Source organism: Methylomonas sp. Uni0009, from assembly GCF_054188105.3.
In genome coordinates, this window is record NZ_JBTAFN010000001.1 from 2,068,928 (window position 1) to 2,126,598 (window position 57,671).

Annotated in this window: 50 protein-coding genes (2 of these 50 running past the window's edge); 29 read left to right on the forward strand and 21 right to left on the reverse strand. The window is 55.1% G+C overall.

Annotation, left to right across the window (positions count from 1 at the left end; all coding sequences use genetic code 11):
• Together ACWAU0_RS09780 and ACWAU0_RS09785 are read left to right on the forward strand one after the other, a co-directional pair.
• On the forward strand, positions 1 to 1,489 hold the 3' portion of the coding sequence (locus ACWAU0_RS09780; RefSeq protein WP_458139027.1) for a TonB-dependent receptor. Its footprint begins 896 nt before the window's first position; the window shows 1,489 of its 2,385 coding nt (coding positions 897–2,385); its start codon lies off the left edge, out of view; it ends in the stop codon at positions 1,487 to 1,489.
• Positions 1,490 to 1,625: 136 nt separating this feature from the next.
• Complete coding sequence (locus ACWAU0_RS09785) at positions 1,626 to 2,870, forward strand: sialidase family protein (RefSeq protein ID WP_205451467.1); 1,245 nt, start codon at positions 1,626 to 1,628, stop codon at positions 2,868 to 2,870.
• 59 nt (positions 2,871 to 2,929) lie between these two features.
• Here the strand turns inward: ACWAU0_RS09785 and ACWAU0_RS09790 are convergent, their stop codons facing one another.
• Positions 2,930 to 3,826 carry a phosphoribosylaminoimidazolesuccinocarboxamide synthase gene (locus tag ACWAU0_RS09790; protein ID WP_205451466.1) on the reverse strand — a complete coding sequence of 299 codons (897 nt, stop codon included), beginning with the start codon at positions 3,824 to 3,826 and terminating at the stop codon, positions 2,930 to 2,932.
• Positions 3,827 to 3,895: 69 nt separating this feature from the next.
• Between ACWAU0_RS09790 and djlA the strand changes: the two genes are divergently transcribed.
• Positions 3,896 to 4,699, forward strand: a complete 804-nt coding sequence (gene djlA, locus ACWAU0_RS09795; protein WP_205451465.1) for a co-chaperone DjlA — start codon at positions 3,896 to 3,898, stop codon at positions 4,697 to 4,699.
• 84 nt (positions 4,700 to 4,783) lie between these two features.
• On the opposite strand, the gene ACWAU0_RS09800 is transcribed toward djlA, so the two are convergent.
• The 11 genes from ACWAU0_RS09800 to ACWAU0_RS09850 form a co-directional block, all read right to left on the reverse strand.
• On the reverse strand, positions 4,784 to 4,945 hold the full coding sequence (locus ACWAU0_RS09800; protein WP_020483539.1) for a hypothetical protein: 162 nt from the start codon (positions 4,943 to 4,945) through the stop codon (positions 4,784 to 4,786).
• Between the two features lie 156 nt (positions 4,946 to 5,101).
• Complete coding sequence (locus ACWAU0_RS09805) at positions 5,102 to 5,662, reverse strand: YigZ family protein (RefSeq protein WP_205451464.1); 561 nt, start codon at positions 5,660 to 5,662, stop codon at positions 5,102 to 5,104.
• A 1-nt stretch (position 5,663) separates the two neighbouring features.
• Positions 5,664 to 6,407 (reverse strand): ABC transporter ATP-binding protein, encoded by a 744-nt coding sequence (locus ACWAU0_RS09810; protein ID WP_205454501.1) that lies wholly within the window; start codon positions 6,405 to 6,407, stop codon positions 5,664 to 5,666.
• The gene (locus ACWAU0_RS09815; RefSeq protein ID WP_205451463.1) at positions 6,404 to 7,165 is read right to left on the reverse strand and encodes an ABC transporter permease; all 762 of its coding nucleotides are present in this window, start codon (positions 7,163 to 7,165) and stop codon (positions 6,404 to 6,406) included. The genes ACWAU0_RS09810 and ACWAU0_RS09815 overlap by 4 nt, the downstream gene beginning before the upstream one ends.
• On the reverse strand, positions 7,165 to 8,130 hold the full coding sequence (locus tag ACWAU0_RS09820; protein ID WP_205451462.1) for an ABC transporter substrate-binding protein: 966 nt from the start codon (positions 8,128 to 8,130) through the stop codon (positions 7,165 to 7,167). Before ACWAU0_RS09820 ends, ACWAU0_RS09815 begins: the two co-directional genes overlap by 1 nt.
• A gap of 347 nt (positions 8,131 to 8,477) precedes the next feature.
• Positions 8,478 to 11,780, reverse strand: coding sequence for an EAL domain-containing protein (locus tag ACWAU0_RS09825; protein WP_458139028.1), 3,303 nt, complete (start codon positions 11,778 to 11,780; stop codon positions 8,478 to 8,480).
• A gap of 51 nt (positions 11,781 to 11,831) precedes the next feature.
• The gene (locus tag ACWAU0_RS09830; RefSeq protein WP_458139029.1) at positions 11,832 to 12,311 is read right to left on the reverse strand and encodes a HugZ family pyridoxamine 5'-phosphate oxidase; all 480 of its coding nucleotides are present in this window, start codon (positions 12,309 to 12,311) and stop codon (positions 11,832 to 11,834) included.
• A complete protein-coding gene (locus tag ACWAU0_RS09835) occupies positions 12,308 to 12,886 on the reverse strand; it encodes a DNA-3-methyladenine glycosylase I (protein ID WP_458139030.1) in 579 nt (192 codons plus the stop codon). Before ACWAU0_RS09835 ends, ACWAU0_RS09830 begins: the two co-directional genes overlap by 4 nt.
• The gene (locus ACWAU0_RS09840) at positions 12,886 to 13,245 is read right to left on the reverse strand and encodes a YajD family HNH nuclease (protein WP_033157754.1); all 360 of its coding nucleotides are present in this window, start codon (positions 13,243 to 13,245) and stop codon (positions 12,886 to 12,888) included. The genes ACWAU0_RS09835 and ACWAU0_RS09840 overlap by 1 nt, the downstream gene beginning before the upstream one ends.
• Positions 13,246 to 13,260: 15 nt before the next feature.
• Complete coding sequence (gene moaA / locus ACWAU0_RS09845) at positions 13,261 to 14,265, reverse strand: GTP 3',8-cyclase MoaA (RefSeq protein ID WP_458139031.1); 1,005 nt, start codon at positions 14,263 to 14,265, stop codon at positions 13,261 to 13,263.
• Between the two features lie 119 nt (positions 14,266 to 14,384).
• Positions 14,385 to 14,831, reverse strand: coding sequence for an arsenate-mycothiol transferase ArsC (locus ACWAU0_RS09850; RefSeq protein ID WP_205451457.1), 447 nt, complete (start codon positions 14,829 to 14,831; stop codon positions 14,385 to 14,387).
• 86 nt (positions 14,832 to 14,917) lie between these two features.
• On the opposite strand from ACWAU0_RS09850, the gene ACWAU0_RS09855 reads away from it, so the two are divergent.
• The 3 genes from ACWAU0_RS09855 (at position 14,918) to ACWAU0_RS09865 (ending at position 16,081) form a co-directional block, all read left to right on the forward strand.
• Entirely contained in the window at positions 14,918 to 15,331 is a 414-nt protein-coding gene (locus tag ACWAU0_RS09855) for a putative toxin-antitoxin system toxin component, PIN family (RefSeq protein ID WP_101054432.1), read from the forward strand.
• On the forward strand, positions 15,328 to 15,564 hold the full coding sequence (locus ACWAU0_RS09860; protein ID WP_205451455.1) for a toxin-antitoxin system HicB family antitoxin: 237 nt from the start codon (positions 15,328 to 15,330) through the stop codon (positions 15,562 to 15,564). The genes ACWAU0_RS09855 and ACWAU0_RS09860 overlap by 4 nt, the downstream gene beginning before the upstream one ends.
• Before the next feature lie 97 nt (positions 15,565 to 15,661).
• A complete protein-coding gene (locus ACWAU0_RS09865) occupies positions 15,662 to 16,081 on the forward strand; it encodes a DUF1801 domain-containing protein (protein WP_205451454.1) in 420 nt (139 codons plus the stop codon).
• A gap of 38 nt (positions 16,082 to 16,119) precedes the next feature.
• Here ACWAU0_RS09865 and ACWAU0_RS09870 read toward each other — a convergent pair whose 3' ends face one another.
• Positions 16,120 to 17,118: a hydrolase gene (locus ACWAU0_RS09870; protein WP_458139032.1), complete on the reverse strand. Its 999-nt coding sequence runs from the start codon at positions 17,116 to 17,118 to the stop codon at positions 16,120 to 16,122.
• 157 nt (positions 17,119 to 17,275) lie between these two features.
• Between ACWAU0_RS09870 and ACWAU0_RS09875 the strand changes: the two genes are divergently transcribed.
• A complete protein-coding gene (locus ACWAU0_RS09875) occupies positions 17,276 to 18,349 on the forward strand; it encodes a transglycosylase SLT domain-containing protein (protein WP_171697438.1) in 1,074 nt (357 codons plus the stop codon).
• A 42-nt stretch (positions 18,350 to 18,391) separates the two neighbouring features.
• Here the strand turns inward: ACWAU0_RS09875 and ACWAU0_RS09880 are convergent, their stop codons facing one another.
• From ACWAU0_RS09880 to ACWAU0_RS09905, 6 genes are all read right to left on the reverse strand, one after another.
• Positions 18,392 to 18,688, reverse strand: coding sequence for a hypothetical protein (locus ACWAU0_RS09880; RefSeq protein ID WP_171697439.1), 297 nt, complete (start codon positions 18,686 to 18,688; stop codon positions 18,392 to 18,394).
• A gap of 532 nt (positions 18,689 to 19,220) precedes the next feature.
• Positions 19,221 to 20,627: an esterase/lipase family protein gene (locus ACWAU0_RS09885; RefSeq protein ID WP_458139033.1), complete on the reverse strand. Its 1,407-nt coding sequence runs from the start codon at positions 20,625 to 20,627 to the stop codon at positions 19,221 to 19,223.
• 142 nt (positions 20,628 to 20,769) lie between these two features.
• Positions 20,770 to 21,450 (reverse strand): hypothetical protein, encoded by a 681-nt coding sequence (locus ACWAU0_RS09890; protein WP_445367825.1) that lies wholly within the window; start codon positions 21,448 to 21,450, stop codon positions 20,770 to 20,772.
• A 115-nt stretch (positions 21,451 to 21,565) separates the two neighbouring features.
• On the reverse strand, positions 21,566 to 22,624 hold the full coding sequence (locus ACWAU0_RS09895; RefSeq protein WP_458139034.1) for a hypothetical protein: 1,059 nt from the start codon (positions 22,622 to 22,624) through the stop codon (positions 21,566 to 21,568).
• 2 nt (positions 22,625 to 22,626) lie between these two features.
• A complete protein-coding gene (locus ACWAU0_RS09900; protein ID WP_494522948.1) occupies positions 22,627 to 22,944 on the reverse strand; it encodes a hypothetical protein in 318 nt (105 codons plus the stop codon).
• A 533-nt stretch (positions 22,945 to 23,477) separates the two neighbouring features.
• A complete protein-coding gene (locus ACWAU0_RS09905; protein WP_033157775.1) occupies positions 23,478 to 23,942 on the reverse strand; it encodes a hypothetical protein in 465 nt (154 codons plus the stop codon).
• Between the two features lie 351 nt (positions 23,943 to 24,293).
• Here ACWAU0_RS09905 and ACWAU0_RS09910 point away from each other — a divergent pair, with 351 nt between their 5' ends.
• The 16 genes from ACWAU0_RS09910 to ACWAU0_RS09985 all read left to right on the forward strand — a co-directional run bounded on the left by ACWAU0_RS09910 (position 24,294) and on the right by ACWAU0_RS09985 (position 43,581).
• On the forward strand, positions 24,294 to 24,881 hold the full coding sequence (locus ACWAU0_RS09910; protein ID WP_458139036.1) for a Pvc16 family protein: 588 nt from the start codon (positions 24,294 to 24,296) through the stop codon (positions 24,879 to 24,881).
• Positions 24,878 to 25,654: a hypothetical protein gene (locus ACWAU0_RS09915; RefSeq protein WP_205451449.1), complete on the forward strand. Its 777-nt coding sequence runs from the start codon at positions 24,878 to 24,880 to the stop codon at positions 25,652 to 25,654. The genes ACWAU0_RS09910 and ACWAU0_RS09915 overlap by 4 nt, the downstream gene beginning before the upstream one ends.
• Positions 25,655 to 25,716: 62 nt before the next feature.
• Complete coding sequence (locus ACWAU0_RS09920; RefSeq protein WP_458139037.1) at positions 25,717 to 27,894, forward strand: phage tail sheath family protein; 2,178 nt, start codon at positions 25,717 to 25,719, stop codon at positions 27,892 to 27,894.
• A 21-nt stretch (positions 27,895 to 27,915) separates the two neighbouring features.
• Positions 27,916 to 28,377 carry a phage tail protein gene (locus ACWAU0_RS09925; protein WP_458139038.1) on the forward strand — a complete coding sequence of 154 codons (462 nt, stop codon included), beginning with the start codon at positions 27,916 to 27,918 and terminating at the stop codon, positions 28,375 to 28,377.
• Positions 28,378 to 28,392: 15 nt separating this feature from the next.
• On the forward strand, positions 28,393 to 29,895 hold the full coding sequence (locus ACWAU0_RS09930; RefSeq protein ID WP_458139039.1) for a hypothetical protein: 1,503 nt from the start codon (positions 28,393 to 28,395) through the stop codon (positions 29,893 to 29,895).
• The gene (locus ACWAU0_RS09935; RefSeq protein WP_458139040.1) at positions 29,888 to 30,400 is read left to right on the forward strand and encodes a phage tail protein; all 513 of its coding nucleotides are present in this window, start codon (positions 29,888 to 29,890) and stop codon (positions 30,398 to 30,400) included. Before ACWAU0_RS09930 ends, ACWAU0_RS09935 begins: the two co-directional genes overlap by 8 nt.
• Positions 30,397 to 31,653, forward strand: a complete 1,257-nt coding sequence (locus tag ACWAU0_RS09940) for a CIS tube protein (RefSeq protein ID WP_458139041.1) — start codon at positions 30,397 to 30,399, stop codon at positions 31,651 to 31,653. The genes ACWAU0_RS09935 and ACWAU0_RS09940 overlap by 4 nt, the downstream gene beginning before the upstream one ends.
• Positions 31,654 to 31,666: 13 nt before the next feature.
• Positions 31,667 to 31,834, forward strand: a complete 168-nt coding sequence (locus ACWAU0_RS09945) for a hypothetical protein (protein ID WP_458139042.1) — start codon at positions 31,667 to 31,669, stop codon at positions 31,832 to 31,834.
• A 467-nt stretch (positions 31,835 to 32,301) separates the two neighbouring features.
• Positions 32,302 to 33,348 (forward strand): phage late control D family protein, encoded by a 1,047-nt coding sequence (locus tag ACWAU0_RS09950; protein ID WP_458139043.1) that lies wholly within the window; start codon positions 32,302 to 32,304, stop codon positions 33,346 to 33,348.
• Entirely contained in the window at positions 33,345 to 33,986 is a 642-nt protein-coding gene (locus tag ACWAU0_RS09955) for a phage baseplate assembly protein V (RefSeq protein WP_458139044.1), read from the forward strand. Before ACWAU0_RS09950 ends, ACWAU0_RS09955 begins: the two co-directional genes overlap by 4 nt.
• 6 nt (positions 33,987 to 33,992) lie before the next feature.
• Entirely contained in the window at positions 33,993 to 35,657 is a 1,665-nt protein-coding gene (locus ACWAU0_RS09960; RefSeq protein WP_458139045.1) for a hypothetical protein, read from the forward strand.
• Positions 35,658 to 35,659: 2 nt separating this feature from the next.
• Positions 35,660 to 36,055, forward strand: coding sequence for a GPW/gp25 family protein (locus ACWAU0_RS09965; RefSeq protein WP_458139046.1), 396 nt, complete (start codon positions 35,660 to 35,662; stop codon positions 36,053 to 36,055).
• A gap of 19 nt (positions 36,056 to 36,074) precedes the next feature.
• Positions 36,075 to 38,246, forward strand: coding sequence for a putative baseplate assembly protein (locus ACWAU0_RS09970; RefSeq protein WP_458139047.1), 2,172 nt, complete (start codon positions 36,075 to 36,077; stop codon positions 38,244 to 38,246).
• Positions 38,247 to 38,255: 9 nt separating this feature from the next.
• Entirely contained in the window at positions 38,256 to 40,682 is a 2,427-nt protein-coding gene (locus ACWAU0_RS09975; protein WP_458139216.1) for a phage tail protein, read from the forward strand.
• A gap of 291 nt (positions 40,683 to 40,973) precedes the next feature.
• Complete coding sequence (locus ACWAU0_RS09980; protein WP_458139048.1) at positions 40,974 to 41,876, forward strand: hypothetical protein; 903 nt, start codon at positions 40,974 to 40,976, stop codon at positions 41,874 to 41,876.
• Between the two features lie 13 nt (positions 41,877 to 41,889).
• On the forward strand, positions 41,890 to 43,581 hold the full coding sequence (locus ACWAU0_RS09985; RefSeq protein ID WP_458139049.1) for a hypothetical protein: 1,692 nt from the start codon (positions 41,890 to 41,892) through the stop codon (positions 43,579 to 43,581).
• 193 nt (positions 43,582 to 43,774) lie between these two features.
• On the opposite strand, the gene ACWAU0_RS09990 is transcribed toward ACWAU0_RS09985, so the two are convergent.
• Complete coding sequence (locus ACWAU0_RS09990) at positions 43,775 to 44,158, reverse strand: hypothetical protein (protein WP_458139050.1); 384 nt, start codon at positions 44,156 to 44,158, stop codon at positions 43,775 to 43,777.
• On the opposite strand from ACWAU0_RS09990, the gene ACWAU0_RS09995 reads away from it, so the two are divergent.
• The 5 genes from ACWAU0_RS09995 to ACWAU0_RS10015 are packed head-to-tail and all read left to right on the forward strand — an operon-like array spanning position 44,138 to position 56,188.
• Positions 44,138 to 47,797 carry a hypothetical protein gene (locus tag ACWAU0_RS09995; protein WP_458139051.1) on the forward strand — a complete coding sequence of 1,220 codons (3,660 nt, stop codon included), beginning with the start codon at positions 44,138 to 44,140 and terminating at the stop codon, positions 47,795 to 47,797. The two genes, ACWAU0_RS09990 and ACWAU0_RS09995, sit on opposite strands and share 21 nt — an antisense overlap.
• A 9-nt stretch (positions 47,798 to 47,806) precedes the next feature.
• Positions 47,807 to 49,426, forward strand: a complete 1,620-nt coding sequence (locus ACWAU0_RS10000; RefSeq protein ID WP_458139052.1) for a hypothetical protein — start codon at positions 47,807 to 47,809, stop codon at positions 49,424 to 49,426.
• Positions 49,419 to 51,398 carry an ATP-binding protein gene (locus ACWAU0_RS10005; RefSeq protein WP_458139053.1) on the forward strand — a complete coding sequence of 660 codons (1,980 nt, stop codon included), beginning with the start codon at positions 49,419 to 49,421 and terminating at the stop codon, positions 51,396 to 51,398. Before ACWAU0_RS10000 ends, ACWAU0_RS10005 begins: the two co-directional genes overlap by 8 nt.
• Positions 51,399 to 51,401: 3 nt before the next feature.
• The gene (locus tag ACWAU0_RS10010; protein WP_458139054.1) at positions 51,402 to 55,223 is read left to right on the forward strand and encodes an eCIS core domain-containing protein; all 3,822 of its coding nucleotides are present in this window, start codon (positions 51,402 to 51,404) and stop codon (positions 55,221 to 55,223) included.
• Complete coding sequence (locus ACWAU0_RS10015; protein ID WP_458139055.1) at positions 55,223 to 56,188, forward strand: tetratricopeptide repeat protein; 966 nt, start codon at positions 55,223 to 55,225, stop codon at positions 56,186 to 56,188. Before ACWAU0_RS10010 ends, ACWAU0_RS10015 begins: the two co-directional genes overlap by 1 nt.
• 167 nt (positions 56,189 to 56,355) lie before the next feature.
• On the opposite strand, the gene ACWAU0_RS10020 is transcribed toward ACWAU0_RS10015, so the two are convergent.
• The gene (locus tag ACWAU0_RS10020) at positions 56,356 to 56,892 is read right to left on the reverse strand and encodes an SH3 domain-containing protein (RefSeq protein WP_458139056.1); all 537 of its coding nucleotides are present in this window, start codon (positions 56,890 to 56,892) and stop codon (positions 56,356 to 56,358) included.
• Positions 56,893 to 56,965: 73 nt separating this feature from the next.
• Between ACWAU0_RS10020 and ACWAU0_RS10025 the strand changes: the two genes are divergently transcribed.
• Positions 56,966 to 57,671, forward strand: partial view of an IS5 family transposase gene (locus ACWAU0_RS10025; RefSeq protein WP_129871393.1) — the 5' portion only. It continues 44 nt past the right edge of the window; the window shows 706 of its 750 coding nt (coding positions 1–706); its start codon is at positions 56,966 to 56,968; the stop codon falls past the right edge of the window.

Here is a 57,671-nt window from a genome sequence, read left to right on the forward strand (position 1 = left end):
TAATTTTAAGTGGAAACTGGCTTACGACATTACGCCCACGCTAAAAGCCTCCTACACATTGGGTTTGTGGCAAAACGACGAAAGCGGGGGCTTCAATAGCTACTTGCGCAGTGCCACTACCGGAGCGCCGGTTAATAGCGGCATAATCAATATGAACGGACGAAACTACAGCCTGGGTTCGACGTTTGCCGAGAACGATTACCAACAGATGCACTGGTCGCACGGTATGGCGCTGAAATCGAACACCGGCGGTATTTTCGATTGGGAATTGACCGGCAGTGTGATCAATTATGGCCAGGATGAGCAACGCGCGCCCACGGTTGCGCCCAATCTTGCGGCTGCGGGTGGTGCGGGAACTCTTACCAGCCTAAACGACACCGGTTGGCACACTGTCGATGCTAAAGGTATATGGCGTCCGGATTCTGCATGGGGACCGCATCATGTCAGCTTTGGATTTCATCATGATCTTTACGAATTAAACAACCAACAATATGTAACCTCCAATTGGATCTACGGTGCACCAGTCCGCTTAAATACCAATTCGCAAGGCAAGACCGAAACCAACGCGGTCTGGATTCAAGACGCATGGACATTTGATCCGGATTGGACGCTGACCTTGGGCGGACGTTTGGAGAACTGGAACGCCTTCGATGGCACTAACACCGGTTCAAACGGCAGAACGATCAATCAGTCTAACCGCAGCGATTTAAGATTTTCGCCAAAAGCCTCGCTGGCCTGGAAGCCGACTGATAGCTGGAAATTTACCAGCTCTATTGCTCAGGCTTACCGTTTCCCAACGGTGACAGAACTGTTCCAGGGTACCAATATCACCGTCAGCGGCACCTCAAATATTGTGAATCCCAATCCAACGCTAAAGCCTGAAGAGGCATTGTCTTCCGAGCTTTCCGCGCAATATTTTCTGAGCGAAGGTTCGTTGCGTTTGAGCTTATTCCACGAAAAAGTCTACGATGCCATCTACAGTCAAACGACTTTCAGTCCGGTCACTAACTCGACATTATCGTATGCGCAGAACATCGACCAGATCAGCACCTACGGATGGGAGTTTTCCGGCGAGCACAGCAATGTCGTTATCGATGGCCTGGACTTGTCGGGTAACGTGACCTGGGCGAATTCGCGCATCGATAAAAATGCAGCTCTGCCTGCGTCTGTCGGCAAGTATCAGCCCCGAGTGCCGGAGTGGCGCGCCAGTGCCACGGCCACATATCATGTGACTAAAGATTTTACGTCCTCCATCAGTGGACGCTATAGCAGTCAACAATATGGGCAAATCGATAACAGCGACGTCAATCCGGATACTTATACCGGCACCGGTAGCGCGTTTTTCGTTGTGGATACCCGTGCCAAATATCAACTGACCAAGCAACTGACGCTTTCAGCAGGTATCGACAATATTACCAACGAAAAATATTGGCTGTTCCACGTGTTTCCGCAGCGCACCTATATCGCAGAATTGAAATTTAACTATTAAGCGGTTATTAAATGTATTCAACCAGGATAGGGTAGAGCTCATCTAATCCTGGTTGTGCGTTAAATGACATAGTTTAATTTTGCCCGGTCAAGCGGGTAAAAATGTTCGTAACTTTCCGGACACTTACTAAAAGACGATGATGAAATTTCAACTCCCTTTGGCAATGGTTGCCTCGTTGATTTTGACTGCATGTGCCAACGAGCCGATCACAAGTAAGCAAGGCGCTGAGGCAGCTAAGCTTGAACAGCATACCGACCAAAAAGCATTGTGCGCTGATCTGCAAACCAGTCCGGCAATTGGATGTTCCGAGACGGTCACCGCGACTTTCGACAATAGCGGTGCGCTGTGGTTGGCTTGGGTGGTCCGTGATCGTATCTATGTGCAATCGTCTACCGATAAAGGTCGGAGCTTTTCCGCACCGGTTGCGGTAAACGCCGAGCCGGAAGCTATTGCTGCGCGCGGTGAATACCGGCCAAAAATCAAACTCGATGCGCAAGGCAATATCTACCTGACCTGGACCCAAAATTTGGAAAAACGCCATACTGGCAACATTCGCTTCAGTCGCTCGACGGACGGCGGCAAGAGTTTTTCCAAGCCGGTGACGGTCAATGACAATCTGGACGTGATCGGCCACCGCTTCGATGCGCTGGCGGTGGGGAAGAATGGCGAGATTTTTGTGGCTTGGCTGGATGCGCGCGACAAGGAAAAAGCCAAGGCCGCTAAGCAAGAGTTTGCAGGTACTGCCGTGTATTACGCCTGGTCGGACAATGGCGGCAAAAGCTTCTATCCCAACAAAACCGTGGCACCGCATAGCTGTGAATGCTGCCGATTGGGTGTGGAAATAGATGCCGACAATTTGCCGGTGGTGCTGTGGCGGCATGTTTATGAAGGCAATATCCGCGATCATGCGCTGGTTAAATTTAAGGATTGGCACACCCCTGGAGCGGTGCAGCGCGTCAGCCAAGAAAACTGGAAAATCGATGCATGTCCGCATCATGGCCCGGCCTTATCAATTGCCGACAATGGGGTTTACCATTCGGTATGGTTCAGCGGAGCCGCTGATAAACAAGGCTTGTTTTACGGCCACTCCAAGGATGGCGGTTTAAGGTATTCGTCGGCCTACCATTTCGGCAATCAAGGCGCCAAACATCCCAACGTGTTTGCCAAGGGCGAGCAGGTAGTAGTGGTGTGGTCGGAATTCGACGGCAGCCATAATCTGTTGCAGTTGATTAAGTCTAATGATGGCGGACTGAGTTGGTCGCAACCCGAAGTCGTCGGTAAAACGGCGGAAAGCGCGGACGATGCTTTTCTGTTGAGCGATGGTGAGAGTGTTTTTCTATCCTGGCAAACCGCGCAGGGTTATCAATTCAAGCCGATTTAGGTTTTAGTGATCCAAAGCCATCCCGCTAGTGGCGTGGGATGGCGGCCTGGATTATAGTTTCAATTTCCAATCAGTTTCAATTCGGCTTCCCGATATTTTTCCGCGCATTTTCTGCTGACTTCTTCCGGCAATTTCGGACCGGGCGCGGTCTTATTCCAATCCAAGGTTTCCAGGTAATCTCGTAGATATTGTTTGTCGAAGCTAGGCGGGCTGATGCCGACTTGATATTGCTCGACCGGCCAAAAGCGCGAGGAATCGGGGGTCAACGCTTCGTCGATTAAGTACAATGCGCCGTCTTCATCCAGGCCAAATTCGAATTTGGTGTCGGCGATGATGATGCCGCGCTCACGGGCGTAATCGGCGGCCGTGGTGTAGAGCCGCAAACTGGCGTCGCGCACTTTGTCGGCCAGTTCCTCTCCCATTAACGCTACCGTATCGGCGAAGCTGATGTTTTCGTCATGGGTGCCCATTTCGGCCTTGCTGGACGGCGTGTAAATCGGCTGCGGCAATTGTTGCGCCTGTTGCAAGCCGGCCGGCAATTCGATACCGCACACCGAGCCGCTGTTTTGATAATCCTTCCAACCCGAGCCAATCAGGTAGCCGCGCACGATAGCTTCCACCGGCAGCGGTTTCAGGCGTTTGACGATGATGGCCCGGCCTTCCACTTGCGCGCGCAATGCCGGATCGGGAATTACATCTTCCAGCGTCAAGTCGTCGTTTAAATGATTGGGAATAATATCGCGCATTTTTTCGAACCAGAAATTACTGACCCTGGTCAACACACGGCCCTTACCGGGAATCGGGTCGGGCATGATCACGTCGAACGCCGACATCCGGTCGGAGGTGACGATCAATAGATGTTTATCGTCGATTTCGTACATGTCGCGGACTTTGCCGCGGCCGAGCAATTTCAAATGCGGCAGGGAAGATTCGTAAAGTGCGGCGGGGGCATTCATAATACGTGTGTGGAGTCAGTGAAAAGTGGCTGCAATTTTATCATTAAACCTGTTGAGGGTAGGAAACGCATGAGTTGGCTGGGCAAGTTGGTGGGTGGAGCGTTTGGATTTATGTTGGGCGGGCCGTTGGGCGCCATTTTCGGCGCATCGGTAGGGCATCAGTTCGATGCCGGACTGGACGGGATGGCCGGCGAGTCATTTAATCCCGGCGACCAGCAGCGCGTGCAAATGGCGTTTTTCACTGCGACGTTCGCGGTGATGGGCCACGTCGCCAAGGTGGATGGCCGGGTTTCCAACGAGGAAATCGGGCTGGCAAAACGGGTGATGGATAATATGGAACTCAGTGCCGAGCTGCGCGAAGCCGCGATTCAACTGTTTCAGCAAGGCAAGCAGACCGATTTTCCATTGGCGGAAGTACTGCGGCAATTTCGCGTGGAATGTCATCGCCGGACTAACCTGGTGCGGATGTTCGTGGAAATCCAGATTCAAGCGGCGTTTGCCGACGGTGTTTACGATGCCAAGGAAGAAAAGCTGTTACTGGATATTTGCGCGCAACTGGGCTTGTCGCGTTTCGAATATCAGATCATCAAAGGCCAAGTACAGGCGCAACATCGTTTTCAGCAGTCGGGTGAACAGTTTCACGCGGCCAAATCCAGCTCGTCAAAACTGGAAGATGCTTATGCGGTGTTAGGCGTCTCCGCGACGGCGGACGATGCTGAAGTGAAAAAAGCCTATCGGCGCCTGATGAGTCAGCACCATCCGGACAAATTGGTGGCCAAGGGGTTACCCGAGGAAATGATGCAGATGGTCAAGCAAAAGACTCAGCAAATCAGGAAAGCTTACGAAACGATACGGGAAACAAGAGGTTTTTAAAAAGAGCCCGCCTGCCACGGAGGCGGCTGACGGGCTTGAAATAAACAGATTAACTGCTTAACAACGAGGGAGGTACAACAAAACTTAAGCGCGAAACGAGTCGCTAAAATCCAGATTGCTGGCGATGGTTGCAGCGCCGAATAGCATGGTGGAGATGATGAACTCGCCAGACATGAAGCCAAACACGCCGGTGGTGAAAAACAGGCCGGTGAGTACGTCTTTATACAGATTGTTCGATTTGTTCATTTTTGCTCCTAGACTGAATACAGTCGATACCAATGAAGACGACTTCAATATAAGCTTTATTTTTTTATTTACAATACCGGCTATAGTGGATTGCTTGTTTCTTTTTTAGAAACAATATTGAAATAAAGTTGTCATCTAGGCTTGCTATAAGCTGTTTTAATCGAGGAATGCGCTAAGCTCGGACAGATTGCTCTTGGGGAGTTTGACGGTCAGTCTTACCGAATCGGAAAAATCCTGACCGATAATGCTGCCGTCCAGTTTTTTTAACTGGTATTCCAGCGCTTGTAGTCGGTGGTAATCCAGATTCAATGTCAGCTCGGCGAATTCAATGTATTCGACAATGTCGGCAGCTTCTATGACTTGCTTGGCGACATTGCCGTAGGCGCGGGTCAAGCCGCCCGCGCCCAGCTTCACCCCACCAAAATAGCGAATCACCGCCACCACCAGATTGATTAATTGCTTGCCTTCCAGATGCTGAAAGATCGGCTTACCGGCGGTGCCGCTGGGTTCGCCGGCATCGTGAAAACGGCAGATCAGACCGTCCGGCGATTGGATGCGATAAGCGTAAACGATATGGCTGGCGTCGGGGAAGCGTTGATGCAAATCCTTTAATAACAACAAAGCTTCGCGCTCGGTCTGGCAGGGGCTGATGATGCCGATGAAGCGGGATTTCTTGATGATCTCCTCGACTTCACAAGTCTTGACGACGACACGCACCTTACAATAGCCCGGTAATTGCCGGATACTGGCTCAATAGATGCTCGCGAAACGCTTCGATTTGCGCTTCGTCGTTACGCCGTTCGCGCGGAATGTTGACCGGAATATCGCTGATGATCCGCATCGGCGGCGGCGATAGAAAAATCAGGCGGTCTGCCAGCGCAATCGCCTCGCGCAGGTCGTGGCTGACGAACAGTACCGTATGCGGCCGTTGTTGCCATAGCGAATACAGCAGATTTCTCACCTGCCGGGCGCTAGGCGCATCCAGCGAGACGAAGGGTTCGTCCATCAGCAGAATGTCCGGATTAATGGCGAAGGCGCGGATGATGGCGACTCGCCGCTGCATGCCCAGCGACAAACGTTCCGGATAAACCTGCTGCACGTCGCTCAGTTGCATGTCTGCCAATAACGAATCGATCAAGGCGGCGGGCGGCGTTTCCTCAAATACCACTTCGATATTCTGCCGTACGGTATACCAGGGCAGTAATCTGGGGTTCTGAAACACATAACCAATTCTGGCAGTTGTAGCTTGGCGGCCTATTTGAATTTGGCCCTGATAGTGACTATCTAGTCCGGCAATCATATTCAACAACGTGGTTTTACCGCAGCCGGATGGGCCGAGCAGGCAGACGAATTCGTTGCGGCCCACGCCGAGTTGTAAGTCGGCAATCGCTTGGTGTTGGCGGTCGTCGGCATGCCCAGAGCGATAAGTTTTATCCTGGATGCTGATGGTAATATCGTTCACCGCCGCCACCGTAAGGCCTTGCGGTCCAGCGGCCGCAGCAACAGCCATTCGATCATTTGGATGACCGCGACAAAGGCAAAGGTATAAGCCAGCAGGCTGGCGACATCGAACAATTGAAAAAACAGATGCAGTTGATAGCCCATCCCGTTGCTGCGGCCTAGCAGTTCCACCACTAAAATGATTTTCCAGATCAGCGCCAGACCGGAGCGCGTGGCCGCCATCACGAACGGATGCAATTGCGGCCAGATCACATGCGCCAAGGTTTTTCTGCGGTCGAAACGGTAGCTTGCAGCCATTTCCAATAAATCCTTGTCCAGTGCCCGCGTGCCTTCACGGATGGTGACAATCACATTCGGCAGTTTATTGATGACCACGGCCAGAATCGCCGCCGATTCGGCCAATCCGAACCAGACGTAGCAAAGGATGATGGTGACCAGCGCCGGAATGTTCAGGAAGATTACCAACCAGTGATCGAAGAACGCATCCAGGGTTTTGTTGTTACCCAGCGTCACCCCTATCGCGCAGCCCAATACCATCGCAATCGAGAAGCTGACCAGCAGCCGCAGCAGCGTAACCCCTAAATGGTAGGGTAGTTCGCCGGATTGAGTTGCTTGCCAAAATACCTGGGCGACCTGGAGCGGATAGGGTAATGTTGGACTGTGGACCAAGCCAGCCGCCAGCTGCCAGATGCCTAGCAGCGCTAACAGCGATAGCAGTGTGACGGCAGACTGGTTAAGTTTAAAAGTGCCCGTCAACATTAGTCAGCCGACCAGAACGTCCCCGCTTGTATTTGCGCCGATTGGCCGGTCAGCTTGTTATTGCTGAGTTGATGCAGCATGGCGTAGATTTTTGCGGCGGCGCTTTGCTGAGTGGCGCCCCATTGTTCAACGCGGCCTTGGCAGTAACGCTCCCGGAGTTTTTGTTGTTCTTTCGGACTGGCCGCGTCGGTGAGCGGCAAAATTTTCTGCCATTCCGCATCGGAACTGCACAGGGTGTCGTGAGCTTGCTTGCCGAGACTCAAGAATTGTTTGAACGCCGCTTTATGTTGATCGGCCCAGTCCTGTTTGAACACATAGCCGATGCTGGGCACTGTTTCGTTGATGCCGAGTTGGCGGATGATTTCCTCGCCGCTCAACAGCGCCCGATAGCCTTGCGCTTCCAAATGCGCGGCAAATTGCCAGAAGGTCAGCAAGGCATCGACGCGCTTTTCGAGTAGTTGCTGGCTCAGTAATGGTGGCGCGCCGTAGATTTTTTCCACGCCGGTATTCAGGTCCACATGCTGTTGCTGTCCCAACGCTTGTAACAGCAGCCAGTTCTTATCCAGCTCGCCACCGGCTATGCCCAGTTTTTTACCTTTTAAATCGGCCAGTGACTTGATCGGGCTATCGGCCGGTACCAGCAATACGCCGGAAGTGTCGGAAAAAGGGTAAAAACTCAAATTGGTGCCGGTGCTGCGCATGCTGGACGTCCAGATCCAGTCGGAGACGATCACATCGACTGAGCCAGCTTGTAGCGCAACCTTACCGGCTTGCTGATTGGCAACCGCGATGTTTTCCACGTTGAATTTTGCATTGTCCAGTAGTCCTTGGTTGCGCATCGCCGCTAGCTCCCAGTTTAAGGTGCCGGCGGCCATAGCGCCTATGCGGATAGTGGGTTTTTCATCGGCGTTGGCAAATTGCGGCAATAAAGCGGCAATGGCAAACAGGCAAGTTTTTATATTCATCTGCAAAGTCCCTAGTCGGATGGTTAACGCAACGATTTTAACGCAGCCGCCCCCAATACGAGAATGTTTGTCGGATTTGTTTGGAGCGGAATGCGTTGTCCAAGGTTTAAGGGCAAACCGTTTGACCGATATTCCCAAAAGCCCGAGCCCACTAGACCACACGAGTAACCAGGGGTTCCGGCATGGCGGGGTAGGGAGGAATTCACGGCCTAGGTTAAAAAAGCTGATTAGCAAGCTGCGCTACCGCCGCAAAATCACCCTTTCGGCAAGGCATGCGGATAGCGCTGGGCTTACCGATTCGGGAATATTAAAAGCTGTGGCGTAGACATTTCCCGTGGCTTAACAGCCTAGGATGCAGTGGGAAGTAATCTGTCTTCTCGCTCAAATCTGGCGGCGGCCACCGGCCGGCCGGTGTAATAGCCTTGGTAGGATAGGCAGCCTTTATCACGTAAGAAGATCATTTGTTCCTGGTTTTCCACGCCCTCGGCAATCACGTGTAAACCTAAGTTTTTAGCCATATTGATAATGGTCTCCACAATTACCGCGTCGTTGGGGTCGCTGGCGATGTCGCGGACGAAACTCTGATCGATCTTTAATTGGCTGATGGGCAATTTTTTTAAATAAGACAGTGAGGAATAGCCGATACCGAAATCGTCGATGGAGGTTTTTACGCCCAGGGTTTGCAAATCGCGCATTTTTTCCACGGTGTCGTCTATGTCGCTGATCACGCAGCCTTCGGTCAGTTCGATGACCAGACGCTCAGCCGGCAGTTCGGCGTCGATCAAAATGCGTTTTACTTGGTCGACAAAATCGGCCTGGCGGAATTGCCGGGAACTGACGTTGACCGCCACATGATGAATAGGCAGGTTCTGCGCGTCCCACACCTTGATTTGCCGGCAGGCCTCGCGCATGACCCATTCGCCTATCGGCAAAATCAGCTGGGTATCTTCGGCAATGGGGATAAATTCCGCCGGGGAGATCATGCCCTTTTCCGGATGCTGCCAGCGGATTAGCGCTTCGGCGCTGATTACTTTGCCGAGGTGATCGACCTGCGCCTGATAGTGCAGTAAAAACTGCCGCTGTTTCAGCGCCTGACGAATCTCTTTTTCCAAGGTTAAACGGCGGTCGGCCGTTTCCTGCATCGACGGACGGTAAAAACTGATGCCGTTACGGCCGCTTTCCTTGGCCCGGTACATCGCAGTATCCGCCTGTTGGATGACCGCTTCAGGCTGTTCGGCCACCTCGGGAAACAGGGTCACGCCTATGCTGGTGGAAAAGTGATGTTCGCTGCCCTGAACCGTGAAAGGTTGATTGATGGTGTGCAGGATTTTTTCCGCCAGCATCGCCGCGTGACTGGTCGCTTGCGACAGTTGCGAGTAGCGGCCAGGCACCATCACGATAAATTCGTCGCCACCCAGCCGGCAAGCGGTGTCTTCGTCGCGGATAATCGATTTGAGGCGTTGGGCAACCTGGATCAGCAATTCGTCGCCTACTTGATGGCCGCGCGAATCGTTAAGGGTTTTGAAGTGGTCCAAATCCAGAAAAAACAGCGAACCGTAATAACTTTGGCGTTTGGCGGCAGCGATCTCCTGTTTCAGGCGGTCCAGCAGCAAACGTCGGTTCGGCAAGCCGGTCAGCGGGTCGTAAAATGCCAGTTCATGGATTTCCCGCTCGGCGGCTTTTTTCTCGCTGATGTCGGAAAAAATCGCCACATAATTGAGCAGGCGATCCTGTTCGTCCCTCACGCCGGTCACCGTCAGCCATTCCGGAAACACGTCGCCGTTTTTGCGCCGATTAAAAATTTCCCCCTGCCATTGGTTATCCTTGGCTAAGGCTTGGGTCAAAGTTTGAATAAATCCGGGAGCTTGATGGGTCGACGACAGAAAATCCGGTTGCCGGCCAATCACTTCTTCCGCGCTATAACCGGTGATTTTGTTAAAAGCATTGTTGACGCGCAAAATTGCCCCATTGGCATCGGTGACGATAATGGCCTCGTGCGACTGGAATGTAGTTGCGGCGATGCGGAGTTCGTTTTCCTGCTGTTTACGGCGTTCGATCTCGGTATTCAGCGCTTGGTTGCTACGCAGCAAATCGCGGGTTTTTAGGGCCACTAAATCTTCGATGCGGGCGGTGCGTCCGCTCATCAGCATTAAACCGAAGCTGGTCAGGCCGCAGAGCAAAAAGCTCCCGGACAGCAGCCACCAAACCGTCCAGGGATTTTGTTGCGTATAAAACTCCGGCAGCGGTTTATATTCAAGCGTCCAATTCCGGTCGGCGACCGCCAGCGATTGCCGCTTGCTTGGAAGTAAATAATGCGTTTTCGATTCAATGCCTTCGGGAGTGCTGCGGTATAACAGCTGGTCTTGATCATAGATCGCTACCGACAAACGTGTGCTTTGTAAGCGTCCGGACAGTTCCTGAATCTCGTTGCTTAACTTAAAAACATTCGAGACCAATCCGACAAAAAACTGTTGACGCTGGGCGCTGGTGTTTAGCGATTTTCCTTTGAGATAAATCGGGGAGTAGATGGCGAAGCAGGGCTGTTTGTCGTCGCAGACCATGCCGTCCGTCACCACCGTTTCGCCGGAATTAATCGCTTTTTGGATTGCCGATGATAGTTGTGGGTTGCTGGCAACGTCGAAACCAATGTTTTGCTGGTTGCCGAAGGCGTAAGCAATGGGTAAATAAACATTCCGCTTACCAGCCGGTATCAATTGCTGATTGCGGTTGTGCTCGTGAATGGTGGTTTCTGTCTGTTGTTCGAATGCGCTACGGTCTTCGGCATTGACTCTGGGTATCCATTCCAGTGCCTCCAGCTCGGGATGTTTGCTGAAAATGGTATGGGCAAATAGCCTGAACTCGTTGGGATTGACCGATTCCGAGCTGTCGAACAAGGCTTTCAATAACTGATTATTCAGAATATCGTCGCTGAAATGTTCCTGGAGGTTGGTATGGGTCAGATTAATCTGGTTGTCGAATAGCCCATTGAGGCGTTGATTTTCCAGATTGCGGCTGTAGACGAAGGCGATGACCACCAACAATAGCGAAATCGATAACGGATAGGCCACGAATTTTTGCCGTTGCCGCCAGATATGCCGCGGGGTACCGATAAACAACAGCAGCAGGGGCGCGAAGATCACCGTACCTATTGCATCGCCTATCCACCAGGTACACCAGTTCAGGCCGATTTCTTCCGCATCGATGGTGTCGAAAATGTACAGAAAACTGGTGCCGACGCTAGCCGATATTAAGCAACTGGCAATTGCCAGCAAGAAAAACCAGACGACATGCCGATCTTCCATCAACGGATTGTGTCTGCCAATCCAGCGGTTGATCAGGGACGCTCCGAGTAAGGGCTGGGCGATGGCGCCGACGCTGGCGGCGGCGCCTACCCAAATCGGTGTAAACCAATCTTCCGGGGTGGCCAGATCGCCAAAAGCGTAAATTTGCGTGCCCAAGCTGCCGATGATCAGACCCGGCAATAATTTGGGGCCATAACCAAGCAGCGCGGCCAGAGCGATACCCGCTGACGGCCAGATTGGGCTGGCATGGCTGGGCTGCATCGCCAGCATATGCCCAAGATAGCCGCCGATAAAATAGGCCAGGGCCAAGGCGCTGTTCAGCAGAAAAAATCTAAAAGCTGTCGGCATGATTAAACAGGCGGACTCTGATTCTCACCGAGGCTGGGCGAAGCAGTCGCTTTAGTGAGTTGCGGGCAACAGAACGCCATTCTCGACATCCATGCTAAATGCTTTGCCAAAGCCGGCGACATATTGGCCGCGCAAAGGCGTCAGTGCCAGTAAATGAAAATCCGCTAGGGAGCGTAAAACCGCGACTGTTTCGCCGAACCGCTGTTGCAGCTTATCTAACAACTGGGTATATGCTGCGTGGGTTTTGGCGATTTCACCAACCTCACATTCGATTACCAAACGGCGTCTGGCAAACGGATTGACCGCTTCGGCCTCGGGTTCGATAAACATGATGGATGCTTGACGTTGGCGCAGCATATTGCCGGTATGCCGGGCCAATTGGCTGACGTAGATGTAATAAGTATTTTGGTATTCCAGAAATGGCGCATAACTGACTTCGGCTGTCCCTAGCTCGGAACTGCTAGCGATTATCAGGCTTTGGCTATTGGCAATTAAAGTCCGGTAATCGGCGGCTAGTGGTTCGGAACTCATGGTGTTTTTGCAGATGTCAGTTGCGCGTGGCGGAAGCAATCGACGGTGTGGTCGTTGACCATGCCCACCGCCTGCATATAAGCATAGCAGATGGTTTTGCCGACGAATTTAAAGCCGCGTTTTTGCAGGTCTTTGCACATGCTGGCCGATTCCGGGGAATAGGCCGGTATTTGACTATGGCTCAGCCAACTATTTTGCCGGGTTTCGCCATCCACAAAGCGCCAAATGTACTGATCAAAACCGCCGAATTCCTGTTGTACCCTTAAAAAAGCCTGGGCGTTGCTTACCGCGGATTCAATTTTCAGGCGGTTCTTGACGATGCCGGGATTTTGCAGCAATGACGCCAGTTTTTTGTGATCGTAAGCGGCGACCTTAAGCGGATCAAAATGATCGAAAGCAGAGCGGTAAGCCTCGCGTTTATCGAGAATGGTTCGCCAACTGAGGCCGGCTTGTGCGCCTTCCAGCACCAGAAACTCGAACAGCTTTTGCTCGTCGTGCAGCGGTACGCCCCATTCGTGATCGTGATAATGTTCTTCGTTGGTGCTATTCAGCGCCCACACGCATTTGCCTGACATCAGTCTTTTTTCATCAGGTTTTTCAAATCGGCGAAAGGATTGAAGGTGGCGGCAGGCGCTTTGCCTTCCGAGGTGGCTTTGCCGCCGTAACGCACGTGCTCTTCAAAACGTTGATGTTCGTTGTCGTGGCAATACAGGCACAGCAACTCCCAATTGCTGCCGTCGGGCGGATTGTGGTCGTGATCGTGATTGATGTGGTGGACCGTCAATTCGCGCAGGTTTTTATGATCGAATTCCCTTGAGCAGCGTCCGCAAATCCAGGGATAGAGTTTTAAGGCTTGCTCGCGGTAGCCTTTTTCCCGCTCTTCCTTGTAGCGCCGGGCTTCGGCGACGATGTGATAGGCTTTGTTATCCGACATGAGGTCCTCCGTTTGTCAGCCGCCGGTGGCGTTCATGTGCCGCAAAATAACCGGCTGTTCGTGAATATTGAATTCGTGTTTTTCCGGTTTGATTTGCATGGCCTCGACGATGGCTTGTTTCAACATCGCTTTGTCGCCGGGGTGGTCTCTCACAACCTGTTTCAGATCCACCGAATGTTCGTTGCCCAAGCAGAGCAATAAACGGCCCTCGGCGGTCAGGCGCACCCTGTTGCAACTACCGCAGAAATTGGCGCTGTGCGGCGAGATAAAACCCACTTTGCTTTTACTGCCGGCTATCCGGTAATAAGCCGAAGGTCCGCCGGTCGAGTCGGTTACAGCTTCCAGGGTAAAGCGTTGTTGCAAATCTTGCCGGATCAAATCGCTGGGATAAAACGCGGCGCCGCGGTGATGGTTGTCCACCGCACCCAGCGGCATTTCCTCGATAAAACTGATGTCTATGCCACGCTCGACGGCAAATTGCACCAGATCGCAGACTTCCTGGTGGTTGCGGTTTTTTAGTATCACCGCGTTGAGTTTGATGCGCTGAAAGCCGGCTGTTCGGGCTTTTTCTATGCCTTTCAGCACTTGCTGCAAATCGCCGGTTCGGGTTAGCTCCCTGAATTTGACCGGGTCCAAAGTATCCAGGCTGATGTTGATGCGCTTCACGCCGGCGGCTTTCAAGTCATCGGCCATTTCGGCCAGATGCGAGCCGTTGCTGGTCAATACCAGTTCATTCAAACCCGGCACCCGCCCCAAGTCTTGCATTAAGCCTAACGCACCTTTACGCACTAGCGGTTCGCCGCCGGTAATCCTGATTTTGCCGACACCTAGTTCGACGAAGGTTTCGCAGATAAAGCGGATTTCCTCTAGGCTAAGAATATGGCTGCGCGGCAGAAACGTCATGTCCTCGGCCATACAGTAAACGCAGCGAAAATCGCAGCGGTCGGTGATTGATACCCGCAGGTAGTTGACCACTCTGCCAAAGCGGTCTATCAGTTGCAACGGTTTGCTAGGCGCCATTACATTCGAACAGAAAAAATAAAGGAAGAAAATAGTAACACAGCACCGCGCTGTGTTATTACCGCTTGCTAAAAGATCGGCGTTGAGCGGGTAAGTTCCTCTGACGGTTTTTTGCCTGACTATTGCTTGCCCAAGCGCCGCAGCAAAGCCAATACCGCCGCTTCTATCTGCGGCAAGGCCTCGCTCGGATGGACGTCTTCTATATCGTCTACCTGCCAGTATTCCACGCGATCCACCCAGTTTGGGAAGCGGCTATGCAGCAAGGGTTGATGCTCTGTTTGCTTCAAGGCGATGATGTGGCGGGCTGTGGCCAAGTCCTGCTCGGTCAGGGCAATGGGCGCGCGGACGGGCTCGATGGGAATCTCCCGCAATGCCAAGCCATGCCGGGTATGCGGCGAAAGCGGCCCGGCATCGTCCTTAAGTAACTCGATAGCCAGCCCACGCGAAAACGCCCGCCACGGCAGCGCGTAATCCGGCGCGTGATGATTAAACAAATACTCGGCAAACCGGCTGCGGTAGTAGTTACCGGTGCAGAGGAATAGGACTTGAGAATGGGTGTTTGTCATAAAACTCCTTTCGGCTAGGTTGCTTACACGAGAACAGGCAGTAAAGAATTTGTTTGAGCTATTATAATGATGATACCGTATGTGGTATGCATGAAATTATACTGGATACCAATGTTCTGTTCGCCGGATTGTATTCCGCTAACGGCGCATCCTTTAAATTGCTGGAGCTTTTAGCCGGTGGGCAGTTGCAAACAGCCATATCGACACCGCTTTTGTTCGAGTATGAGGATGTTTTGAAACGCAACCGTTCCATGCTGCAACTGACCGATGCTGAAATAGACATAGTGCTGGATAACCTGTGTGGATTTAGTCGTCATCAAAAGGTGTATTTTTTATGGCGACCTTATTTGCCGGACCCGAAAGACGATTTAGTCTTGGAGTTGGCCGTTGCTGCCCGAGTAAACACCATTGTTACCCATAATTTAAAAGATTTTGCCCGTATCGAAAAATTCGGCGTCGAAGCCATCACGCCAAAAACCTTGCTGGAGCGTTTACCATGAGTGCACTAAGTCTGAGATTGCCGGACTCCATACACCGCCATATCAAGGAGCTGGCGAGTAAGGAAGGCGTATCGATCAATCAATTCATTGCCAGCGCCGTTGCCGAAAAAGTCTCGGCTATCGCCACCGAAGACTACCTGCAGGCCCGTGCCGAACGAGCCGACAAAGCCGCTTTTCAGGCTGTTTTGGCGAAGGTGCCAAAACGTGAGCCTTTGGCTGGGGATGAGTTTTAGCGTTGGCGGGCAGCATAGGCAGATATAGCTGTTTCTGTAGAAAATACTACGAGCTGGGGCTGATTTAACCCAACAATTCCGAGAGTCTTTGCCCTTTATGAAGCAATTTCTAAATACGACCGTCAAGGCAGTCTTCGACGGCTATCCTCCGGAAATTCGCCGGAAAATGCTGGTGCTTCGCGAAGCGATCTTTGCTGTGGCGGCTAGCGAGGGTGTCGGACAGCTTGAGGAAACTTTAAAGTGGGGCGAGCCTGCTTACATGACCGCCGAAACCGGATGTGGCAGTACGATCAGAATGGCATGGAAGAAAGAGAAACCTAACCCATATGCCATGTATTTCATCTGTACGACGAATTTGGTTGAAACCTTTCGGACGCTTTTTCCGCATCAGTTTAAATACGAAGGCAATCGGGCGATTGTCTTTCAAGAAACCGAAGACGTCGACATGGATAGCCTGTCAATTTGTATCGCTATGGCCTTGACCTATCATCGGAACAAGCGACGAAAGCAACCTTAGGTACGGAGCCGGCTTCAGGTTTCTTCGCCAAGAGTATTTCACCTTGCCGTTAGCGAAGGTAGGTGTTGCCTTAGAAATCCACCAATCCGCGCCTCCAGCCAATACGCCGGCCTGAACAATCCTCCACTCACAAATCCCACATGCCCGCCGCCGGCGCACACTTCCAGTTGCACCTGATCGGATAATTCCGCGGCGGTCGGCAATACTCGTTCGGTCATGAACGGATCGTCCTTAGCTTGCAAAATCAAAGTTGGGATACGGATATGCTTCAGAAATTGCCGGGAACTGCTGCGGTGGTAGTAATCGTGGGCGTCTTTAAAACCGTGCAGGCCGGCCACGACTTTGTCGTCGTATTGCCAGAACGATTTGATGCCGGAAAGATCGCCTAATTCTGCGATCCGTTCGGCTTGTTCGTGTTGGCCGATGCCTTGCAAATGCTTGAGCTTGACGCGCATGTACTGTTTCAACTCGCGCAGTAGATAGTCGCGATAGAGTTTTGAGAAACCACGATCAAGCTTGTCGGCGCATTCGTTTAACAACAACGGCACGGATACCGCCACTGCCGCCGATAACCCAATCTTATCGCCTTGTTCACCCAGCCATTTTAATAACACGTTGCCGCCCAGGGAAAAACCTATCGCCGCCATAGCCCGGTCCAGAAAACGCTGGCGTAAGGTTTGGTAAAAAAACTCGATATCCTCGGTTTCGCCGGAGTGATAGCAGCGCGCCAGCCGGTTCATTTCCCCGCTGCACCCGCGAAAATTCAGCGCCACGCTGGCAAAGCCGGCTGCCAGCAAACTGTGTTGCAAGCCCTGGATATAACCGGAACGGCTGCTGCCGGCCAGACCATGCAACAGAATCACCAGCGGTCGGTCGCCGTTATCCACCCAATCGATGTCCAGAAAGTCGCCGTCAGGCGTGTCCAACCGTTCGCGGCGGATGCCGGCCGGTGGCGAGATACTCCGCAATAACGCCGGGTAGATCGTCTGCAAATGCGGGCTATTCAGCCACCAGGCCGGGCGGAAGGCGTTGTGCATGGTTGTGGACCTGCTTTATAGTAGTGGTTGGGCGATGGTTTGAAAGAGGAATATACCTTTTGTACCGCCAAACGCCAGCGCGCCTTTGCGGCGGATGTATAGCTCTTATCCGTCGGAGATTTTCCAAATTATTTCCAACCCAGTTTCCCTGTTCTTGATGAGTCGGCCCATTCCTATTGCCAAATCGCTGGCTAAAGCGGTCCCGCCTAGCCGGGCAAAAGCAGGTGCGGGGCGTAAGCCGGGTAAACCGCGCCGCAAAGCCAAATCTCTGCGCAAACCAAAGTGGTGGTTGATGGTTGTGGAAGGCTTGGCGCTGATGATCGCCGCAGTATTGGCGACGATGTTTGTACTCGGTTACTCGGCCAGTTGGCTATCCGGCCCCGGTTTTTTTACCAGTTTGCTGCCGTTCGCAATTGGCGTGGTGATCTTGATGTTGGCGGCGGCGGCGCTGTTGCTGGCTTGGTCGCGCTTGCGCGGCTGGCTGCATGGCCGATTGGATTATTTACCCGCCGCCTTGGCCGTGGTGCTGGCCGCTTCGATCGGTTGGTTTGTGATGCACGGTGGCTACACCCAAGTTTTTACGCATTTTCGCACCTTGGTCGGCGGCAAGCAGGAGGCTGAAAAAGTCACCCTGGCGCATCAAGTCTACGCGGCTTATCGGCGCCACGGCATAGGCGGGTTGCAAAAAATGATGATGCGCGCCGATGCCTTCAATCCGGCAATCGAGGATGCGGCCAAGGCTTTTGATGTCGATGTCAATTTGCTGCAAGGCATCGCCGCGACTGAGTCCTCGTTTATGCCACGCGACAGTTTTGATGGCGGCAAAGGCTTGTTTCAGATTACCGCCGTGCCCAAAGCCATTACCCGCGAGGCCGCCGACGAGCTGGATGTGGAGGAGTTGCAAGTCAACGATCCCAGGCATAACGCCTTTGTCGCCGCCGCTACCTTTAAACATTATCTGCAAGAAATGAACGGCGATTTGTTTTTAGGCCTGCTGGCTTACAACATCGGGCCGCGCAACGGCGGCTTGCGTTTTATCATGCAGCAATACGGCGCTACCGATTTTGTGACCATGCAACCCTACCTGCAAACCCTGCCGCGTGACTACCCGATCCGGGTATTGTCTTATGCCTTGGCTTTCAAGCTATATCAGAAGGACGGCAAGCTGCTGGCCTATGAAGAAGGCGATAACGCCATGCGGATTCAGCAGATGGGGATACCGGGGTTGTAGATTCGCTGCCTGGTTTTGGTCCCTACTGGGTAGCCCTTACAGTCAGGAAAATTTAACGATAATATCTTGCTGAATATGGCGCACCCGGTGATGGAGTTTGTCCGATTTAACCGGGATATGTCGCAATGGATCATGCTGGCGCATGACAAATTCCCGAATCGCCTCATCGTTCCAGCTCTGATGGTTGTCATGCACCATACGCAGTACAGCATTCAATTTATTGGCGGTGTAAATCACATCGTCTTCGTTATCGTCATAATCCGAGTGTATCAAATCTTTTATGGCGTACTTAACTTGAGCAAGGGCATTATTGGCATCGAATGATGTGGCCTGTCTCATGATTATTTCTCCGGTTTTCAGTTTGTGTTGGCGGCTACTATCTCCTCAGGTCCTTAAATTAAACTTAATAAATGACGATTGAGCGACATGCTGCCTACAGCATCGAGAAAATAGTCGATGGCAGGGATTGACATAGCGCTGTTGCAGCAAAAACCGCGTTATTGCTGCAACAGCGCTTCAAGAAAAGCTTGTGATACGAGTTGGTGTTTGGATTGGTGTGAAAGGGTCTAATAAATCCGGATATCTCGAAAGGCAGAATTTATACCGCCAGTAGAGGTAACGATGAGTAACGACAAAAACGCAAGCGCGCCAAATACAAGCTGGCATTCAAACAAGATGCAACCAGGCGGGTTCTTGAAAAAGGTTACAGCCAACAGCAAGCAGCCGGTCATCTGGGTATATCATTAAGTGCACTCCCCGCTCGAATTCGAGCGGGCATTTTTTAGAAACGCTGTCTAAACAGGTGTCCGGCTTTTGTTGGTCATTACAACCAGTATTGGCCTCACCATGAATCACAAGTACAGTGGTTAAATCAGATATCTTTACCAACCTTCACGTCTTTGAAACTTTCCGGATCAGTTTTTTCAGTGAGTTGGAATACCCCTTCGCCAACGTGTCTGCGCATTTGAACTTCTATCATCAAGGTTTGATTGGGTTCAATATAGCTTTTCAGCGCGTCGAAAGTGCCCTTATATTCCGCGGCTGTGTAATAAGCAAAACCCGACTGCGGTCTCACGACGATTTTGATGCCAAATTCGCCTTTACTCGGATCTTTATTAAGACCTTTATTCAAAATATCATAATCGACATAATAGGTTAATTTACCCGGATTATTACTATTACGCTGCCTATCAACGAAGAATCCCTCGGGCAGGTGATTTTCGTCATAGTTGGGGCCGCCGGTAAATAACACATCGTAGTCCGATAGGTTATTACCGCGATCATCAATCAAGCGGAATACCAGCATGCAATATCTGCCGGTCTTGAACGTGCGTTCGACTAAAAATAGTTCTTTTATCTTTTCGATGCGTTCGTCTTTTTGAGTTTGTGCTGTGAGTTTGTCGAAATCCTTCACCGCCGCCGCATAGCTTGCCGAATCTTGAACGGCCAAACACTTTAAAATCGCGTCGACAGTGGGGTGAGTCTGTGCGCTATCGGTCGCTTTTACGCTGCGTAATATGCCTATCTTGTCGCCGGAATGCGAGCGTCCTGGCAAGATTCCCAATGCTGTTTTTGCCGGGCGGCTCTGTTTATCCACCACCAAACCGCCGTCGGTCTGAGCCAGACGAAGGAATCCGTAATTCATGTTGGCGGCCGTTACTCTCACCACGCCATCAGAGCCGGCCTCACCGGTGTAAGAATTGAGATTGTCGTAAAAGGAGCGGTCGATACGCTGCCCCGTCAAGGTAAAAACATATAGCCCATCGGCGGTGCAGTCGTATTCCAGCCATTGTCGGTTTAAGGCCCAGCTTTGGTCACTGCCGAGTTCCAACCAGTCTAAGACACCAATACCCGGCTCGACACCTTCGGTAAAAAACTTCATTCTGGCCAGTTTGCCTTTGCCAAGTTGCGCCAGCGCCGAACCGTGGTTAGCCGGTGCCAGCATGATCAAGTGGCTCATCGGGCATTGTGGGAATTTGTGTTCGTAATACTGGCTCAGCCAATCCCTGACCACCGGACCGCCGGTCGAATGCGTGATGCAAACGAATTTCTCCCCTGGTTTTAGCCTCGATAACACTTCAGTATTGACCGCATGCTGCATACCGCGGGCAATGTCGTCGATTTTAACTTCGTCGGCGAAACTGACATATTTGGCCAACCTCAAGTGTTGCACTTGAATATTCAACTGTCCAGCGACCGAGGATTGCAAGGCCAGCGGCAAGCCACCGTAAGTATCGGTATTGGTGACGCTCCAGCCATGTACAAAAACGATTAACATAAATTGCTCCTTTTATTATTTGATGGCGCTTGAATTATTACTGTTCTATCCTGCATTACTCGGCGGTGGGAGTTTATTGGTCTAATAACAGGCCATTATTTGCTGCATTATTGCTCCCCGGTGAAAACTATCGCCTTTACAATCAACGGCTTTTTTTGCGGGGCTTGCTTAGCGGTCTGGCTTGAGGTGGTTGATCCGGCGTTTTTTCTTTAATGACCGGAGCCGGCAGCAACAGGTCATCAGGATTGACGGCATGGTCATTATCGGCAACCTTGCCGCAATCGACATAGCGGCTTGAAGTATTGTCGACATAAACTTGCAAGCTGTTATTGGCGGCATAGCTTTCCTGATCCGAACAGCTTGCCGACTGAGTAGGGCCTACAACAACCAAGGTGCCGGGCTTGAGTTTGCATTTGGTGACCCAACGCAATTCGTTCCACTTTTTACAAATGGCGTTTTGCGCCCGATAGTGGTCGACGTTACCCGACGGCCGCTCGGCGGACCACCAGGCTCCGATGCGGTTGCTGCCACCGTATTCGTTGATGCCTTTATCGGCACCATCCCATAAGCGGTACACCTCAATGTCTTCCTTGAGCTTCAGTAATACACCGGAGGAAATCCCGCCTTGGCCTTCTTTCATAATGGCATGGGATAGGATGTCCTGCTTACAATCCTTCTTGCAGGAGGCAATAACTTCTACCTTCCCCATCATCGCCGCGGGAAGAAATAACGGCTGTTGTTGCTCGCAATTACAAGCCACGAGCAAAGCCATACCCAAAAACCAAGTAATCGAGCGATACGATTTCGAAAATGTCTGACGCATTGACTTTGCCTTTTTTGGAGTTTAATTGCTTTCGGCGAGAAGTATCTTATTTAGACTCTATTAAGCTGAAGCCCGGCCTTTTGTATTTGCGGAAACCTTCTTTGGCGCAGAACAATCAGCTTTTCTTTGTAACCTCACCCGTTATGGTCGTTTCTGCTTTGCCGATTAAAGCCGGTAATACCCGTTCGCTAAAGCCGGCGGCAAAGGCCAGAAAAAACCGTAGCGCCGGGGTATTGACTAACTCCTGGCCTAAAATCAGGTGTCCGTCGATGGCAAGCGAAGTCAGCGCTCCGGCGGTGGCGCCGAGAATGGCGCGCGATAAGGCTTCCGTGAACAAACCCAATTGCCCTGATCGCGGATCAAGCCCTATCTGTTGGGTCCTGGAAATCGCCGACACCAATGCACCAATGGTGCCGGCACCTAATGCCAACATGGCGTGAGCGTGGCCTTGTCCCCATTTTTGCAGACATAAGGCCGTTACATCCGGCCAACAAGAAAAGCTGAAATGCGGCAAAAAATTAGCCAAGATGACCGGCACTAAAAACCAAAAGATAAACCAAGGCCGGCATCTTCGGTCTTTCGCCAGCGTGACCTGTTTTCGGGCTTCATCGATTACCCGCCCCCAATCTTCCTGTTTGCCGCCGTTCATGGCAATCGCCGCCGCTTCTCCCAGCATCGCGCGAATACCGATTAATTCGCTGGACGCTTGAAAAGGCAAGGATAGCGTTGCAGAGTCTGCATCCGCTTGAGTGTTACGAAAAAAACTCGGAAATTGCCAAGGTTTGCCGACTTTCTCCATCAGGAAATTACTGTCGGTTTCAATTTGGGTAATATGGGTTTGCAGCAAGGTAAGATTATCTAAATCCGCCGGCGGACTCGTCCACCACCATTGAATTTCGAAATTCTGGTCCAGATAAATAATATAGCGGGTACTCTTACGGATAATCAGCTGAATCTTCCCCAACATCCAGGGGTCGGTATCATCGGGTTTTAGTTTCGAGATAGCGCGTATTGCCACTAGATAGGCATCTTTAACTTCTTGCGGCGCTTCGATGAGAGGCACGCGGCTGCCATCCGCCTTAATCCCTTCAATTTGCCGCCAAGCGCTAATTCTAGCCATGGCGTCAGTAAATAATTGTTGGTCGCTGATACTATTTTCAGTAGTGCTGGCCATGGTTATCTCTTAGGATTATCGGGCGAATAGAAATTAGTCGAGACTTGCGCTTTCGCGTCCGCGGTCAGCCGCTGCAATTCGCTGGCAAGGCGTTCATGTTGGGCGGCATATTCGGCGGCAGGCCCGAAAAAGGCTGCATCCGCAGCGACAGCGATACTCTGGTAAGCCTGACTCAACCGTAAACATTCTGCCTGATATTCTTCGCATTTCAATGCCTTATGAATGGCCGTCAATACGGCGGCAAGTCCGGCGAGCAATGAAACCAGCGGCATGGAATAGCAAAAAACACTAATTTGATATTGCTCTTCCTTGGCCGCCAAAACCGCGGCTATAGTCGACGAAACCGCAGGTAGCACGACAAAGCAAAGATTTGCATACCATAGCCACGCCAGGCGAATTCTATAGGCTTCGGATAGGGCAACTGACCGTTGTTTAGTCTGTTCAAACCATAAACAAAAATCATCTTTCATCGCAATATTTTCCAGATATTTTAGATGGCAAGTATCAGTATAATTTCGATCCCAACGTCAATTAGTCTAGTGAAGCTTCTACATTTTTGTATTCTATAAAATGTACTAGTACGAAAGTACTGGATATTCAAGATACTAAATCGCTATGTTATAGCCGAAATGATGTAGTAGTGATGGTTGATTAGTAGGTATGTGAACAGCACTCCAGCGCTCGTGATTCTGTTGAATAGATCCAGCAGCTGAGTCAGCTTTTCACCACAATCCTGCCATTCATTACCTTAGTTTGTTAGCTTGTTGAATGTCGCAAACTGGCCGATAGCCCAACCCAACACAGACACAAGCATTCAAACCTCCAAGCAATTTTTTATTCGCGTATGCGCGCATCATTTATTTCTACTGCCCAGCAGATAATCAAACCCCGGCCAGGTGACGCACCAGTTGCCGGAGTCTGGCTGGGTGTGATGTTGGTAATGCCAGGGTAAATGCTGTTTAGCCCAGTCAGGGTCGAGATGGGCTTTGCGGTGCAGAATGTAATAAAGCGTCAACGAGCCGTATAAACCCATCACGAAAATCGGCCGATACCAAATTAGCGGCAGATGCGCCATGACAATGGCGGCCAATACCGCCAACTCCTTGGTTTGCGCATTCCAGGTCGATAAGTCCAAATGGCGATAGCCGGGATCCAGCATCTGGTGTTTAGCGCAGATCGCATGGTGTTCAAACCAATGGTAGGCCCAAATGCTGCCCGGCTGTTTGCCTAAGCGATGCAAGATGAATTTGTGCATCAGCCATTCGCCGAGATTGGCGTACAGAATGGCCAGTAAAAATTGTAGGCTCACTGAGATCATGGTTCGGCTGGGGCTAATGGTTTGTAGTGGGGATTATCTTCACCCGGTTTGCCGTGCTCGGGATAGTTGTTTTATTCCTGCTGCTTTGGTCGTGTACTTTTGGTTCCAGCTCTTACCATTTTCCAAATGGTGTTCCATTTTTAATCCGATTTTAATGACTTCTGCACCAGCAATTTCCAAAAGCTCTGCTAAAAATTAATACCATTATTTGATTGAGGCACGGAATTTAGCCGGCCAGTTTGCTGTAGATCGCTTTTTTCGATTTTTATCGGCGGATAGCTTCACAAAATCGACTTGCGTACAGTAGACCTATGTACTAGGCTATGCTACCGCTCAAGTGGGGGAGGAGAAATGGCTTCGTACCGGGGAGTGACCGGCGCGTTGTTGGCGTTGGAATCGTTCTTGACCAGCAGATTACCTGCCGAGCTGAGCAGCGAGCCCACCAATGCCCAAGCAAAACTGCTGGGTAGCGCCGACATTGCCAATATCCTCACCGGCAATCTGCTGGGTATTTACCTGCATCGCATCACTATCGATCCGCACGGCCGGCAGCGCACCTTCGCACCGCGCGGTTCCGACCAAAACGCTCCGCAAGCCGAACTGCCGGTCAATCTGCATTTCCTGTTAATCGCCAACGCTGCCAGCGCCACCATCGAAGCCGATCTTTTGAGTTGGGCCATGGTCGAGCTCGCCAACGAATGTCAGCTCGACATCTCGCATATTCAAGACATCGACGACGAATGGGGCCAGGCCGAAGTGCTGAATATCGCCCCGGACGAGATGACTACCGAGGATTTGATGCGCATCTGGGATGTCTTCAAATCGCCTTACACCAGTACCGTACCCTATGTGGCGCGCACCGTGCGCCTGCGGCTGCGTCGGCCGCGTACGGAAGGTCCGTCGGTTAGTACGCGGGTATTTCCAGGAGGCACGGTATGAAAGCCGTCAAGGTTCTGGAAACCAATATCCTCTACGCCAGCGACGTGATTTATTGGTTGGACGGCAGTAGTGCCGCACAGGAAGCCGATATGCGGCGGCTCAGTGAAGCCGTTGTGTTGCAACTCGATACCCGCCCCGCCGATCTGCAATGGTTACACACGCCAGGCAAAACAGCCTTGTGGCGGCGCTCGGCCGGTAAAACGGTGCAAGGCGCGCCTAATGAGGCGGATAAATTGCGGCCTGCTGAAGCGGCATACACCATCGCCGGTTCGGTGGCGGATAGTCAAAGCCGCTATATCCCGCGCCGTTTTGCAGTTCAAGCCGGCAATGCCGCCGGACACAGCTTGGTGCTTTATCCGACCCCTTTCGGTACCAAGCTCGGCCGCGGCGGCGGTTTGCGCGGCACTCTGAGGTTTACCGGCAGTAATGCGCCGGCTATCTGGGCATTGCTGACGCTGACGGTCAATCTGGGCGTCGGCGGCAATTTGATCTGCCGTGCCCAAGCCGACGCCAATGGCGATTTCATTATCGCGATGCACCGCCTGCCGCCCTTACCGGAAGGCGTAACCGAATACAACGCGACACTGAGCATTGCGGCCTCGGCTGCGGCCAGCGCTGCGCAACCGGTCGACCCGGCCGACTTGCAGCCGATGCTGCTCGGCGCTATTAACGCTAACAGTTTTGCCGCCGCACTAGCCCTGACCTTGGTGCCGGGCGATTTGAGTTTAATCCGGTCCTTTAATCGGGATCATCTTGCCGTTCAACCCAATTGAGTCATCCATGAGTTGAGTTTGTCCTTTAAACGCTGGTCCACATAAAAATTAAGGAGGGGAGCATGCCTGAATATCTTGCACCGGGTGTGTTTGTAGAAGAAGTTAGCTTTCGCGCCAAATCGATCGAAGGGGTGGGGACCAGTGTCACGGCGGTGGTCGGTCCTACCCGTTTCGGGCCGTTGCGGGGCAATCCCGAGGTAGTGACTAGCTTTGGCGAATTCACCCGCATCTACGGCGACATCCAAAATCTGACGCTGGCCGGCGCGTCGGTGCTTAACCATACTGCGATTGCCGCGAAAGCCTTTTTCGACGGCGGCGGCAAACAACTCTATGTGTCGCGGGTCGGCAATTTTCCGCAAAACGCCCCAGGGGTGTCGACGCGGTCCGTGCCGAATGTGTTGAGTTTCAGCAGCCGCTTTCCGGGAGTAATGGGCGATTTCACGCTGGAACTTCTGTGGCGCGATAGCGAAAATCTGTTAAAAACCGAGGCTACCTCGGCGCCAGCCGAAGGCGAAGTGGTGTTTCTGAATGCCATCGGCCTGACCAATGCGGTGCGCTCGGCCGGTATCGCCGCGCAATTCCCCGACGAACGCTTTCCTTTAAATGTCCGCGCCCTGGTGCGCCGCGAAGGCGATCATTTCGTCATCGTCAATAACCGCTGCGAACTGGACACCGCCGACGATGTCGCAGCGGGCGGTACCGCCTTACGTCCCAACGGCCAGGCCGACGGCAGTCAGGGCGTATTGATGACGGCCGGTTTGGTAAACGGTCCGGGCGTTGCAGTCAGCTACACACGGGTGTTTGCGAAAAATCCCAGCAGCGGGTCCTTGGCTAACGGCACGTCGGCGGTGTTAACCCTGAGCGCGGAAACCAACTTGTCGGTGTATACCGGCGCGGCGCATTGGGGCACCCTGACCGCGCTGCGCGGCACGTTAAATGCGGCCGGTAGCGAGTTTGTGCTGGACGGCGGCGGTTTGAATGTGGGCGTCAATGCCGACATCACCTTGCCGTTGGCGGCTTTGGCTGCTGCACCGAATACGGTGCGGGCGGTGGTGGTGCAGCGCAACTTCGATATTGCCGTACATGCCGGCGGCCGTGACGGCCCGGTAATTTACAGTTACGGCGATATTTCCAGCGCCCCCGATGCAAAAAACAGCCTCAGCGCCGTAATGCCCGTGACGCCGGACAAGCGTTACGACCAATTGACCAGTCCGGTCAGTTGCACCCTCAGCCCCGGTATCAGCGGCGCCGACGTGGTGGCAGCCTTGTACAGCTTGTTCGAGTCGGATGGCTTAAATCCCGGCCCCATGTCGGTTCAAGGTCCGCGTTATTTGATTAATCTGTCCGGCGGCAGCGACGGCAACGTGCCGGGGGCCGTGCAATACGGCGGCGTGGAAGACGAGGTCAACGGCAGCAGCGGTTTCGTGGCCTTGGAAAATATCGAGGATGTGTCCATCGTGATGACTCCGGCAGCGGCGGCTGACGCCACTAATCATCAAGCCATCGTCGCGGAGGTGCAAAAACACTGTCTAAAAATGCGTTACCGGGTCGGCATCGTCGATAGCCGCGACGGCATGGCGCTGTCGGAAGTGCGCGAGTTTCGTTCCAACTTCGACGATTCCAGACTGGCGCTTTATTACCCCTGGGTGGTCATTGCCGATCCGCGCGGCCTGCTCAGCACTATCAACGTGCCGCCGTCCGGTTTTGTAGCGGGTGTGTATGCCAATACCGACGTGCAGCGCGGCGTACATAAGCCGCCGGCCAATGAACCGGTCATCGGCGCTTTGCGCTTTGCCCAGGAAATCAACCGCTTCCAGCAGGAGTTACTGAACCCCAACGGCATCAACTGTCTGCGCTCGTTTCCGGGACGCGGGCATCGGGTTTGGGGCGGTCGGACCTTATCCAGCGATCCGGAATGGAAATACGTCAACGTCCGCCGGTACTTTTTGTACTTGGAGCGTTCCATCGACAAATCCACGCAATGGGCGGTGTTCGAGCCCAACGGCGAGCGATTGTGGGACAACATTCGCCAGACCGTGGAAAGCTTTTTGTACAACGAGTGGGTAAACGGCCGGCTGTTGGGTAGCGCCAAGACGGCTTATTTCGTGCGTTGCGACCGCAGCACGATGACCCAAAACGATCTGGACAACGGCCGCTTGGTCTGCGAAATCGGCGTGGCGGCCTTGAAACCGGCCGAATTTGTGATTTTCCGCATCGGCCAAAAAACCGCCGACGCCTGAACTCTGGACTGGAGATAAACCATGGCTACATATCGCGAAACGCCCTATGGGGTGTTCAATTATCTGGTCAACCTGGGCGACGGCAGCGAAGGCGAAGTGCAGGGCGGCTTTTCAGAAGTATCCGGGCTGAATGCCGAAGTGACGGTGGCGGAATACCGTAACGGCAACGAAGCGGTGAATTATGTTCGCAAGATTCCGGCCATCAACAAGGCCGGCGACGTGACACTGAAACGCGGCGTGATCGGCGCGGACAACATTTATAACTGGCTGGAGCAAATTCGCGGCGGCGATGTGACCGCCAAGCGCGATGTGGTGATCAAGCTTAAAAGCGAAGATCCTACCAGCGCCAGCGCCGTCGTCACCTGGAAACTGGTCAGGGCCATGCCGATCAAATGGACCGGGCCGACCTTAACTGCCAAGGGCGGCAGCGACGTCGCAATGGAAGAGCTGGTGCTCTCTGTAGAAACCATTATCCAAAGCTAGCTGGAGCAATAGCTGATGGAATTGCTAGCGGGAGCGCGCATCGCCTTGACGCCACGGCCGGTTGAACGCCGGATTGCGGCGCTGGAGGTCGCCATGCTTGGACATTGTCCGGGCAGGGTCCGGCTTGAGCGTCTGCAGCAATTGCCGGCGGCGCTGGCGGACATGCGCGCGGTCGGCTACGGCTTGGCGGTCGATGCCTTATTGCTCCCCGGTGCTGTCAGCGAACTTTACCATCTGCCGATACCCTTGCAATCCAGCGCCGAGTTTCACGACATTTTTCCGGATGCGCTTACCGCCACCACCGAATATGTCAGCCTGTTGGCCGGTAACAAAGCCTGGCTGGGGCTGGCGGTAGATGATTTTTTCGCCAACGGCGGCGAAAAACTTTGGGTGGTGCGGATACCGGAAAGCGCGGGACAAGCCAGTTTTTTGCCCGCTGCCAACACGCAATTGCACGATATTGCTACTCTCCAAGGCTTGGCCTGTGTATTGGTGATTCCGGCCTTGGGCGTAGTGAGTTTTCCCGATTTGGAACGTCTGCAAATACCGCCGCACCTGCCGGATATTCCCAGGGTACGTCTGGAAAACAACGATCCGCAGTTTCTGCCTTGCACGCTAAATACCGAGGACGATCACCGCGAACGGCGGTACAGTGGCGAGTTAAGCGACATGCCGCCGCCTTGGCAATTGCCGCAGGTGTTGCGCGGCATGCTGCAATTTGTCAGCAGTCATCGGCCGGATCTGCAATGTCTGTTTACCTTGCCGCTGGCGTATTCCGGCGAGCTGGATAGCCCGGCGCTCGACCCGGCGGCTTTAAGCGCACTTTCGGGGTATCAACAACTTCCGGATAGAGCACAAGCGCTGCGGCATGTGCAGTTTTTGTTTCCATACTTACGCGGGCCGCGCTTTGCCTTGCATAGCCCGGTTGGTTTGATCGCCGGCCAGCAGGCGGCAGCGGCGCGCCGCGACGGCCCTTGGCGCTCGATGGCGGCCAGGCCCTTAAACACTGACGCTTTGCCGTATCCGCGCTTGTCCATCGCTCAAACCCTGTTGTTACGCGATAAGCCCGGCATCAGCGTGCTCAACTATCGCAACTCGTTTAGCGGCGGCGCGCAACTCAGTCTCGACGACGAGCGCCTGGTGGTGCCGGCGTTGCCGGTCGCCGATTATCCGTTCGACAGCCAGCGATACGACGGCTTTCGTTCCGCAGAAGTGATGCGTTTCCTGGGTTTTTTGCGCCGGCAATTGCAGGCCTTGGGCGAGCAATTGATCTTTAATCTGGATTACCGCGACCCCCGCCCGCGTTTGCTGCTGGAACAGTTTTTCCGACGTTTGTACAGTCAGGGCGCCTTGCGCGGTGCGTCGGCCGAGCAAGCCTTTTCGATTCAAGAATCGACTCCACAGGAAGGCGCAATGCTCTACGAGATCATGCTGGCGCCGGCGTTTCCGATAGACAAGTTGTTTCTGACCTTCGCCAATCTGAACGGCGAATGGCGCTCGGAGGTGGTCGATGGCTGAAGTCACCGAATTCGTCGCGTTTCGTTTCAAGGTCAATCTGTACAACAGCGATCAGAGCAGCTTGTTATGCAGCGGCTATTTCAGCGAAGTGACCGGCTTCGAAGCGACGATGGAACCTAGGGTCATCAATGAGGGCGGTCACAATTGGGGCGAACATCACCGCTCCGGGCCGACTAAATTCGCGCCGATTATTTTGAAACGCGGCGTCACCGACATCAACGATTTGTGGTCCTGGTTCGACATCACTACCAGCCAAGCCAACTACGGCTACCGCCTGAGCGGCGAGATTATCGTGTTCGGCAATCCCAGCGTTAGCGGCGGCAACGTCACCGATAACGCGGTGCTGGTTTGGAAACTCAGCGGGGTGTTGCCGACCAAATTCAAAGGCCCGGATTTGTCGGCCACCGCCAGCCAGGTAGCCATCGAAGAATTGCAGCTGGTGCATCAAGGCCTGGAATTGCAGCGGCCGGCGCCGGCCAGCACGCAAGGCAGGGGGGCGGCATGATAGCCATCGAACGCGGCAAACTGATTCCGGTCAACGGCGACAACGATAGTCCCGATTTGGATAACGCCATTGACGTGCAATTCAACCCGTCCAGCCTGAAAGTCAGCCTGTCTAACACCTTGAAAGAAAACGCCCGCAACGGCAACAGCCGCTCGGCGCAGTTCGTCGATAAAAGCTCGTCCAATCTGACCATAGAATTGATTTTTGATACCACGTATATCGAAGCGCCCGGCGGCGCGGGCCAGGGTAGCGGGCAAACCGCCAGCAGTGCCGGCAGCAACAGCAGCGCCAAGAAAGCTATCGAGCAAGGCTCGGACGTGCGGCTGGAGACCAAGAAAATTGCCGATACCTTTATTAAGCCGGTAGAAGACGGCAAAAAAATGAAGGCGCCAAAGCGCTGTTTATTTCAATGGGGGGCGTTCGAGTTTTTAGGTCTGGTGCAAAGCTTTGACGAAACCCTGGATTTCTTCTCGCCGGAAGGCCGGCCGCTACGCGCCACCGTCTCGTTAAAGCTTAGCGAAGACCGTTACCAATTTCGCAACCGGGCCGTCGAACAAGCCGCCCGCGATACCCCCAGCCTGAGTTCGACCGGAGCCGGCCCGCAAGGCGGTTCCGCACAGAATGCCGCACCGGTGCCAGGCGGCAGCGGCGAAGGTGCCGGTAACTGGCGGGATACTTCGCTGTTTAACGGCATAGAGTCACCGAGAATGCCGTCGCTATCGGTGGTGGCGGTGCCCAGCTTGAGCTTGAGTGCTTCGGTAGGGATTAGTGGCGGCGTGGGATTTGGCTTAAATGCTGGCGTCAATATCAGTGGTGGTATCAGCGCCAATGTTTCGGCAAGCTTGTCTGCTTCGGTCAGTGTCGGTGGTAGTTCTGTCGGCGGTTCGACCAATAGTGCCGGCGGGGCAAAAACTGCGCCACAAGCAGTGCCGCCGGCAAGTCCGGCGTTTAAATTCGGCAATTCCGCCAGTCTAGGTACCGGCATCGAAGGTGCATTCAGCCCGACTGGAAAAAAGGGTAGCTTGAATGCAGCCAGCATTCAGACAGGCAGTGTGTCGTTAAGAGTCGATACTGCGCAAACCGTTGGCGGCGTGCAAAACGGACAATCGGTAACTGCCGCGACCGGTGGGAGACCCTTATCAACAGCCGCAGCTAACCAAGCTGGTTCAGCTACGGCGGCTCGCAAAAGCAGTGGCGTATCGGTAAGCAGTTTATTAAAAGCCGCCGCCGACAGCGGCGTTGGTTTCGATTGAGTGGGAATTGCAAATGCCGATATTGATAGACGAAGTGATATTGGACGTGCAAGACGGCGTCACCGAAGCCGCCGAGCAACAACCGGCCGCGCAGCAGACACCGTTGGCTCCGGCGGAAATCGAGCTGGCGCAAATGCTGGAATTGATCAGGCAGAGGCAGGAGCGGTTGAGGATTGATTGAGAGGAGAAAGTTTAGAACATAGATTTTAATCCCCTCACCCTAGCCCTCTCCCGGAGGGAGAGGGGATTTGTAAAAGGGTTTTAGGAGGCTTTGAGTTGCGGAAGGGTTTCCTTCCCGTATGCCGCGCCGAGCACCGGAGCTTTTGAACGGATTTGCCCGAAGGGGTGCGGCATGGATGCCGCACGTTGCCGAAGGGGCAGGAAGCCCCTTTCGGCAACCCCGTTCAAAAGCGAGGAGCGCAGGGGTAAGCGGCATCCGGGCCGCCTTTTCTTTGGATACTTTCTTTTGGCGGAGCACAAATTCGCCTGGAGCGAATTTGAACAGCCGACTGGCTGGCCCGCAGGGCGAAAACCAAGGACGGTTTTCGTAGCGAAAGTAGCTCGCCTGTCGGTGCGAGAACCGACATTAAAAAAGATCGTCGCGTTAGCGACACCAACTAAAACAATAAGAAAACAAACTACAACACTATGCCCGAAACCGCCTTCACCAGCTCCCGCCCAACGATCAAAATCGACGGTGAGCAACGCGCAGACCTGCAACAGGCCTTGCTGGCTATGCAAGTCAACTTGCCCTTGCACGGCTGCGCGCATGCAGAATTGCAGTTGTCCAATTGGGGTAGGCCGGAAGGTGGGCAAGATCCTGACTTTACCTTGAACGACATTGCCCTGGGCGCCGGAGTGGAGATCGAAATGGGCAGCGACACCCCGCAACAGCTGTTCAGCGGCGAGATTACCGCCATTGAAGAAAGCTACGGCGAAGGCGCACCCAACATCGCGCTGCTGTTGCAGGACAAACTACATAGATTGGCGCGCAGCCGGCATAACCGCAGCTTTGAAGATCAAAGCCCGGACGATTTGGTACAAGCCATCGCCGGCGAGGCGGGCCTGCAAACCGATGCGTCGTTGTCTAGTATCACCGCCACCTGGCATCAACTCAACGAAAGTGATTTGGCCTTTCTGCTGCGCATCGGCAATCGCTTTGACATAGCCGTGCGCTTGGAGGGCAATACCCTACGGGCCAAGGCCGAGGAGGCCGATACCAACCCGGTCGAGCTCAGCGCCCAGGACAGCGCCCTGAAAGTGCGCTTAATCGCCGATTTAAATCATCAACCGCTCAGCAGCCAAGTCAACGGCTACAACCTGGCGAGCGCCGACCCGGTGGATTTTACGGCCGACGCAATGACGCCGGCGCCCACCGGCACCAGTGCGGCGGCGGCTTTAGGTAACCTGAGCTGGCCCGGCCCGGAAATTGTCCCGCAGCCGTTTCCAGGCACCAGCAGCGAAGCTGAAGCTTACGCCAAGGCCGCGTTCAAACGCCAAGCCAAACGCTTTATTCAAGGCGAGATTGTCTGCCAAGGCGAGGCGACCCTAAAACCAGGCCGGGAAGTGGAATTGGACGGCGTGTCGCCTCGGCTGAAAGGCCGCTACCAGATTGTGCATTGCGTGCATCGTTTCGATAACAACAGCGGCTTTGAAACCCATCTCAAAGTCAACAAAGGCGGGTGGCAATCATGAACAGCCATGCTTTAGGCAATCTGCACAGTTTGCAACTTGGCCAAGTCACCGACAACGCCGACCCGGACAGCCGCGGCCGTATCAAAGTGCGCTTGCTGGCGACGCAGATGGAATTATGGGCCGGCGTCGTCGCGCCGTCCGCCGGTCAGGGGTACGGTGCTAGTTTCGTGCCGCGCCTCGAAGAAATCGTGGTGTTGGCGTTCATCACTCCGGAAATGCCGCTGGTGCTGGGCAGTGTTTGGGCCGGTAGCAGCAGCGTGCCGGCAGAGGCCGACCCGCAAGAAGATCATTACGTAATCCGCACCCCTCAGGAAACGGTGTTGGATTTCGACGACGGTAACGGCCCGAAACTGGAATTGCGTACCCGCTCCGGTTACAAGATTTCGATAGACGAAGCCGGCGGTGGGGAAATCGTTATCGAGCGCTCCGACCAAAGCGTCACCCTCAACAGCAGAGGCATCGCGGTGCGCAGCAGCGGCAGCGTCACGGTAGATGCCAGCACCGTGACCATCAACGCCAGCATGGTGACGGTGAATGCCAGCATGTCCAAATTCAGCGGCGTGGTGCAGGCCGATACGGTGATCGCCACCTCGGTGGTCGGCAGTTCTTACACGCCGGGTGCCGGCAACATTTGGTAAGGGATTATGAAAATAGAGCACGCTTTGCATCCGCTTAAATTGAAACCGCCGTTTTATCAAGAGGGCGGACAATGCGGCTTGCATCGTTATCTGGATGCGGAGTTTATTAATCGCTTCAAGCAGGACATGCAGCGTCGCCAGTTCGATTTGCCGCAGTTCAGCGCCTGGCAGCAGGAAGAGCGCCACAGCCGTCATGGCCAACAGCCGGTGCTGCGCCTGCCCTTGCATCGGGCTTTTCATATCGTCAGTTGCGAAGTGGTTTGCGACCGCTTCGGCGAGCCGGCGCTGGACCCGCAAAAAATCAGTTCGGCGGGTTTCGTGATTCGCCGACTGAGCGGCGGACGCGAGCAGGCCTGGATGCTGGAAGACGGCGAAGCTTTGGGCTGGCAGGACGTGCCTAGCGAGCTGCGCGACCCTGATCTGCATCGCCGGCTGTGCGCCAACGGCGTGCTGCACAAACGCGATGATCAGGCGGCCTATAGCGGCGAGGAAGTACATCCCTTGCATGTGTTAAAAACCAGCGATGCCAAGCGTAAAACCCACACACTGTTGTTCGGTTATTTGCCGCTCGGCGGGTTTTATTATCTGCGTGATGTTAGCCAGGCGTTTGATAGTACCGATCAAGCGCAAACCGCCAGCATCGCGGCAGCGATGTTGCCGTGGCCGTTCGGTTATCGGCAGCCGCTAAATCAAACCTGGCTAAACGAACACAGCAAGCCGTTGGCGCAAGGCCTGCCCAGCAAAGGCTTTTTTGAACTGCTGAGAATGCTGGTCAACCGTTATCACCTCGGCGAAGCCGGCATCATCGAGAATGCCGCGCTGGAAAATAAAGCGCAGCAACTGTGGCTGTTCGACGAAGCCAAACTGCCGGCGGGTTTGCAGGGCCAAGCCTACACCGAAACCAGCCAGGGCTCGTTCGCACCGTATCGGCAACAAACCTTTTTAAGTTATCTGCAAGCCTGCTTTGCTTTGGGCGGCGAAAACCCGCTGGTGCGTTGGCTAATTCTGCAAGAACAAGTGATCGATGCGGTCGGCGGCTTGGACAAATTAGGGGCATTACCGGCCTTGCCGAATGCCAATGGTGTCGGCAATCTCAATCTGACGCTACTGTTGCTGGCCGCCGACGCCCAGGAAATCCGGGTTTTGTTGGGCCAGAGCCTCAGCGATCAGGCGCTGAGCAAGGTCAAGGAAATCCCTCTGCCCAAGTTCGCGCAAAATGCCGGCGATGTCTATCAGGTGGTGGCCTTCGTCCGCGCCAAAAACGATCAGGGGCAAGAACAGATTCAATGGGCCAATGCCGACACCCGCAGCATTCAGTTCCGCGTCGCCGCGCCCTTCGATCCGGATGCCAGCCGGCCGGCACTGATCCAGATGCCGTCGTTGGCCGATCTGCGCCGCGGACTGGCTAAAGGTGCGGCGATGATTACGCCGGCCGATACCTTCGATTTGATGAACAAGCTGAAATTGAACAAAGGCGCCAGCGAAGACACTGTCAAGGACACTGCCGGCCCGGATTTTGGTATTCAATGGATTTGTTCGTTCAGCCTGCCGGTGATTACGCTGGTGGCGATGATTTTGCTGATGATCATGATCTCGCTGCTGAATATCGTATTTTTCTGGCTGCCGTGGGTGCGCATTTGCCTGCCGTTTCCAAAGATTAAGGGGGATTGAAGATGCGTACGCCGGTACCGGAAATTTTGAGTTGGCCCCTGGGGAATATCGACTCCGACGGGCGGCTGAGCTGGACCCGCGACGATCAGAGCATCCGCGAAGTGATGCTTAACATCCTGCTGACCCGGCCCGGCGAGCGATTGCAACGGCCAAACTTCGGTGCCGGTTTATTAAACTTCGTACATCAACCCAATAACGAAACCACCCGGCATTTGATTGCGGCTGTGGTGCGCAAATCGCTGGAGACCTGGGAGCCTAGAGTGGAAATCGACGAAGTGCAAGTGCAGGCCAGTCCGGCCAGCGTCGCCGATGTGCATATCAATATCCGCTACCGGCTGCGTAACAGTCAGCGTCCGGCGGAACTGGGATTCACGCTAAACCTGAGCCTGCCGGCTTGAGGCTGCAAGAGAGGCCGCTATGCCATTACCGGTACCGAATTTAGACGACAGACGCTTCGACGACCTGGTTGCCGAGGCCAAGGCGCGGCTGGCGAGCCATTTGCCGGAACTGACGCAGATTGCCCCCGGCGACCCGCTGCATAGCTTTGTCGACTTGTTCGCCTGGCTGACCGAAACCATTTTGTATCGCGCCAATTTAATTCCGGAGCGCCAGCGCCGGGTATTTTTGAATTTGTTGCAAATTCCGGTGCGCGCCGCTCGGCCGGCCAAAGGCATCGTCAGCGTTGACGCCGGGCCGACCAGCGTGTTGCCGGCGGCATTGCTGGCGGACGGCAGCCAGCTGCGGGCCGGTAAACAAATTTTGACGGCGATTGGCGAATTGCAGCCTACCTGCCTGAGCTTGCAAGTATTGATCAAACAGAAGTTGGAGGCTGCCGATCTGGCCGCGCTGGGTTTGACCTTGCAGGACTTGCAGGAGCAGTACGGTTTGCGCAACGGACAACGGGCCGAGCCGTTTCAACCGCGCCGCTTCGAGCCGGTTAAGGAAGTGCTGGATCTGACCGGCAGTCTGGATCGCAGCTTTTACTTGGCCTGCATCGCCCCCCGGCAACTGGAAGGCCAGATTGCTTTGCTGCGCAGCCATCTGGCCGGCATGGCTTTTAATATCGGCATCGCGCCCACTGACAATTTGGACGGCGACGCGATCAACGAGCTGAATTCGCGCCAATTGATCTGGGAGCTGGTATCCACCGGCGAGGTCGGCGAAACGATTTATCTTCCCTTGGACGTGCTGGCCGACAGCTCGAAAGGCGGTCGGCAAACCGGTGTGGTGCGCTTGCGCTTGCCAAAAAATCCGGCGCTGTTTCAGGCTTTTGTGCCCACCGATCCGATGTTCAGCGGTGTCGGCGACCGGCCGCCGGAATTGGCTGATCAGGTCGAAGCCGGCCGGGTGGCCTTTTGGTTACGCTTGCGTTGTCCGGAACATCCCACGTTACAACTGGGCTACCTGGGATTGAACGCCGTAGATGTGCTTGCCCAAGGTTTGCAGCAGGATTTGCTGGTCGGCATGGGCACTGGTCAGCCCGATCAGGTGGTGGTATTGCCGGATCAGAATATCGAGGCTGCTACCTTGCAACTAGATGTCGAGGAAAACGGCGCCTGGGTGCGTTGGCAACAGGTGGCCTTTCTGGCCGGTCAAGCCGCAGATGCCAGAGTGTATCGGCTCAATCCGCAGTCCGGCTATGTCTACTTTGGTGACGGTACGACCGGACGCCGGCCGCCGTCGGGTAGCCGGATTCGTATCGCCGCATATCTGTTTGGTGGCGGTAGCGCCGGCAATTTACCCGCCGGTAGCATCAAGGAAGTGGTCAACGGCAGCTCTCGCTATAAAATTCGTCACGAATGGCCCTTGCAAGGTGGTTTGGATGCGGAGACCGTCGAACAAGCCGAAAAACGCATCCCGCAATTTCTGACCCATCGCAATCGGGCGGTGACCCAGCAGGATTTTAAAATCATCACCGAGGCCAATCCGCTCAATCCGGTAGCCCGCGCCGAAGTATTAGTCGGTTTTCTGCCCGGCGCCAGCATCCGCGCGGCGCGCGACGGCGTGCCGGGCGCGGTCAGCGTGTTCGTACTGCCGCCGGCCGAACCGGCTTTGGGTCACACGCCCAAGCCCAATCAGGGCTTGTTGAAGGACGTGTTTGCCTATTTATTGCAGCGGACCATGGTCGGCACCGAGCTGTATGTGTTAAGCCCTGAGTTTGTGCCGATTGCCATCAGTGTGAAAGTCCAGGTGCGGGACATTGAAACCGAGCAACAAACCCTGCGCGAAGTGCAGCAGACTTTGCTGGAATATCTTTGGCCCCTGGCGCCCGGCGGCGCGCGCAGTGCTGGGTGGCCCTTGGGCGGTGCGGTGCTCGCCAACGAATTATTGACTCAAGCGGCAAGGGTGGCCGGGGTGCAGGCCGTGAATGCCCTGAGCCTGTTTCAACGCGGCAGTAATGGCTGGCGCAGGTTCGCTGCCGATGAACCGATTAGCCTGACTAAATACCAATTGCCCGAGCTGCTGGGAGTGCGCGCCGACAGCGGTTCCGGCACGCCGGCTTTGCCGGACGGTATTGGTTTGCTGGAAGGCCAAACCCCGGACGACAGTCTGGGCGTGGCTGTACCGGTAATACCGGACATTTGTTGAGGGCGAGTGATGGACGTCAACAACACCCCGTATTTTTTACTGAAAGGCCAGGCCGATTTCGAACAGGGCTCCAGCCATTTGAACTGGAATGCCGGTTTGCAGGCGCTGACACTTGCACAAAACCAGGTTTTGCGTTTGCCGGCCTCCGATCCGGCGACGGCTTTGCTGGCTTGGCAGAACAGCGCGCCGCTGGCCTTGGACAGTTTTAATCAGATTGGGCGTTTGAGCGACGACGGTACTCGCGTCGAATTCAATAGCGGTCGCGGCTATCTGAGCTTGCAGGACAACGAATTGCAGGATGTCACGGCGCCGCAGGGCCGGTTTACCGATATGGCTTTCGCGGTGGTCGCGAGTAACGGCAAGCCGGGCTTTGGGCAACCGGCCGGTGACGGCAGACTGGCGTTGCCGTTCAGTGACGGGGTTAATCAGCATGGTTTACTGCTGTTTCATTTGGCCCGGCGTTGGCAAACTTTCTGTGCATGGGGCAATGCGGAGGGTGAGGATGCGGCGTCGCAAATGCCGCTACGGGCGTGTATCGACGCCGAGCGGCGCACCTGGTTAATCAGCAATTCCAGTTTGATGTTATGCAGCGGTGAACCACTGCCCTTGCCGTACACGCCGCAACCGGTGCGCTTCGAACCCGAGCAGGCCAATCCGCATCCCTTAAACCGAATTTGGCAGCAAGCCTTACCCCAGGGCTTGCAGGCCCTGGCGCTGTGTTGCGATTTGCAGCAGCTCTATATCTTGGCCCACGACGGCGCCGGTGGGCAGGCCATACTGACCCGAGCTTTGTCGACGTTGTCGGACGCGCCATTCAAAGCCTACGCCTGTCCTCCGGAATTGCCTTTCGCTATCGATCTGGCTCTGGCTGCCGATTCGGCGTTGCCGGACAGCGGCCGGCTGGCGGCTTTGGTACCGCGCGCTGCGGATGATCTGAATTTCGCGCAACGCGATTGCCCGGTATTGACGCTGCATTGGGATAGCGAAACCAACACCGGCCAGGCCCGCTTGCTGCACGAGCGTTATCCAATGTTGTCGCAAGCCGTGCCGCGTTTTGTCAGCAGCGCCGACGGCCAGTTGCGTTATCAAGCCGAGGCCGATGCCGATTTTCCTGGGATAGCTCCGCGCCCCAGAGAATTACACGCCTTGCGCCGCCCGCAGTTTTTTCTGGAAGGCACGGCCTTGCTGCACGAACTGGATTCCGGCCAAGTCGATACGCAATGGCACAGGCTGTATCTGGATGCCTGCATACCGCCCGGCTGCGACATTCAGATTGCGGTGCGGGTATTTGCCAGCCGGCAGGCGGTTCGGCCTAAGCCTATCGATCAACCCGCGCCGTTGTGGAACCCGTTACCGTCCGAATTGCCGTTCGCGGCAAGCTTGGCGGGCCAGCAAACCGGTACTAGCGGTCTGTTCGAAATTTTGTTGCAACAGCCTTCCGGTCGGGTGCGGCAGTTGCGCGGGCGCTATCTGCAAATCCAAGTGACTTTGCGCGGCGACGGCCGGCAAAGCCCGGCCTTGCACGCCATCAGGGTGTATTACCCGCGTTTTTCCTACCAGGAAGCCTATTTTCCGGAATTTTACCGGCAGGAGCTCAGTTACGGCCCTGCGCAAGCCGTCGGTCCGGCCAATGGCGCTGATGTGCGAGAGCGTTTGCTGGCAGCCTTCGAAGGCGTGTTGACCCCCTTGGAAGGCCGGATTGCCGCCAGCGAGCAATTGCTTGCTCCGGAGGCGACGCCTGCCGCTAATCTGCCTTGGTTGGCTGAGGCCGTAGGCGGCCAGTTGCCACGCCACTGGCCGGAAGCCCGGCAGCGGCGCTGGCTACGGGACTTGACCTTGATTCAACAATACAAAGGTACGCTCGCGGGGTTAAATTTAGCTTTGGACATCGTCAGCGACGGCGGCGTGCAACGCGGCGAAATCGTGGTTTTAGAGAATTTCCGCTTGCGGCGGACCATGGCGACGATACTGGGCATAGACATGGATGACGGCGATCACCCGTTAACCTTGGGTACCGGCATGAGCGGCAACAGCATCGTCGGCGACAGCCTGATTCTGTCGGAAAGTGATGCCCGGCAATTTCTGGCGCTATTTGCGCCGGAGCTGGCGACCGTTGACGAGGCGGCGCAGGTCAAGGCGTTTTTCGAGGAATACGCGCACCAAGTCAGCATCTTGCTGCACGGGCGGGCGGTGAGTTTGCGGACTGCTGTGGAAGACATTTTGACGGAACAGCTACCGGCGCATTTGCAATACCGGATCATCGAAACCGAACACCCCTTCGTGCTGGGTATTGCGCCGTTGCTGGGCATGGATACCTTCATCGATACCGCGCCGCCGTTCCGCCGTGTGACGCTGGACGACACTTATCTGGGCCGCGAAGGGATCTTGAAAAACCCGGCGGCATTTTCACCGGAGGATATCAATGCGCAGGCATAGCGGTTTTCTTGGGTTGGTTAACAACCCGGCCCTGTCTATCAAAGTGCTTCCGTTTGGACTGAGTCCTTCGACTTGCTCGGCGCAACCGGCTTGTCTGATTCCGGTCCCTATCAGCGGCAGGGGAAGAAGCTCCCTCTCCCCGCGGGAGAGGGTTGGGGTGAGGGGGCTCGATCAACGCGCGGCATTTATTTTTAGCCCCTCACCCTATCCTCTCCCGAAGGGCGAGGGGTTTTATGCTGCCGGATACCGAGATTTTGGCATTTCCTATTGGGCACCACACACGGAGGCCGCATGGACACCCTAGACGATTTCACCACGTTGGAACAGGACGCCAGTCTGTCGGAACCCTTGCGCCGCGTCGCTTACGAGGCCGGGATGATGCTGGGTCTGGAAGCGACCCGCGACGAACAGGCCTACCACCGCCGCCGCTTGACCCGTCATCAATACTGGCTGCAAGGATACGGCACGCTGGCGGGGATGGTGGTCAGCATGGCACCGGCCACGCATCCTAACAATACCGACAATCTGACGGTGCGCTTGCTGGTCAGTCCGGGCATCGGTATCGACGGCCTGGGCCGCGAAGTACTGATTCACGAACCCTACTGCATCAATCTCGGCGACTGGCTGGCCGCGCAATCCGAAAGTCATCTGCGTGAAGGTTATAGCGATGCCGATAATCTGCTCTGGCTGAAAATCTGCGTGCGGCAAAAAGACTGCCCGGTGGCGATGCAGCCGGTACTGGCGCGTAAGCTCAATCTCAGTACCGACGCGGTGCAACCCAGCCGCACCGCCGATAGCGTGCGTCTGGAATTGCTTCCGGAATTACCGCCACCAGCGGCAGACGATGATTATCAACCCTGGGCTTGCCATCAAGCGCTGCCGGCGGCGATGCCGGCGTTGTCGGCCGCCGAACAAGCTTTGTTGCAGCAAGTGCAAAACGATAACTCTCAGGCCGGTGCGCAACTGGCGCTACATGCCCGCTTGCTGCACGCGCTGGATGGCGATGGCGTGAATCCCCAACAATTTCAAGACGAGTTGGAGGAGGGCGCCCGCTTGCTGCTGGCCAGGATTAGCATCAGCGTCGCCGACATCAACGCCATTCTGGTCAACCCGCAATTAATCTCGATCAACAACTTGGTGCGGCCGTTCCTGGCCACCGCCAGCCAATTGGCTTGGCTGGCGCGCCAGCCCTGATCATGGAGGGACTATGAGCGAAATTCTATTTCAACCTCTCGGCAATCCGATAGCCGCCGGACTGGCGCTGGACCAGGTCGCCGACATCGACCCGCGTCTGACCCGCAGCCACTATTTCGACGGCCGCTTGCTGACTGCCGAAGACCTGACTCGCGATCAAATCTATCTGGATCAGCGCTTGCGCGAACTCGGCCGCGTGCTGGGTAGCGGCATCGTCGCCGGTTTGGCATTGAGCTTTGACCGCTTCACCGGCTTGCTGACGCTGGAGCCGGGATTAGCAATGACGCCGGCCGGACGGGTGCTGGAGCTGGGTAGCCGGCTGATCGTTAATATGCGCGACCGGGCCTTGATCAGCGGCCTGAATGAGGGCAATTTCTCGAATCTGAACCGGGGTTTGTACGCGGTAGTGCTGCGCTATGTCGATGTCGGCACCGACATCGCCGAGGTGTTTCCGAAAGATTTGAGCGCCAAGCGGGGATTTCAATACGCGATGATTACCGAGTCGGTGCAAATGGGTCTGGTGCCCTTGCCGATTCCGCTTCCGCAGCAAAGTCCTTTGCAGATCCGCGCCCGATTGATGCGGGAGTTGCTTGGCGACGATCAATTGCACGGTTTATTACCGGAAGATGCCGTGGCCTTGGGGTTGGTGGCCATTCAAGAAGGCGCGCCGCAATGGCTGGACGCACAATTGCTGCGTCATCCCTTGCGCGCCGAAGCCGGCATCGATTCCTTGCAAAGCGATTTGGCGCGGCAATATGAAGCATTGCTGGCCGACATTCTGGTTAATCGCCGTAGCGGCGGCCTGACTGGCGACTTTCATGCCAGCGATTATTTTTCCTTGCTGCCGCCGGTCGGCAGTTTGCCCAAGGAAGCGGTCGATCCGGTCAACGGTCGGCAGGGCTATTTCCCGGAAAACTATCAGGTCGCGATTGCGCCGTTACGGCAATCCGATGTGGAACAGATCCGCGCCGAATCCCTGGCTTTGCCGCCCATTGATTTAAGCAACGGCGAGCCGGTGGACATCGTGGTGCTAGTGCCGCTGTCCAATCTGGATTACGGTCATTACGCCGCGCAACTGGAACGTAATTTTGATCCGAATAGACGCCTGCTGCCGCAACTGGATTTGCTGCGCTTGAAACTGTATCCGGTCAGGCCGGTGCATGCGCTGGATACCGACCAGGCGGCCTGGCAGGCCATCTGGGACCGTTTCGGCAGTAACGCGCCGTTGTACGTGCGCCGACCCAGTCGCGCGGCGGAGACTTCGATCAGCGGTATCGTGTTAGCGCTAGGTACGTCCTTGCCGACACCGCCCGAAGTGGTGGGTGGTCCGGCCGACGGCGGCGGTTTGATCGACGACGAGGACAACGTGTTCTTGAAACGGGTGAATTACCCGATGCTGGCCGAGCTGCGGGCTCCGACCGACGATGCTGGCCGTGCGGCATTAGCCACTTTGGTGGAGTCTTTCAGTGAGTCGGCATTGGTCGCCACCAGCCAACGCATCTTGCTATTGGTGGAGCGCCAATACGACGCGGTAATCTGGCAAACCCTGCAACAACTGGCCGTCGCCAACAATCTTGAAGCATTTTTGGCCGCCCTGCGCGCCAAACCGGCTAACCAATCGACCAGTGAATTGGTTGTTGCTGGCGGCGGGGCCTTGGGTTTGGATAACGGCTTAATCGGGCAATGGACGGTGTTGTTGCCGTGATGGGGGTTAGTTACTTTGCAATATTTTGAAGAGGACGTGGAAATTGGCGGTTTTATATCCCCTCACCCTAGCCCTCTCCCGGAGGGAGAGGGGACTTTTACGATAGGCTCCTGAAGGATAAGTTTTTGTAGGGTGGGCACGATTGAGTGCCCACGCGGAGGTACACAGCCAACGGTGGGCAAAATTGCCCACCCTACGCCTTCGTTTCGGGACGGGTTTTCATCCCGTATGCCGCGTCGAGCACCGGAGCTTTTGAACGGATCAGCCCGAAGGGGCGATGCATGGATGCATCGCGTTGACGAAGGGGCAGGAGCCCCTTTCGGCAACCCCGTTCAAAAGCGAGGAGCACAGGGGATAAGCGGCATTCGGGTGTCTTTTCTTTTGGATACTTTTCTTTGGACAAGCAAAGAAAAGTATCTCGGCTGTCGGTCCGAGAACCGACATCAACAACATCCGTCGCGATAGCGACACAATAAAAGCTGTTCCAGGTCGGGGAAGGTTTATGCAAACAAAATTTCCCCAACAGATATGGAAAGAAGAGTAAGGAGTAGCCATCATGTCCATGATCCTGCTGCATAACCCCATCGCCAGCTCCCGCAGCTTGCAGCGGGTGCACATGTTTCCCGGCCGGCATCTGGGCGAGGAAGAGTTCGACCGCGAACAGGCGTATGCCGATGCGCGGCTGGCTACTGTTTTACAGAGCAAAACCGCCGGTATCGTCCATGGCCTGGATTTACAATTGGGACCGAACGGTGTATCCGAACCCGGTTTTAGTGTCAGTGCCGGCTTGGCTTTGGCCGCCAATGGCCAGGCGCTGGGTCTTTACTATCCGCTACGTGCCGAGTGGCAGGATTTGATCGACGCCTACCTAATCCGCAACCAGGTCACCAGTGCGGTCGGTGTTTATTATCTGATGCTGACCCGCGGCGACCGGGAAATCGACGGGCCGGGTGTCGATCCGTGTCAGCGCACCGAGTTGGATCCGATCCGCGATACTCAGCGAGTATTGGCCGGCAGTCTGGCCTTGCAACGCATCAATATCAGCGACGCCGCCGTCAATACTTGGTCGCGCGAACGTATCGAAAACTGGGTCGCCGCTGACCGGGTCGATGCCGGTTTCATGGCCAAGTTGGGCCATGCCGTTCCCCTGGCCTTGTTGGCGGTGGTGAGCAACGAGGATGCCAGCTACCGCATCGCCTGGCTATCCCAAGAAGCCGGCCGCTACGAAGCGGTGCCGAACAGCGGTTATCGGGTTTTGCTGAATCAAAGCGGCGCGGCGATGCGTCGAGTCATGCAGGCCGCTGGTTTGCCGGCCAATGCTGGAATTCCGTTGCCGCAGTTCCTGCAAGACAATTTACATCTGGATTTTTTGCCGGCAGCTGGTCAGTTGCCGTTGGACTGGCTGCAAAACCCTGCGACGCCGACACCAAATCTACTTTGGCTGCCAAGTCATCTGGGTATAGACATGGTGCCGGTGCCGGAAGAAGCGGTGATCGAATTGTTAAATGGCCATGTCGCCCGGCGGGTAATCGATTTGCGCCAGCCGGCCGGCGATAAGATTCGCTTGCTGTTGGCGGTGAACGAGCCGGATTATCGGCCTAATTTATTGGACATTCCGCAAACCGACAGCGTGCTGGAAAGCGATATTTTCCGGTTTTACATGCGGGCTTACGAGGCTTGGCGCAAATGGCGCCAACAATTCGATGCGCTGTATTTTGTCGAACCGTCCAATACGCCGCCTCTGGCTGGCGGTATAGGCGTGATAGAACATGCGGTGCTCGATCCGGCGCAATTCAAAAATCTGGATTTACCCAAACCGGAAATGCCGCCGGCCTTGCCTTTGACGATTTTTGAGAAAGTCATCGCCCGCGCCAACAGCGAACAACAAGATCCGCAAAATCCCGGTACGCCGTATCCTTATAGCAACGGTGTGCCGGCGCGGCCGAATTTTTACAGCAATTGGTTAGGTGAAGGCGGCAATCCTCCACCGATAGCCGTGCCCAGCGACGATGGCTTGGTGGTGCAATATGCGGTAGCCCTAGTGGAACTGGAAGCCATCGAAAACCAGATTCGGGCGATTCGCAGCCGGGTCGAGAAAACCCGCGACTTTCTATTATTGCAACGCCAGCAACTGGATTCGCAAACCGTGGCGCTGGCCGCATTGGCCGGCGGTGTGGCCGGCGACGGCACCGGCTTGCAGGTGGCGCGCTGGTTGCCGTATGCCAATCTGAATGCCACCGATATTCCCAATAACGTCGAAAAAGCGGTCAGCACGGAAAGCGTGGTCAGCAATGCGCCGAAAGCCGTGTTTGCCACCGCGTCGGCCGGCTTATTCAACAGCGCGATCAGTCAGATGGCTGCGCCGAAAATCTCCGCCAGCAGCGCCTTGAGCAGCAACTTATTGAGCAACGCGCTGGCGTCCACATCGTCAGTGTCCAAGTCGGCGTTTTTATTGACCAGCAAGCCGCAAACCTATTCGGCGTTTGAATTGGGCATCAACAAAAATCGCCTGGATATGTTGTCGCGCATTACCAAGGAAGCGGTCAGCAAGCCGGCCTTCGAAGCCAAGGAATACCGCTTTGGCGTGATCGATCATATCAGCCCGGAAATCAACGAATATGCCAAAGCCTATTACGGGATGAAGGAATTGCTGGCCACGCTGACCGATTTATTCGATCCCACCGATGCCGCCACCTTGCGCAAGCAGATGGAAAAAATCGGCGTGGTGGAAGACGATCAGGCCGGCGCCAATGCCACCAATCCGTTCGAGCGCAGCGGCAAGCTGGAATCGCCGACCGTGCTGGATAATCTGGCCGATAAGAATGCGCCCAACAACCCGCAACGCTCCAGTCTGTTAAAGACCCAATATCGCTACCATGCCTTGTTCAAAGCCGGACGGATTTTGACGCAATGGATCGCGATTTTCGAGGCGCGTTACAACAATATCGAACGCAAACTGCAAGGCAAATTACGCGAACAAGCCAATAAACTGGCGCAGATCGACAAATTGGCCGGCCTGATCCGGGTAGCGCGGGAAACTCTGGAAGGTATGGACAGATTCCGCGTCGAACAACTGGGCGATTATGGCGTCGCGCAGCGTTTGCTGGACGAAGACTGGCGGCAGGTTTGGGCTTTGAATAAGGAACGTACCCGGATTCTGACCAAGGCCTTGCGCGGTTTGTATTACGTTCGGGTGCGCGGCACGCCGGTCAGCGCGGCCTTGGCCGATCCGTTGGCTTTGCGTTACGGCAGCAGTAGGGACATCGTCCCCGGCTGCGATTGGGAAGAGGAAGTGGATTTGCCGGTGGCGCTGGATCCGTTTTTCGCGGCGATCTGCGAGATTCCGATGGACGACTGGGCCGGCTTAAAACCCTTGCGACCCAGGCTGCCGCCGTTTCAGCAATTCGATTATCTGGGGCAATTGCGCCAGGCCCGCTTCAAGGCCAGGCCCGCCAGCTTGCTGACGCCGGCCAATACCGATACCTTGCAGGCCCGCCTGCAAACCCAGATCGTCATGCAACAGTGGGCCAGTTTTAGTTTGCCGGCCTTTACCGCCAGCAGTTTGCAAACTCAGGCCGCAGCCGCCAAAGTGTTGGCTTTGGAAGATCTGGCCGGCACAGCCGGACCGCTGCGCAAACCCGCCCACGAGTTGCGCGAGCAGCTGGAGCATTGCCAGTTTTGTTTGCTGGAAAAACTCAACCTGTTGCCGCCTTCCTTGCGTTTGCAATGGGGGCAACTGGCCGAGGACGATCAGATTCGCGTCGAGGATGTGTCCTGGTGGCCGGGCATGGATAGGGCGGAAGCCGACGATTTCAATGCCGCCCGCACCGTGTCGGAATTGATCGCCTGGTGGTTTCGGCAGCTGGACCGCGATGCCTCCGCCGCCAGCCGTAGCGCGATGCGCAATATGATCCGGGCGGTGCTGATTCATGCTTCGTTGGGCGATCCGCAGGAAATCATCCGCGGGAATGTGCATGTGCCGCCGCGCCTGGCGGCTGTCGGCGAGCGTTTGCAGGTCAAATTGAATCGGCCGCCGTTGCCGGGCACCCGGCTGCAATTGCTGGATACCGAGCAGCGGGTGGTGGCGGTATTGGCGGTGGAGGACCACAGTCCGCAGAGCACGCAGGTCACTATCGTCGATATGTTGCAAAGCGGCGTGAAGATCAACACCCGCTTTAGCGTGGTGGCGAACAAGCTGACGCAGCAGCGCTTGTAAAGCGCCGATATGACCAAGCTTGCCGCCGATACCGTTGCGATACGCCGTCTGACCGTCCGGGCCGGACAGCAGCGCACGGCGGATAATTTGCGCGATACCTTGCAATGCGCAGATTGGCCGCAAGCCGGGCAGGACAGCTGGGTTTTTATCCGGCGCCTGCAAGTCAGCGGCGCGGCGCGGCAACTGTCAAGGCAGTTGCTCGACCAAACCCGACAACATTTAAATACAAACAATAATCCCGACCAAGTGATGCGCTTTGCCAGCTTGGCAGAGTTGTTAGCGGCCTTCCTGACGGATTTAATGCGCGGTCGCGCCGGCTTTAACTGGTATTGGCGACGCTGGGCGCATTGGTTTGATTTGCCGGTATCGCGGGCCATCTCCGGCATATTGTCGGAAAATCTAGCTTTGCTGCCGTCGGTTGCTGCGCGGTTGGCGCAACAGGGTGGTTTAGCTGCCGTCTGGTTGAGTCTGAGCGACAGCGATGGACGGCAATTGGCGGTGGAAATGGCTGGACTGAATGGTTTTCGGTTGCCAACTGTGTTGGAAATATCAGAACTACTTGATCCTGGAATTGAGAGGGCGGAAAGGCGACACCCGCCGGCAGCTGCAACACACACTTGGGCTGGGCAAATATCCTTGCGGCCAGAATTATTGGCGCATTGGTGCGGGGTTTTGCAAGAGTTGAATGTCACCGATGGCCGCTATCAATTGGCCTTGTTACTGATCGGTCGGGAAGCGGCCCCGCTATTGTTGCAACAGCAGCCGGCTAACGTGCTGGCGTTTTTATCCAGCTGTTTTGCCTTCCCTTTGCCAGCCAAGCAAAAGGATGTTGGTGGCCAGCTTAGGTCAGCGCAGATGAATGACGCGACCCAGGCAAGGGTTCATCCGGCACCATCTAATGCCCTTCCCCAAGCACCGTCGGTGAGACAAGTCGGCCAGACGCCAGCGCAGGTAGGGCGTGATACAAAATTAAATTCCGATAACGGTGTGGAAAACCAAACGCCTTTGCTGTCTGAGCGTAACTATGATGCTGGACCTGACGGCACAACGAGCGGACGATCATTGCAAAATCGTATTCAAGTAGACCGGTCATTTGCCGATTCGTCTGTTCGTGCTATGGAGCTTGAACAGGTTTTACATTCCGCACAAGTCAGCGAACGCCCTGAGTTTGCTGGATTCCATACCCAGCAAGGCGGCTTGCTGTATTTACTGAATATGCTCAACCGGCCAGAAATGCGCTGCTTGATGCTGGAACATGCCCAAATCTTGCCCAGCGGCTGGGCCTGGTTGTATCGGCTTGGGCAGGAATTAAAGTTGAACGAGGACGATGCGCTGGTCGATTTCATCGCGCTGCAATTGGGTCTGGATGATAGCGCCGAACTGGTCCAATTGCCGCCTTTGCCGGCCCGCGCACAGGTGTTGAGTCTGGCCGAGCGCTGGTATGGCAAGACCGGCGTTTGGCAGCCTGAGTTGTTGGCGCTTGCCGGGCAAATTCACTACAGCCCTAGCCATATCGATTTGTACGCGCCGATGTCGGCGATCCGATTGCCCGTGCGCCTGGCCGGGTTGGACATCAATCCGGGCTGGTTGCCGTGGCTGGGCCGAGTCGTGAGTTTTCATTATGACTAAGCCGCCGCAGCCCTTGGCCGAATCGCTAAATCTACAAACGCCTGGCCGGTACCAACCGCTGGCGGCCTTGGTGCGTGTTGGTTTGGCCGAGTTCTGGGAACGGATGATGCCGGGCGACAGCGAACTGTCCGAGCAATTGCGGCAACAAGCCGCCCGGCTGTTAAACGTGGAAGTGCTGCCGAGTTGGATACAAATGCGCGAACACGCGGCCGCCCAGTTGCATGCATTGCCCGGCCCATTTGGGCATTGGTTGCGCGAACAACAGATCGATCTGCCGCAAGCCTTTTTGTTGGCCGTAGTTGGCAGCGCCGAGACCGACTATCTGGTGACCCTGACGCTCAGCGAATTGCAAGCGCCCAATCCCGGCAACCGCCTCGCCGCGCATCTGGCGCTAACGATGCTGGACGAATTATTCGGTGCCGGCACACTGGATGCGCTGGATTTGCATGCTACGCCGTTGGTGCAACAGCAGGTGTTATTACTGGAAGGATCGGGGCCGCTGTCGCTCCGGCCATTGCGCATCGAGCCGGCCTTGTGGTCGGTATTGTGCGGCCGGCCGACGATTTGGCCGGGATGCCGAGTGGTTGCGTTGACTGACCGGGAATTGCTGCCGCAACGTATCCGCAAACAATTGCCGCATTTGGCGACCTTATTGGCGAAAGGCGAAGTGCGCGGCTTGGCGATACGCGGCAACAGCGGTTGCGGCCGGCGGGCCTTGGCCGCCGAGCTGGCCGGTTTGTTGGGATTAACGGCCATCGAAGTGCCGAGTGATTTGTGGCAACAGCAGCTGGCCTTACCGCTGGCCTGCCAACTGGCCGGCTGGCTGCCGGTCATCAAGGTGCAGGTCGCGGCCGGCGAAAGCTGGCAGTTGCCGGCGATACAACCCAATATCGCCCATGTGATTGTGCTGGGTATGATCGATGCGGTATCCGGCCAGGATTTGTTGGAATTGGAAATGGGCGTGCCCGACGAAGCCGAGCGCCGCCAGCTTTGGGCGCGTTACCTCGCCGATCCGGAATTGGCTCGCCGTGCCGGCAGCGCTTTGCTGAGCGGGCCGGTGATTCAGAAGGTGGCGCGCAATGCGGTACTGCGCGCCGAACAGGCTCGCACTACGCTGAATGCCGAGCATATTGCCCAAGCCCGTCGCGACTTAGGCGCGGAGCGCTTACGCCTATTGGCCGAGCCGGTGCGGCGGCGGGTCGAGCGCGAGGCAGTGGTGTTTCCACCCTTGGTCGAACAATACCTGCACGATTTCATCGCCCGCGCCCATAGCCGCGAATTGTTGTGGGAAGCCTTGGGCGTAACCTTGCAGGCCTCGCGAAATGCCGGCCTGCGGGCCTTATTCGTCGGCGACAGCGGCACAGGTAAAACTCTGGCGGCCAGTTATGTCGCGACCGCGCTGGGCGCACCGCTGTACCGCGTGGACTTGGCGGCGATCATGAACAAATACGTCGGCGAATCCGAGAAAAATCTGGGCCTTTTACTGGATCTGGCCGCCGCTGCCGATGCCATCCTGCTGTTCGACGAAGCCGATTCGTTATTTGGTCGCCGCACCGACGCCCAGCAAAGCGGCGAGCGTTACGCCAATATGCTGACCAACTTTTTATTAACCCGCATCGAAAACCACCCCGGCATCACCATCCTGACTACCAACAGCCGCGAGCGCATCGACAACGCCTTTACCCGCCGCCTGGATGCAATTGTGGATTTTCCAATGCCGGGCTTTCAGGAGCGTCTGGATTTATGGCGCAGCCATTTCGGGCAACGTAGCCCAAGCGACGATTTATGCAAGACACTGGCCAGCTATTGCGACATCAGCGGCGGCCAGATCCGGAATGTGGTGCTGACCGCTGCCGGCTGTAGCCCGGCCGATCAGCCGATTGGCATCGAGCCTTTGTTGTCGGCTTTGCAGCGCGAATATCAAAAGCTGGGCCGCAATCCGCCGGCGCAGTTAAAACAGTTAAGGAGTTAGCTTATGGCAACCCTGGCGTCCAAACTCCGCAAAAAGCAGCCGCAGCGCAAATCCAGTGCGCCGCCCAAACCCAACGAAGAGAAAAAACAGCGCAAGCCGGCATATCTGCAACGCAAGATGGCGGTCAGTCAGCCGCATGACCCAGAAGAAAAGGAAGCTGACCAAGTAGCGCAGGAAGTCAGCCGTGCCAAAAAAACTGACGAACAGCCGGGGGTGAAGGAAGACAAGGAGATGATTTCCAGCAAGCCTGTGCCGAGTGCTCAGCGCTTGCTGCGGCGGCTGAACCGGGCTGTGGCGGATGCTGCCAAGCCGGAAGAGGAGCAAAAACCGGTGCGCAGGGCGAAAAAGCCGGATGAGGAAGAGAAAAACCCAGCCGCGCAGCGCTCTGTGGAAACCGAGGACAAAAACGAAAATCAGCTCAAACGTCTGAGTCGTAAAACCAAGGAAGAAGAAAAGCCCAAGGCCGCGCGGTTATTTCGCAAGGCCGCAGGACACGAAAAAACAGACGAACAACAAACGACTGCCGCGCGTTTGTTACGCAAATCCAAACCGGCGGATGAAGAGCAAGCGGTCGCCCAAACCCGCCTGAATCGAGCTGCTGCCGAAAATGCAGAGCAGCCTGAAGATACCGAATCAGCCGCGTCGGCAAACACAGTCGAGCAGTCGGTGGAGGCGCGGATCGAGGAAAGCCGGGGTAAGGGGGCGCCGTTGCCGGAAAATATCCGGCGCGAGATGGAGCAACAGCTTGGTGCGGATTTTGCCGGGGTGACCATTCATAACGATGCCGAAGCGGCGGATTTGTGCAAGCAACTCAATGCTCGCGCCTTTACCGTTGGTAACGATGTGTACTTCGCGCCCGGCGAGTTTGCGCCGGAAGCCGACGCCGGGTGCGAACTGTTGGCGCACGAGTTGAGTCATGTGGTGCAACAAAGCGGCGGGGTGCAACGTGTGATGCGCGCACCGCCGGCGGCTCCTGCTGCCGCTCCCGCGGCGGGCGGAGCCAAAAGTGCCGGTAAAGGTACACTGAAGGGTGGGGAATTGCATGTGCCCCTGCTGACTTTGCCGCAAAAACCGGGCATGCAGGAAAAATTCAGCGCTAAATACGGCGGACTGACCAATTGGAAATTGCCGCAAGCCGACGAACGCACCAACCAGATTGACGACTGGAAAAAGCAGATCAAACCGTCGTCCGGCGGCTGGGATTTAAAACCCTACCTCGGCAGCGACAACACTTTGCCGGATACCAACGGTGCCAGCACCCAATATGCCTTGAAGCTGAAAGCCGGGGGGGGCGGCCAAGGCTATCTGATCGGCTCCGAAAGCGACATCCGCGAGCAGGCGATTCTGCCATGGTGGAATAGTCAGGGCGCGCCGCATCTGTTCGATGTCGATCATATTCTGGAGCTTCAATTGGGCGGCGATGCGGACAAGCTGGACAATTTCCAGCTGCTGGATGCCAGCGCCAATCGCAGTTCGGGTAGCAAGATTAAAAACGCCATCGATAAGGCGATACGCGCGGCCATCCCGCCCGAAGTGGAAGGTGGTGGCGACTTGCCGGAAAATCTCTCCAAACCGTTGCCAGGGCGGGGCAAGGCCGCTCCTGGAACTGCACCGGCACCGACTGCGAATGCCGCGGCGCCTGCTCCGGCCCCTGCCACGGGAGGCGGCGCAGCACCGGCTACCGCAGCCAAAGATCCGGCGTCGGCTGCACTGGACGCGATCAAAACCAGCTATCAGGATAAGCTGATTTTCGACGAAGTTAAATTCGAGGGGGCCGTTGGCGGCAATCCGGGCATCTGTTGGCAGGCCGACCGGGTGACGAAGATGGAACATCTGAAGCCGTTGGAGAAAGCTACCAAAACCAATGCGCCGGATCTGTTTGCCAACGACAAATTGCGGCTGCTGCCACGTCCCGGCGCCGGGGTGATGTTTGTCAGCGCGTTAAAGGGCGATCCCGGTAGCGAAACCTTCGACGCCGGTAGTTGGGGCGGCATGTCGGTGGTTGGCGGAACCTTCAACCGCACCGCCGGCAGCGGTACGGTGACGCTGACCATGCCCAAAACCAAAAAAGTCGATGCACAAAACACGACACTAAATTTTGTCAGCAGCGGTGCGCCGACCCTATGCCATATTCCGCCCGGCCAGGTAGCCGAGGCTTATCGCAACGCCTTTAAAGCCAAGACTTTGAGCCCGATTGCGCTGAATAACGCCGATATGGATGCCAGCGCCAATATCGTCGGCGGCGGCGTCTTAACCATCGACGGTATTCCGCTGTTGGTCGGCACGACTGTCGACGTCGCGTTGGTGGGCGGCGATCTGGTGTTCTCGAAAACCTTTTCTACCGATGAATTCGATATGAAAGGGCCTATCCAATTGGATAGCAGTTCGCTGACGCTGAGTGCCGGCGCGGCCACGCCGATTGCCGCCGCCGGCTTGGTGGAGTTTCATATCGGCGAACTAGCCAAAGGTTCTTTGGAAGGCAGTGCCACCGCCGGAGGCTTTGCGATGGCCGGCCAATTGGAATTTGATAAACAGCTGTTCACCGGTGCGGGGCGCATCGATTATGACAGCGCTAAAGGCATCAAAGCTTCGGGTACGCTGGGCCTGAAGCCGGGGGCGTTGAAAGGCATCAAAAAAGCCAGTTTTACCCTAGCTTACGACGATGCCAAAAAAGCCATCGATTTTGCCGGCGATGCCGAGGTTTCCGTGCCCGGTTTTAAAGGCGCCAAACTGTCTGCGCATGCTGACGATACCGGCAATATCAGCTTGGGTGGCGAGGCGACGCTGTCCGACACCATTCCACGCATCAAGGGAGGCAAGCTGAACATTGCTGCTGATCGGAAGGGCGATGTCTGGTCTTTGGGCGGCGGCGGTGAGCTTGAGCCCGATTTGAGCGGATTGGACGCCAGCGCCAAAATCAAACTGGATTATAAAGATGGCTTATTGAATGGCAAACTCACGGCCAATTACAAACGCAGCATGCTGGCCGGTAATATCGATTTGAATGCCAAAGCCGTGGTCGGCGACGGTGGCGGCGAGGCCGAACCGATCAAGGTGTGGGGCAGTGGCACGGTCGATGTCACTGCCGCGCCTTGGTTGAAAGCGACCGTTGGATTGACATTGGACGAGAAAGGCGAGATTACCGTGTCCGGCGAATTGGGTTTGCCCAGTTCGTTGGAGATCTTTCCGCGCAAGGAGATCAACAAATCGCTGTTTGCCGTCGCCACGCAAGTACCGATTGTGCCGGGCATCGTCGCAGAAGTGGGTGGCAATCTCAGTGCAACGGCAGGCATTGGCCCCGGCAGCCTGGATCAGTTGAAAATCGGTTTGACCTACAATCCGGACCATGAAGAAAACACCAAAATTACCGGCGACGCTCATCTTAAAGTGCCGGCCGATGCCGGCTTGCGCTTGGCGGTGCGGGCCGGTATCGGTCTGGGCATCACTGGCGCCAGTGCCACCGGCGGCCTGGAGATAGGCGGCAAACTGGGTATCGAAGGTGCCGCGGAGGCAGGCGTGCATGTGGATTGGACGCCGACCACCGGTCTGGATTTGACCGCCAAGCTAGCGGTATCCGCTCAACCCAGCTTTACTTTCGATATTTCCGGTTACGTAGCGGTCACCGCACTGGGCTTTAGCGTTTATGACCAACGTTGGCAATTGGCTTCGTACCAGTTCGGCTCTGATTATAAGTTCGGTATCAGCCTGCCGGTGCATTATCACGAAGGCCAACCCTTCGATGTGTCGCTGGACGATGTGCAGTTCGAGGTGCCGGATATTTCGCCGGGTGACATATTGAACGGTTTGATTTCCAGGATAGCTTGATGAATGTGCTTAACGATCTGCTCAGAGAAGGGGTAATCGCCCATCAGGCCGGCAATCTGGTCGAGGCGGCGCGTTTGTACCGGGCGGCGCTGGAATTGGACGCTGACAATGCCAGCGCGCATAACAATCTGGGCTTTGTGCTGGCTCAGCGACAAGAGTGGCCGGAGGCCTTGGTGCATTTGCGTACCGCGCTGCGTCTGAAACCGAATATGGCGATGGCGCATTGCAATATCGGACAGGTGCTGGTGAATACCGGACATGCCAACGAGGGCCTGGCGCATCTGCAACAGGCCACGGCGTGCGATCCGGATAACGTCACGGCCTGGGACAATCTGGCGAGGATTAGAGTGCTTTTAGGTGACTTTCAGGGCGGCGAATATGCGGCGATCCGGGCCTTGAAGCTGCAACCCAACGCGCCGCAGCTGCATACCCGCTTGGGCATCGCCGTGGCCGCGCAGCAACGGTTGCCCGAAGCCTTACAGCATTATCAACAAGCTTTGGCATTAGACAGCAAACATCAAGAAGCCTGGGCGCAATTGGGTATTACCTGTTTTCTACGTAACGATCTGGGCAGCGCCCGCGATGCGTTGGAAACCGCGCTGGCGCTGAATCCGGACGACAGCAATGCCTTGCGGCATCTGGCCTTGGTGAATCTGAGTTTGGGTAACCGCGATGTCGCCATCGCCCAGTTCGAGCATTTGCTGGAACACAATCCGGACGATGACGAATCGCGCCTGGATTTGGCGGTGGTTTTGTTATCCGGCCAGCATACGGCGGCGGCTTTGGAACAACTGGAGTCGATAAACGAGGCTGTGCGGGCGTCCAGCAAATATCAGTTCTATTTGGGTTTGGCCTTGCAACAAAACGGCGAGCAGGAATCCGGCGCGCAATTGCTGCGGCAACTAGCCGATTTGCCGGATGATGCCTACGGGGTTAAGGCGCGGAAGATGTTGTTGGTGAGTTGAGTTTAGTGAGACGCGAAGGTTTTGAATTGGAGCCGGAGGATGTCGAGTATTAGGTTGAAAAGGATGGGCAACGGTCAATACCTACCACATAATTTGAGTCAAATAACGACCGCAAACTAGCGCATTGCAGCCTAAAACAATTCCAAGTAGGAACCCACTCCTAGATACTAATATTTGAACCTTGCGACATATCTGGTAAATATCCAACCGCTTGCTGTTTCGCCATTTTCGAAATGAACCACCACGAATGTCCAATTCCTTTGTTTTTCTATAAATACAACAACTTGACCAAGACTTAGTAACTCAACTACCTCCGATTTAATGGTAGGCGCGCTTCTTAGCTTGACATTGTCTGCAGATATAAAACGCAAATCACTTGACATCCATGTCAAGCTGTTGATATCAGTATTCTTTAGTTGGCTCAATTTCTTCTTATCAGACCATTCTTTCTTAATAATCTCTTCAACATATGGTGTTAAAAGGTTTGCAGAAATGCTAACAATATAAGGGTACACAATGTGCAGTAGAAAGCCCAATAATATAATTTGAATATATTTAGGAAGTAGCTTGAAATGGCTAACAGCTGATTCATTGTCTTCAGTAGAAATGGAAGCAAGAGTGGCTTCAAGTCGAGTCTGGTAAATATCATTTTCGTAACAGCCCTCGTTGAATTCACTATCAGAGTTAATAGGGGCTGTTGCCATTTTGTCATAATCCCTTTGAAAATCGATTGGCGAGCCATATTGATTGAGTTTTCAATCAAACGATAACTAGCGAATGCCACGCCAACTGCTTACAGATACCCACTGGGAAAAGCTAAAAACGATTATGTTGAGTTTCAGCATTTACGACAAACCCGGTCTTCGGCAAACGGTCGAAGGGATTTTTTATCGCTTGCGTGTTGGCTGCCCTTGGCGAGACTTGCCCGTCGCTTTTGGCAAGTGGAATGCCGTGTACAAGCGCTTCAATGCCTGGTCACTGCAAGAAAAGCTGAGGGGTATCTTTCAAGCGCTAGTGATTGAGCCTGATTTGGAATGGCTATTTATTGATGGCAGCATTATTAAAGCCCATCAACACAGTAGCGGCGGCGCCCATGAAAATCCAACAGCCATCGGGAAATCGGTCGCAGGCAACACGACCAAAATCCATATGGCGGTTGATGCCGGTGGACTTCCCATCCAGTTCTCGATTACGGGGGGCGAAGTACATGACTGCAAAGAAGCGCCGGAATTTGTGGCCAAGCTCCCCCAGGCGGGCTACATGATTGCAGACAAAGGGTATGACAGCGAGCCGTTACGGATTCAAATTCGAGACCAAGGCACAGTCCCCATCATCCCAAGAAAACAAAATTCAATAGTCGGGAATGAGGAAATGGACTGGTGTCTCTATAAATATCGCCACCTCGTTGAAAACGTATTTGCGCGACTGAAACATTTTAGAGCTATTGCCACCCGATATGACAAACTAAAACGCAATTTTGAAG

What these genes read in the sequence shown, in the direction of transcription:
- ACWAU0_RS10010 (WP_458139054.1), top strand. Translation starts at nt 51,402, where the DNA reads ATGGCAACCCTGGCGTCCAAACTCCGCAAAAAGCAGCCGCAGCGCAAA.
- ACWAU0_RS09885 (WP_458139033.1), bottom strand. Translation starts at nt 20,627, where the DNA reads ATGTTAATCGTTTTTGTACATGGCTGGAGCGTCACCAATACCGATACT.
- ACWAU0_RS09790 (WP_205451466.1), bottom strand. Translation starts at nt 3,826, where the DNA reads ATGAATGCCCCCGCCGCACTTTACGAATCTTCCCTGCCGCATTTGAAA.
- moaA (WP_458139031.1), bottom strand. Translation starts at nt 14,265, where the DNA reads ATGGCGCCTAGCAAACCGTTGCAACTGATAGACCGCTTTGGCAGAGTG.
- ACWAU0_RS09965 (WP_458139046.1), top strand. Translation starts at nt 35,660, where the DNA reads ATGCGTACGCCGGTACCGGAAATTTTGAGTTGGCCCCTGGGGAATATC.
- ACWAU0_RS09870 (WP_458139032.1), bottom strand. Translation starts at nt 17,118, where the DNA reads ATGCACAACGCCTTCCGCCCGGCCTGGTGGCTGAATAGCCCGCATTTG.
- ACWAU0_RS10000 (WP_458139052.1), top strand. Translation starts at nt 47,807, where the DNA reads ATGACCAAGCTTGCCGCCGATACCGTTGCGATACGCCGTCTGACCGTC.
- ACWAU0_RS09915 (WP_205451449.1), top strand. Translation starts at nt 24,878, where the DNA reads ATGAAAGCCGTCAAGGTTCTGGAAACCAATATCCTCTACGCCAGCGAC.
- ACWAU0_RS09890 (WP_445367825.1), bottom strand. Translation starts at nt 21,450, where the DNA reads ATGCGTCAGACATTTTCGAAATCGTATCGCTCGATTACTTGGTTTTTG.
- ACWAU0_RS09935 (WP_458139040.1), top strand. Translation starts at nt 29,888, where the DNA reads ATGGCTGAAGTCACCGAATTCGTCGCGTTTCGTTTCAAGGTCAATCTG.
- ACWAU0_RS09905 (WP_033157775.1), bottom strand. Translation starts at nt 23,942, where the DNA reads ATGATCTCAGTGAGCCTACAATTTTTACTGGCCATTCTGTACGCCAAT.
- ACWAU0_RS09850 (WP_205451457.1), bottom strand. Translation starts at nt 14,831, where the DNA reads ATGACAAACACCCATTCTCAAGTCCTATTCCTCTGCACCGGTAACTAC.
- ACWAU0_RS09800 (WP_020483539.1), bottom strand. Translation starts at nt 4,945, where the DNA reads ATGAACAAATCGAACAATCTGTATAAAGACGTACTCACCGGCCTGTTT.
- ACWAU0_RS09825 (WP_458139028.1), bottom strand. Translation starts at nt 11,780, where the DNA reads ATGCCGACAGCTTTTAGATTTTTTCTGCTGAACAGCGCCTTGGCCCTG.
- ACWAU0_RS09830 (WP_458139029.1), bottom strand. Translation starts at nt 12,311, where the DNA reads ATGAGTTCCGAACCACTAGCCGCCGATTACCGGACTTTAATTGCCAAT.
- ACWAU0_RS09920 (WP_458139037.1), top strand. Translation starts at nt 25,717, where the DNA reads ATGCCTGAATATCTTGCACCGGGTGTGTTTGTAGAAGAAGTTAGCTTT.
- ACWAU0_RS09785 (WP_205451467.1), top strand. Translation starts at nt 1,626, where the DNA reads ATGATGAAATTTCAACTCCCTTTGGCAATGGTTGCCTCGTTGATTTTG.
- ACWAU0_RS09945 (WP_458139042.1), top strand. Translation starts at nt 31,667, where the DNA reads ATGCCGATATTGATAGACGAAGTGATATTGGACGTGCAAGACGGCGTC.
- ACWAU0_RS09910 (WP_458139036.1), top strand. Translation starts at nt 24,294, where the DNA reads ATGGCTTCGTACCGGGGAGTGACCGGCGCGTTGTTGGCGTTGGAATCG.
- djlA (WP_205451465.1), top strand. Translation starts at nt 3,896, where the DNA reads ATGAGTTGGCTGGGCAAGTTGGTGGGTGGAGCGTTTGGATTTATGTTG.
- ACWAU0_RS09940 (WP_458139041.1), top strand. Translation starts at nt 30,397, where the DNA reads ATGATAGCCATCGAACGCGGCAAACTGATTCCGGTCAACGGCGACAAC.
- ACWAU0_RS09950 (WP_458139043.1), top strand. Translation starts at nt 32,302, where the DNA reads ATGCCCGAAACCGCCTTCACCAGCTCCCGCCCAACGATCAAAATCGAC.
- ACWAU0_RS09960 (WP_458139045.1), top strand. Translation starts at nt 33,993, where the DNA reads ATGAAAATAGAGCACGCTTTGCATCCGCTTAAATTGAAACCGCCGTTT.
- ACWAU0_RS09990 (WP_458139050.1), bottom strand. Translation starts at nt 44,158, where the DNA reads ATGCAGCAGGATCATGGACATGATGGCTACTCCTTACTCTTCTTTCCA.
- ACWAU0_RS09875 (WP_171697438.1), top strand. Translation starts at nt 17,276, where the DNA reads ATGAGTCGGCCCATTCCTATTGCCAAATCGCTGGCTAAAGCGGTCCCG.
- ACWAU0_RS09925 (WP_458139038.1), top strand. Translation starts at nt 27,916, where the DNA reads ATGGCTACATATCGCGAAACGCCCTATGGGGTGTTCAATTATCTGGTC.
- ACWAU0_RS09865 (WP_205451454.1), top strand. Translation starts at nt 15,662, where the DNA reads ATGAAGCAATTTCTAAATACGACCGTCAAGGCAGTCTTCGACGGCTAT.
- ACWAU0_RS09985 (WP_458139049.1), top strand. Translation starts at nt 41,890, where the DNA reads ATGAGCGAAATTCTATTTCAACCTCTCGGCAATCCGATAGCCGCCGGA.
- ACWAU0_RS10020 (WP_458139056.1), bottom strand. Translation starts at nt 56,892, where the DNA reads ATGGCAACAGCCCCTATTAACTCTGATAGTGAATTCAACGAGGGCTGT.
- ACWAU0_RS09970 (WP_458139047.1), top strand. Translation starts at nt 36,075, where the DNA reads ATGCCATTACCGGTACCGAATTTAGACGACAGACGCTTCGACGACCTG.
- ACWAU0_RS09980 (WP_458139048.1), top strand. Translation starts at nt 40,974, where the DNA reads ATGGACACCCTAGACGATTTCACCACGTTGGAACAGGACGCCAGTCTG.
- ACWAU0_RS09815 (WP_205451463.1), bottom strand. Translation starts at nt 7,165, where the DNA reads ATGTTGACGGGCACTTTTAAACTTAACCAGTCTGCCGTCACACTGCTA.
- ACWAU0_RS10015 (WP_458139055.1), top strand. Translation starts at nt 55,223, where the DNA reads ATGAATGTGCTTAACGATCTGCTCAGAGAAGGGGTAATCGCCCATCAG.
- ACWAU0_RS09930 (WP_458139039.1), top strand. Translation starts at nt 28,393, where the DNA reads ATGGAATTGCTAGCGGGAGCGCGCATCGCCTTGACGCCACGGCCGGTT.
- ACWAU0_RS09860 (WP_205451455.1), top strand. Translation starts at nt 15,328, where the DNA reads ATGAGTGCACTAAGTCTGAGATTGCCGGACTCCATACACCGCCATATC.
- ACWAU0_RS09880 (WP_171697439.1), bottom strand. Translation starts at nt 18,688, where the DNA reads ATGAGACAGGCCACATCATTCGATGCCAATAATGCCCTTGCTCAAGTT.
- ACWAU0_RS10005 (WP_458139053.1), top strand. Translation starts at nt 49,419, where the DNA reads ATGACTAAGCCGCCGCAGCCCTTGGCCGAATCGCTAAATCTACAAACG.
- ACWAU0_RS09840 (WP_033157754.1), bottom strand. Translation starts at nt 13,245, where the DNA reads ATGTCGGATAACAAAGCCTATCACATCGTCGCCGAAGCCCGGCGCTAC.
- ACWAU0_RS09975 (WP_458139216.1), top strand. Translation starts at nt 38,256, where the DNA reads ATGGACGTCAACAACACCCCGTATTTTTTACTGAAAGGCCAGGCCGAT.
- ACWAU0_RS09855 (WP_101054432.1), top strand. Translation starts at nt 14,918, where the DNA reads ATGCATGAAATTATACTGGATACCAATGTTCTGTTCGCCGGATTGTAT.
- ACWAU0_RS09995 (WP_458139051.1), top strand. Translation starts at nt 44,138, where the DNA reads ATGTCCATGATCCTGCTGCATAACCCCATCGCCAGCTCCCGCAGCTTG.
- ACWAU0_RS09820 (WP_205451462.1), bottom strand. Translation starts at nt 8,130, where the DNA reads ATGAATATAAAAACTTGCCTGTTTGCCATTGCCGCTTTATTGCCGCAA.
- ACWAU0_RS09835 (WP_458139030.1), bottom strand. Translation starts at nt 12,886, where the DNA reads ATGTCAGGCAAATGCGTGTGGGCGCTGAATAGCACCAACGAAGAACAT.
- ACWAU0_RS09895 (WP_458139034.1), bottom strand. Translation starts at nt 22,624, where the DNA reads ATGGCCAGCACTACTGAAAATAGTATCAGCGACCAACAATTATTTACT.
- ACWAU0_RS09955 (WP_458139044.1), top strand. Translation starts at nt 33,345, where the DNA reads ATGAACAGCCATGCTTTAGGCAATCTGCACAGTTTGCAACTTGGCCAA.